At 69.4% G+C, this 47,051-nt stretch carries 28 protein-coding genes (1 of these 28 only partly in view); 15 read left to right on the top strand and 13 right to left on the bottom strand.

Going from position 1 to position 47,051, the window contains the following annotated elements; all coding sequences use genetic code 11:
• From ABZ810_RS37485 to ABZ810_RS37500, 4 genes are all read left to right on the top strand, one after another.
• A protein-coding gene (locus ABZ810_RS37485) for a hypothetical protein (protein ID WP_358411470.1) crosses the window boundary here: on the top strand, window positions 1-1,279 show its 3' portion. The gene continues 1,058 nt to the left of window position 1, outside the view; only the last 1,279 of its 2,337 coding nucleotides appear in the window; its start codon lies off the left edge, out of view; its stop codon occupies window positions 1,277-1,279.
• Between the two features lie 299 nt (window positions 1,280-1,578).
• Complete coding sequence (locus tag ABZ810_RS37490; protein ID WP_358411472.1) at window positions 1,579-10,572, top strand: LamG-like jellyroll fold domain-containing protein; 8,994 nt, start codon at window positions 1,579-1,581, stop codon at window positions 10,570-10,572.
• A gap of 22 nt (window positions 10,573-10,594) precedes the next feature.
• Window positions 10,595-10,933, top strand: a complete 339-nt coding sequence (locus ABZ810_RS37495; RefSeq protein WP_358411474.1) for a hypothetical protein — start codon at window positions 10,595-10,597, stop codon at window positions 10,931-10,933.
• A gap of 137 nt (window positions 10,934-11,070) precedes the next feature.
• Window positions 11,071-13,026, top strand: coding sequence for a glycosyltransferase family 2 protein (locus ABZ810_RS37500; protein ID WP_358411476.1), 1,956 nt, complete (start codon window positions 11,071-11,073; stop codon window positions 13,024-13,026).
• On the opposite strand, the gene ABZ810_RS37505 is transcribed toward ABZ810_RS37500, so the two are convergent.
• Window positions 13,011-14,486: a glycosyltransferase family 39 protein gene (locus ABZ810_RS37505; protein WP_358411478.1), complete on the bottom strand. Its 1,476-nt coding sequence runs from the start codon at window positions 14,484-14,486 to the stop codon at window positions 13,011-13,013. The two genes, ABZ810_RS37500 and ABZ810_RS37505, sit on opposite strands and share 16 nt — an antisense overlap.
• Before the next feature lie 271 nt (window positions 14,487-14,757).
• Here ABZ810_RS37505 and ABZ810_RS37510 point away from each other — a divergent pair, with 271 nt between their 5' ends.
• Window positions 14,758-16,467: a hypothetical protein gene (locus tag ABZ810_RS37510; protein WP_358411480.1), complete on the top strand. Its 1,710-nt coding sequence runs from the start codon at window positions 14,758-14,760 to the stop codon at window positions 16,465-16,467.
• 27 nt (window positions 16,468-16,494) lie between these two features.
• Here the strand turns inward: ABZ810_RS37510 and ABZ810_RS37515 are convergent, their stop codons facing one another.
• The 5 genes from ABZ810_RS37515 to ABZ810_RS37535 form a co-directional block, all read right to left on the bottom strand.
• A complete protein-coding gene (locus tag ABZ810_RS37515; protein WP_358411482.1) occupies window positions 16,495-17,496 on the bottom strand; it encodes a CDP-alcohol phosphatidyltransferase family protein in 1,002 nt (333 codons plus the stop codon).
• A gap of 205 nt (window positions 17,497-17,701) precedes the next feature.
• Entirely contained in the window at window positions 17,702-21,205 is a 3,504-nt protein-coding gene (locus tag ABZ810_RS37520; RefSeq protein WP_358411484.1) for a CDP-glycerol glycerophosphotransferase family protein, read from the bottom strand.
• 121 nt (window positions 21,206-21,326) lie between these two features.
• Window positions 21,327-22,511 (bottom strand): acyltransferase family protein, encoded by a 1,185-nt coding sequence (locus ABZ810_RS37525; RefSeq protein ID WP_358411486.1) that lies wholly within the window; start codon window positions 22,509-22,511, stop codon window positions 21,327-21,329.
• A gap of 121 nt (window positions 22,512-22,632) precedes the next feature.
• Window positions 22,633-24,057, bottom strand: coding sequence for an LCP family protein (locus tag ABZ810_RS37530; RefSeq protein ID WP_358411488.1), 1,425 nt, complete (start codon window positions 24,055-24,057; stop codon window positions 22,633-22,635).
• Between the two features lie 71 nt (window positions 24,058-24,128).
• Window positions 24,129-24,977: a TIGR03089 family protein gene (locus ABZ810_RS37535; RefSeq protein WP_358411489.1), complete on the bottom strand. Its 849-nt coding sequence runs from the start codon at window positions 24,975-24,977 to the stop codon at window positions 24,129-24,131.
• 135 nt (window positions 24,978-25,112) lie between these two features.
• On the opposite strand from ABZ810_RS37535, the gene ABZ810_RS37540 reads away from it, so the two are divergent.
• Genes ABZ810_RS37540 through ABZ810_RS37550 form a run of 3 tightly spaced genes read left to right on the top strand, consistent with a single transcriptional unit; the run spans window position 25,113 to window position 29,347 of the window.
• Window positions 25,113-27,221 carry a hypothetical protein gene (locus ABZ810_RS37540; RefSeq protein WP_358411491.1) on the top strand — a complete coding sequence of 703 codons (2,109 nt, stop codon included), beginning with the start codon at window positions 25,113-25,115 and terminating at the stop codon, window positions 27,219-27,221.
• A 40-nt stretch (window positions 27,222-27,261) separates the two neighbouring features.
• The gene (locus ABZ810_RS37545) at window positions 27,262-28,206 is read left to right on the top strand and encodes a glycosyltransferase family 2 protein (protein ID WP_358411493.1); all 945 of its coding nucleotides are present in this window, start codon (window positions 27,262-27,264) and stop codon (window positions 28,204-28,206) included.
• 28 nt (window positions 28,207-28,234) lie between these two features.
• A complete protein-coding gene (locus ABZ810_RS37550; RefSeq protein WP_358411494.1) occupies window positions 28,235-29,347 on the top strand; it encodes a glycosyltransferase family 4 protein in 1,113 nt (370 codons plus the stop codon).
• On the opposite strand, the gene trxA is transcribed toward ABZ810_RS37550, so the two are convergent.
• On the bottom strand, window positions 29,322-29,645 hold the full coding sequence (gene trxA / locus ABZ810_RS37555) for a thioredoxin (protein WP_358411495.1): 324 nt from the start codon (window positions 29,643-29,645) through the stop codon (window positions 29,322-29,324). The genes ABZ810_RS37550 and trxA overlap by 26 nt on opposite strands.
• Window positions 29,646-29,647: 2 nt before the next feature.
• The gene (locus tag ABZ810_RS37560; RefSeq protein WP_358411496.1) at window positions 29,648-30,658 is read right to left on the bottom strand and encodes a lysylphosphatidylglycerol synthase transmembrane domain-containing protein; all 1,011 of its coding nucleotides are present in this window, start codon (window positions 30,656-30,658) and stop codon (window positions 29,648-29,650) included.
• A 57-nt stretch (window positions 30,659-30,715) separates the two neighbouring features.
• Here ABZ810_RS37560 and ABZ810_RS37565 point away from each other — a divergent pair, with 57 nt between their 5' ends.
• The 3 genes from ABZ810_RS37565 to ABZ810_RS37575 all read left to right on the top strand — a co-directional run bounded on the left by ABZ810_RS37565 (window position 30,716) and on the right by ABZ810_RS37575 (window position 33,838).
• A complete protein-coding gene (locus ABZ810_RS37565; RefSeq protein ID WP_358411498.1) occupies window positions 30,716-31,423 on the top strand; it encodes a class I SAM-dependent methyltransferase in 708 nt (235 codons plus the stop codon).
• A 168-nt stretch (window positions 31,424-31,591) separates the two neighbouring features.
• The gene (locus ABZ810_RS37570) at window positions 31,592-32,734 is read left to right on the top strand and encodes a glycosyltransferase family 1 protein (protein ID WP_358411499.1); all 1,143 of its coding nucleotides are present in this window, start codon (window positions 31,592-31,594) and stop codon (window positions 32,732-32,734) included.
• Between the two features lie 36 nt (window positions 32,735-32,770).
• Window positions 32,771-33,838 (top strand): NDP-sugar synthase, encoded by a 1,068-nt coding sequence (locus tag ABZ810_RS37575; protein WP_358411501.1) that lies wholly within the window; start codon window positions 32,771-32,773, stop codon window positions 33,836-33,838.
• 76 nt (window positions 33,839-33,914) lie between these two features.
• On the opposite strand, the gene ABZ810_RS37580 is transcribed toward ABZ810_RS37575, so the two are convergent.
• The 4 genes from ABZ810_RS37580 to ABZ810_RS37595 form a co-directional block, all read right to left on the bottom strand.
• A complete protein-coding gene (locus ABZ810_RS37580; RefSeq protein ID WP_358411503.1) occupies window positions 33,915-36,476 on the bottom strand; it encodes a bifunctional FO biosynthesis protein CofGH in 2,562 nt (853 codons plus the stop codon).
• An 86-nt stretch (window positions 36,477-36,562) separates the two neighbouring features.
• Window positions 36,563-37,453, bottom strand: coding sequence for a LysR substrate-binding domain-containing protein (locus ABZ810_RS37585; protein WP_358411505.1), 891 nt, complete (start codon window positions 37,451-37,453; stop codon window positions 36,563-36,565).
• 313 nt (window positions 37,454-37,766) lie between these two features.
• The gene (locus tag ABZ810_RS37590; RefSeq protein WP_358411507.1) at window positions 37,767-38,606 is read right to left on the bottom strand and encodes a DNA-3-methyladenine glycosylase 2 family protein; all 840 of its coding nucleotides are present in this window, start codon (window positions 38,604-38,606) and stop codon (window positions 37,767-37,769) included.
• Window positions 38,607-39,685: 1,079 nt separating this feature from the next.
• Window positions 39,686-40,288: a TetR/AcrR family transcriptional regulator gene (locus ABZ810_RS37595; RefSeq protein WP_358411509.1), complete on the bottom strand. Its 603-nt coding sequence runs from the start codon at window positions 40,286-40,288 to the stop codon at window positions 39,686-39,688.
• A gap of 72 nt (window positions 40,289-40,360) precedes the next feature.
• Between ABZ810_RS37595 and ABZ810_RS37600 the strand changes: the two genes are divergently transcribed.
• Complete coding sequence (locus tag ABZ810_RS37600) at window positions 40,361-41,188, top strand: class I SAM-dependent methyltransferase (RefSeq protein WP_358411511.1); 828 nt, start codon at window positions 40,361-40,363, stop codon at window positions 41,186-41,188.
• Window positions 41,189-41,493: 305 nt separating this feature from the next.
• Here ABZ810_RS37600 and ABZ810_RS37605 read toward each other — a convergent pair whose 3' ends face one another.
• The gene (locus tag ABZ810_RS37605; RefSeq protein WP_358411513.1) at window positions 41,494-42,780 is read right to left on the bottom strand and encodes a DUF222 domain-containing protein; all 1,287 of its coding nucleotides are present in this window, start codon (window positions 42,778-42,780) and stop codon (window positions 41,494-41,496) included.
• 1,563 nt (window positions 42,781-44,343) lie between these two features.
• Here ABZ810_RS37605 and ABZ810_RS37610 point away from each other — a divergent pair.
• From ABZ810_RS37610 to ABZ810_RS37620, 3 genes are all read left to right on the top strand, one after another.
• Window positions 44,344-44,664, top strand: coding sequence for a hypothetical protein (locus tag ABZ810_RS37610; protein ID WP_358411515.1), 321 nt, complete (start codon window positions 44,344-44,346; stop codon window positions 44,662-44,664).
• A gap of 78 nt (window positions 44,665-44,742) precedes the next feature.
• Window positions 44,743-45,024 carry a hypothetical protein gene (locus ABZ810_RS37615; protein WP_358411517.1) on the top strand — a complete coding sequence of 94 codons (282 nt, stop codon included), beginning with the start codon at window positions 44,743-44,745 and terminating at the stop codon, window positions 45,022-45,024.
• A 128-nt stretch (window positions 45,025-45,152) separates the two neighbouring features.
• Window positions 45,153-46,115 carry a substrate-binding domain-containing protein gene (locus ABZ810_RS37620; protein ID WP_358411519.1) on the top strand — a complete coding sequence of 321 codons (963 nt, stop codon included), beginning with the start codon at window positions 45,153-45,155 and terminating at the stop codon, window positions 46,113-46,115.
• Window positions 46,116-47,051: the final 936 nt, after the last annotated feature.

Genomic DNA, 47,051 nt, shown 5'->3' on the forward strand with positions numbered 1-47,051 from the left:
CGCCCAGCCGGTCAAACTCGGCACCGACGGCAAGGTGATCATCAAGAACACGGCGGCGGCCGAGGTCCGGGTGTGGGTCGATGTGTTCGCCTACTTCCAGAACCCGGCGACGGGGTGCTCGGCTGGGGCTGCTTCGGCGACGACCCCCGCGCCGGTGTCCTCCCGGCCTCTTCAGTCGAACACCCGGACGACCGTCGTCCAGCAGTCGCCGCTGCAGGGCGCCTCGCTGGGGCCCATCCACTACGCCTATACCGATGGTGCCGGTTATCTGCGGCACGGCTTCCAGACGGACCCGGGCAATTTCGGCAACATCCAGTACACATCGGTCCCGGGTGCCGAGGCCTACACCGGCCAGCCGGCATTGGCCGAGCAGGGTGATGGCCGTCTCCAGGTGATGGCGCACAACACCACCAGCAGTGTCTGGTCGGCGGTCCAGGCGAGCAAGAACCTGCCCGGCTGGGGCGCGTGGGTCGGCAACAGTGGGTCGTTGGCCTCGCACGCCTCGCTGGCTCGCCACGATGACACGCTGGTCGCCTTCGCGGTGGACGGCGCCGGGACACTGTGGGCGATGCCGCAGTTCGGCGCGAACGAGGGTTACCGCGAGTGGATCAACCTGGGTATGACCGGGCTGTCCAGCGCGACGACTCCGGTGGCGGTTCCGGTGCGCGAGGGGCTGCGGGTGTTCGCGCTGGACGCTACGGGCGTGTGGCGGACGGCGCTGTATTCGCGTGGTGTCCTGTCCGGCTGCGAGAGCCTCAGCGGGCCGGGTTTCTCCGGTCAGCCCTCGGTGGTGGTGTGGCCGGGCAGCAGGACGCAGATCTTCGTCCGTGGCACCGACGGAAAGATCCTGACCAAGAAGCAGGACGAGACCGGCGCCTTTCCTGCGAACTGGACGACGACCGGTGACTTCACCGCCATCGGCGACCCTGCCGCGCTGATCAGCCCGATCACCAGCACCGTCGAAGTCGTTGCCCGCGGCGCCGACCAGCTGGTGTACAGCACCGGAGAGTCGCCCCAGGGTTCTGGCCAGTGGCGCACCTGGGTGCCCAAGAGCTCCGAGAACGACTACCTTGCGGCCACTGATCCGACCGTCTTCTCCTACGTCGGTACCAACGGTCCGCGCTGGGCGTTCCTCTACCGGTCAGACACCGACGTGACCCGGATCTACGTCACCGAGGGGTCGGGGACATTGGCGCAAAGGTCGGCCGATGCCGGAGGGCAGGGGCCTGAGTTCACCGGGCACACGCTGCCGACGGCCCCTCCGGTCAAGGGCCGCTGATCCTGGTGACGCCGAGCTGATCATGTCCCGGTCAGGGGCGCGCGGACGGGCATTTCCCTCGCGGCCCCTGACCGGAACGGCTGGACCAAGGTTCCCCGTCGTCCGTGCCCCGTGCTTCCTGCCTTCCTGCTCGTTCCTTCCGTTCGACCACCCTTCCGGCTGTCTGGAGTGTGTGCATGTTTCGGCTCAACCGACGTGACATCGCTCGTAGGTGCTTCAGCAGGGGCGTTCCAGACGACCGTCCAGCGGGCGGCCGGATGAGAAGCACATGGCTGGTAGGCCGGCGGACCTCTGCGCTGTTGCGAGGGCTGGCCCTGGCGTTGACGCTGGTGCTGCTCAGTTCGGCGGACAACGGCGCGGCCGGTCCGGTGGCGGGGTGGTGGGCCCGGCTTCATCAGGAGGTTCGCACTCCTGGGCAGGCGTGGGGGTCGGCCAAGGATCGTGGTCAGACCGAGAGCGGCCGCGGCCGCAATGACCACAAGCCGCAGACGTTGCGCGCCCGGTACCCGCAGACGCAGCTGAAGCAGACCGCGCAGAAGCCCGCACAGAACGCGGTGGAGGTGGGCACCGCCCCGGCTGCGGAACCGGAGGTACGGGGGTTCGACCTTGCCAAGAGCCGGGAGTTGCCGGAGCGCCGGGACGCGCATACCCGGACGTTCGCCAACGCCGATGGCACCGAGTCGACGGAGGTGTCGCCGCGTCCGGTGAACTTCCGCCGCCCGGACGGGACATGGGCACCGATCGACACGCGGCTGGTCGCCGACGGGCCGGCCTCGCAGCGGACGTCGGCGTCCGCGCAGGGGTGGCGGAACACCGCTGACGCGGTGGACGTCAGGTTCGCGCCGAAGACGGGCGCGGGGCCGTTGGTGCGGGTCGGTTTGGGCGGCGGCCTCGAGGTCGGGTACGGGGCGCAGGGTGCCGTGGCACCGGGGAGCCCCGCCGGGGAGCGCGGGGTCACGTACAAGGGCGTCTGGCCGCAGTCGGATCTGAAGGTCGAGGCAGTGCCGGGCGGGGTGAAGGAGACCATCGTCCTGAAGTCGGCCAAGGCGCCTCGTACGTTCGTGTTCCCGCTGGCGCTCAAGGGTCTGACCGCCAAGGTCGCGGGCGATCATGTGGTGTTCGTCGACCAGGCGGGCCGGACGCGGGCGAGCATTCCGGCGGGCTTCATGTTCGACTCGGCCGCGACGCCTGCCACGTCGACGGGTGTGTCGTACAGCCTGGTGTCGGCGGGCGGGGTCCCGGCGCTGCGGGTGAGCGTGGACGCGGCATGGCTGGAGGACCCGGCGCGGAAGTTCCCGGTGATGGTGGACCCGACGGTGGCGACCGACAAGGCCGGCAACAGCGTGTCGGTGGGCGACGGCGGCACCACCGACGGCGGGCAGGCGTTGACGATCGGGTCCAGGTCGGCGGCGTACATGACCTTCTCGCCGCTGGTGGAGAGGCTGAGGTACCACCGGATCTTCGGCGCGTATCTGTGGATGCTCAACTACGAGGCCGCCACCTGCCGGGCGCGGCCGGTGACCGTGCACCCGGTGACCGAGCCGTGGGCGGGCAACACGACCTATCCGGGGCCGAGCGTCGGCAAGGCGCTCACGCGCAAGTCGTTCAGCCAGGGCTACATCGCGTTCGGGTCGAGTACGTCCAAGTGCCCGCCGAAGAAGGGGCAGCTGCTCGACCTGGGCAAGGGCGGACGCGACCTGATCCAGAAATGGGTGAACGACCCCTCGCAGAACTATGGACTGTCGGTGCGGGACGCCTCCGGCGACAGCAGCGGGTACAAGAAGTTCACCGGTCACGACACCGTCAACCCGCCGCGGTTGTACGTGACGCACAGCCCGTACAACGCCTCGTACGCGATCACCAACCCGATCCCGAATCCGCCGGTGACGCAGGCGCAGGCCGGCAAGATCAAGATGACGGTGACCAACACCGGCTCGGAGGCGTGGGCGCCTGGCGCCTACTACCTGGCCTACCGGGCGTACGACAACAAGGGAAAGCTGATCACCCAGCAGCGGTCGGCCAACCTCACCACGACGGTGGCCCGCGGCGCGAAGGTCAGGCTGGACGCCGAGATCAAACCGCTGCCGCCCGGCACCTACAAGCTCGACTTCACGATGGTGAAGACGGGCGGCAAGGTGTTCACCGACGAGTACGTGCCGCCGATCCGGCTGATCATCAAGATCATCGACATCGCGCCGGTGTTGCAGGAGCTGTATCCGTTCAACGGGTACCAGACGCCGACGCTGACGCCGCAGCTGTGGGCCAGGGCGGTGGACCTGGACGCGCCGCCGTCCTCGGCGTTGACCTACAAGTTCGAGGTGTGCGAGAAGGCCGCGGACGGATCGGCGGTCAACTGCTTCGACTCCGGGTTCGTGCCCACGCACGCCTGGACGGTCCCGGCCGGGCGACTGTCGTGGAGCAAGACGTATCTCTGGCGGGTGATCGTCAAGGACACCGGCAACGAGGTGCCGTCGCCGCGGGTGACGATGCAGACCTCGGTACCGCAGCCGGAGATCACCTCCCGCCTCGCCGAGGCCCAGGACCGCGGCTTCGACCCGATGGCGGGCAACTACACGACCTCGGCCGTCGACGCCGCGGTCGCCACGGTGGGACCCAGCCTGAGCTTGGAACGCACTTACAACAGCCTGGACCCGCGCAAGGATTCGCCGTTCGGCGCCGGCTGGTCCACCCAGTTCGACATGAAGATCACCGAGGACGACGACGGGTCGGGCAACGTGGTGGTCGGCTATCCGGACGGGCAGCAGATCCGCTTCGGCCGCAATCCCGACGGGACCTACGCGTCGCCACCAGGCCGCTATGCCACGTTCACGCTGGCGAACGGGGTCGGCAAGCTGGTCGACAAGACGGGCACGACGTTCGAGTTCACCAACCGGCGGCTGACCAAGATCTCCGATGCGGCCGGGCTCGCGCTCACCCTGACCTACGACACCTCCACCGGGAAGTTGTCCAAGGCCACCGGCGTCGGCGGCCGGCTGCTGAACTTCACCTGGTCGGGCGCCCACGTGGCGACCGTCTCGACGGCACCGGTCGACGGCAAGGTGCTGACCTGGAACTACACCTACGACGGCGACAAGCTCACCAGGGTCTGCGCTCCTGGCAACCGCTGCACCGGCTACGACTACTCGCCCGGCTCGCACTACCGCAGCGTGGTGACCGACAGCCGGCCCGAGTCGTACTGGCGGCTGGACGAGGAGGAGGGCGACTCGGCGTCCAGCCAGATCGCGGTCAACCTCGGCAAGGACGCCGGCACCTACAAGAACGTCACGTTGCAGGCGCCCGGTGTGGTCGCCGGGACCGGTAACACCGCCGCCACGTTCAACGGCACCTCGTCCCAGGTCGTCCTCCCGAACGGCACGGTGAAGAAGAGCCGGGACATGGCGGTCGAGATCTGGTTCAAGAACAACCCGACCGGGTCGGGCGGCCCCCTGCTCGGCTATCAGGACAAGGCCCTGGACGGGACGCCGACGGTGGGCGTACCGGTGCTGTTCACCGATACCGACGGCAGGCTGCGCGGCCAGTTCTACACAGGCGCCGCACGCGAGCCCATCGTCTCCACCGCGCCCGTGAACGACGGGCTGTGGCATCACGCGGTGTTGTCGGCGACAGGCTCCACGCAGACGTTGTATCTCGACGGCTCCCCGGTCGGCTCGCTGACGGCGGCGACGCCCGACCACCGGAACCTGACGTTCAACCAGATCGGCGCCGCCTACGCCACCGGCACCTGGCAGAAGTGGGGATCGACGCCGCGCCGGTTCTACAACGGCACCATCGACGAGGTCTCGCTCTACCAGCACCCGCTCGGCCCCCAGCAGGTCGCCGCGCACTTCCAGGCCGCCAAGACGGCCGCCGACCAGCTCACCACGGTCACCCTGCCGTCGGGCAAGGTCGCCTCCGAGGTCGTCTACGACACCGCCGCCGACCGGGCCACGGAGGTCACCGACGCCAACGGGGGAACGTGGAAGCTGGGCGCGCCGGTGGTCTACGGCGGCGATACGGATCTGCGGCGTGCCGTCGAGGTCCGCGACCCGGCCGATCGGTACTACCTGTACGAGCAGGACGCCATCACCGGCAACACCATCCGGGTCGGCATCCCGATGGGCAGGGAGACCCGCGACGAGGACCGGCCGGGCTGGTCGCCGTCCCCGCACCCGACACCGACCCCCACGACGACCTGTAGCAGCCCCGATCCCGGGGATCCGCAGTTCTGCACGACCCTGCCCGGCGCACCCGGCGAAGAGCCCGACTTCATCGGCCACACCGCCGACGGCATGGGCATCCGCACGTTCGACTACGACGACCGCGGATTCCCCACCCAGATCGTCAACGAGCACGGTGACGCGGTCCAGTTCACCTACGACGGCCGGGGCAACCTGACCAAGCGCACCACCTGCCGTACGAAGACCGGCCCCTGCCACAGCGTCTACTACACCTATCCCACGGTCACCAACCCGGCCGACCCGCGCAACGACCTGCCCACGGCCTACCGCGACGGCCGTTCCTCCGGGCCGACCGACGACCGGTACAAGACCAGCTACACCTACACCACGGCCGGGCACCTGCAGACCCAGACCAACCCCAGCGGCGGAGGGTCGGTCAGCTACACCTTCACCGACGGAACCGAGTCGGCGGTCGGCGGTGGGCTCACGCCCGCCTACCTGGTGGAGACGATGACCGACCAGCGAGGTTCGGTCACCCGTTACGCCTACACCAGCGCGGGCGACCTGGCCCAGGTCACCGATCCGCCTGGCAAGGTCGGCGAGACCGGTCTGGTCACCAAGTACACCTACGACGCCATCGGCCGCCGCAAGACGATCACCGAGATCTCCGACACCTTCCCGGCCGGAGTCACCACCGGTTACGGCTACGACGACTGGTCGAACCTGACCAGCGTCACCGGCCCGGCCACCACCAACGCCGTCACCGGCGCCCAGCAGCAACAGCGCGTCGACTCCAGCTTCGACGTCGACGGCAACCTCACCCGGACCCAGGTCAAGGACCAGATCGCCGGCGGTGACCCGCGCGTCGTCAGCTTCGACTACGACGACCGCAACCGGCTGGAGAAGACCACCGACGCGTACGGTCACGAGACCGGCTTCGGATACGACGTCTTCGGCAACCTGACCACGATGACCGACGCGGCCGACAACCGGTACGAGTACGCCTACACCGCGCGCAACATGCTCGCCGAGGTCCGGCTCCTTGACTTCGACGGCGACCCTGACGGCGCCCCGAGCACCGGCGACGACCTGATCCTTCAGACCTACGCCTACGACGAGGCGGGCCGGCTGCTACGCGAGACCGACGCCATGGGACGGCAGGTCTGGTACGACTACTACACCGACGACCTGCTCAAATCCACCACGCTCAAGGGCTTCCACAACCCGGACGGCACCACCCGGGATCTGGTCCTCTCCGCGATGGAGTACGACGGCGCGGGCAACCCGACCAAGGAGACCACCGGCAACGGTCTCAACGTCGTCCAGAACACCTACGACAACGTCGGCCGCCTCGCCACCACCGCCGGCGACCCCACGGGCATCAACCGCCGAGCCACCTTCACCTACAACAACGCGGGCGACGTCACCCAGGTGGCCCGCAGCGGCAATGTCTCCAACATCCCCTGGGCCACCTCGACGGCCGCCGAGACCGTCACCTACGGCTACGACCTTGCCGGGCGGACGACCCGCCAGACCGTCACCGACGCCGTCACCTCCCTGGTCACCACCTACGGCTACGACCAGCGTGACCTGCTCACCTCGGTCACCGATCCGCGCGGCAACGTCACCGGCGCCGACAAGGCCGCGTACACCACCAACTACGGCTACGACCAGCTCGGCCGCCAGACCACGGCGACCAGCCCGCCCGTCCAGGCCGAACAGAACGGCACCGCCCCGGCCACCGTCCGGCCCGGGACCGTCACCGGTTACAACGCCTTCGACGAGGCGACCGAGACCAAGGACGAACGCGGCAACACCACTCGCGCCGAGTACGACCTGCTCGGCCAGCTGGTGAAGCAGATCGCCCCCGGCTACACCCCGCCCGGCTCCACCACCCCCCTCACCCCCACCACGGTCACGCACTACGACCCGCTCGGCCGCGTCTCCAAGGTCGTCGACCCGCGCCAGAACGAGACCCGCTACAGCTACGACCGGCTCGGCCGCGTCCAGACTCGCGACGAGCCGTACACCAGCAACGACGAACGGGTCCAGTGGCGGTACACCTACACCCGCACAGGCCAGATCCTCTCGACCACCGACCCCAACGGCGCCCGCACCGAAGCCACGTACGACGACCTCGACCGCCCCGTCACCGCCACCCAGATCGAACGACGGCCCACCCCCGCCAGCTACACCTCCCGCTACGCCTACGACGACGCCGGGAACCTGCGGACCGCGACCAGCCCCCTGGGCGCGACCACCACCAACACCTACAACAAGCTCAACCAGCCCATCACCTCCCAAGACCCGGCCAACGTCACCGTCCAGTACGGCTACGACCGAGTGGGCCGCCAGATCCGGGCCAGTGACGGCGCGGGCCGCACCCAGAAGCAGTCCTACGACCTCCTCGGCCGACTCCGCGGGCTGTCCGACCTCAAGAACGACGGCACCGAACTGCGCCAGCGCACGTACAACTACGACCCCGCCGGAAACCTGACCGAGATCACCAACCCGCTCCAGCGCAAGACCACCCTCACCTACGACGCGCTCAACCGGCTGACCCGCCAGATCGAACCCGTCAGCGACACCGCGTCCATCACCACCACCTTCGGCTACGACGCCGCAGGAAACCGCACCCGCTTCACCGACGGCCGCAACAACGCCACCACCTACACCGTCAACAGCCTCGGCCTGCCCGAATCCACCATCGAGCCCAGCACCACCGCCCACCCCGACCCTGCCGACCGCACCTGGACCACCGGCTACGACGAAGCAGGCAACGCCACCAAGCTCACCGCACCCGGCGGCGTAGCCCGCACCCGCACCTTCGACCCGGCGGGCCGCCTCACCCACGAGACCGGCACCGGCCCCTCGGTCCAGAGCGCCAACCGGACGCTCGCCTACGATCCGGTCGGGCAGCTCACCAAGGCCAATGCCCCGTCCGGCACCAACGTCTACAGCTACGACGACCGCGGCGGTCTGCTCAAGGCGGAAGGCCCCTCCGGCAACGCCACCTGGGCGTACAACAACGACGGCCAGCCCACCGCCCGCACCGACGCAGCCGGCACCGCAACCTTCGGCTACAACAACGGCCGCCTCCAGACCGTGCAGGACGGCCTGACCGGCACGACCCAGACACTCGGCTACAACGCCGCCGGCCAGCCCCAGACCGTCGACTACGGCTCAGGCCGAGTCCGCACCTTCGGCTACGACGATCTCGGCCGCGTCAAGACCGACGACCTCAAGAGCGCCGGCAACGTCATCACCTCGACCACCTACGGCTACAACGACAACGACCAGACCACCAGCAAGTCCACCACCGGGACCGCCAGTCCCGGCAACGACACCTACGACTACGACCACGCCGGCCGCCTCACCGCCTGGACCCACAACGGCACCACCACCGGCTACGCCTGGGACGACGCCGGAAACCGCACCTCCGCGAACGGCGTCACCGCCACCTTCGACCAACGCAACCGCCGCCTCACCGACGGCGACACCACCTACACCTACACACCCCGCGGCAACCTCGCCACCGAAACAAAACCAGGCAACACCCAGACCTACAGCTTCGACGCCTTCGACCGCCTCACCACCTCCGGTCTCATCAGCTACACCTACGACGACCTGGACCGGCTCGCCACCCGAGGCGCCACCACCTTCACCTACAACGGCACGAGCAACGAACCCGTCAACGACGGCACCACCAACTACGCACGCGGCGCCGCCAACGAACTCCTCGCCACAGCCCAGGGCACCAACAAACGCATCCCCCTCACCGACAAACACGGCGACCTCACAGGGACTTTCAACCCCGACACGCCCCTCACCAGCCTCACCGACTCCACCACCTACGACCCCTTCGGCAAGCCCACCGCCACCACCGGCACCAAATCCGCCATCGGCTACCAAAGCGACTGGACCGACCCCGACACCGGCCACGTCAACATGGGCGCCCGCTGGTACAACCCCAGCACCGGCACCTTCAACACCCGCGACGACTGGACCCTCAGCCCCAGTCCCGCCTCCGCCAACGCCAACCGCTACGCATACGCCAATGCCAACCCCGTCGACAATTCGGATCCCACTGGCCATGCCTCCTGTCCGAACGGTGGAAGCAGCCCGGTAAGCCTGGGCGGCTGTCCAGGCTGGAACAACTTCTGTTACAACCCCCAATGGGGTTTCCATCCGTGCGGATATGAACCGTGCTACGCGCCCGCCTTCTATGCACCTAACGGGCTGGCAACCGTCGGAGGATGTCCGAGTGGCGACGATCTCCGCCCTGGCAGCGGCTCCGGCGGCCGAGGTGATTCAGGAGGCCGCGGCGGAGGGAGCAGTGGTGGCATCTCGCCAGAGGAGCAGGCACGGCGTGACCGAGAGAAGAAGCGAAGGAAAACCGAGGCTGCCAAGAACCGGCAGGAACGCCGAGCCCAGAAGAACCCGGTCGCACCACCCCCCAGCGCCAGCAAGCCGCACTACCCCAACCCCCGCGATCGCTTCCCCGGCGGCCCGAACAAGCCGGCTCCTGTCACCAACGGCACCAAGAACGTCGTCAAGGACACGAATCAACAGCTGAAAGACATGCGGCAGAAGGCCGTCAACGAGGCTGGCCCCATCACCCAGCCGATCTCCGTGGGCTCCATAGCCCAGCCTCAACCAATCCCAGGAGGAATGGCCGGATGCAACGCGGGAACCTGTGTCTCCGCCGGCGACGAGGTACCCGCGATCAGATGGCCTGGGCTACCAGGACTCCCCAACCCATCCGCAGACGCCTGGCAAAACCTCGCCGACCACTTCCAACGTGCGCTAAATAATCTCTGGAATCGATTCAAGTCTCTCGTCATCTTCACGTCGATTCCCTCGATAATTCTGTTCATCTGGCTTAAGAATCAAGGTGCACAGGAAGAATCGCCCACTCAGAAGATGGACAGCAAACAGCGAAGTCGTGAATCACACCAGCAGCTTTCCCCGGCGGAGGAGAAGGCGCTCGTAGACAAGAAAGAGGGAAGGCCTTATAATCAGAAGGACTATAATAGTGCGATGAGAAAGAAGCGGCACAATGAGAAGCAGGATGGAGATCGCAACATAGAAAAGCGAAATAGAAAGAAGAAATAGAGCGCTATGGGGGGTGATCTGCTTGACCGAGTCTGGAATTGTGGCTGAATCAGATTCTTGGTTCGCTGTTCGCTGTATCATTAAAGATGACAATGCGGGAACCTATGAAGAGCGCATCACTATCTGGCGGGCCGCGAGTTTCGATGAGGCCGTCATTTTGGCTGAGCGAGAAATTGACGAGTATACATCATCTTTGGATGGTGTCTTCTATGTGGGCCTGGCTCAGGCATTCCGGATGGAGGGTGTGCCTGATCAGGGAAGTGAAGTGTTTTCCCTGATCAGGGAAAGCGACCTGGAGCCGAATGAGTACCTATCCTCCTACTTTTCCACTGGCTCGGAGAAGCAGGGTACTATATCCTAGTTTATTTTAGTGGCTTGGTTTACTGGTAGAATCTGTTGCACATCTGATAGGTGTGGGGTGGGTGGGAGCACTTCCGGGATCACACTCTTGGAGGTGTGGCTTCGGGTGGGGAGTCTGGGGGAGTTGGTGTGTGAAGTGTGGGGCCGTTGCTATTGTTGGGGTTTGTGGAGCATCGGCTTAAGGTGACCGTGATCGTTCCGGTCTATAACTGTGTGGCGTCGTTGGGGCGGGCGTTGGAGTCGGTGTTCGAGCAGTCGCTGGGCATGGACGCGATCGAGATCGTGGCCGTCGACGACGGGTCGACCGATGGGAGCGGGGAGCTGCTCGATCGGATGGCGGCGGAGCGGCCAGGGATGACGGTCGTTCATCAGGAGAACTCCGGTGGGCCGGGGGCGCCGCGCAATGTGGGGCTTGAGCGGGCCTCGGGGGAGTACGTGTTCTTCCTTGACGCTGACGACTGGCTTGGGCCTGAGGCGCTGGAGCGGATGTGCGGGGTCGCGGACGCCAACGGGACCGACGTGGTGTTCGGCAAGTACGTCGGGGTCAACCGGGGGGTGCCGACGGCGATCTTCGCCAAGAACATCGCCTCCACGACGTTGGAGCGGACGCCGGGGTTGTACGGGACGCTCGCGGTGATGAAGCTGTTCCGGGCCGAGCCGTTGCGGCGGCATGGAGTGCGATTCGGGGAGGGGGTGCTGTCGGGGGAGGACGTGATCTTTTCCGCGCATGCCTTCCTGCACGCGGGGTCGTTCTCCGTGGTCGGCGACTACGACTGCTACTACTGGGTCGACCGCGAGGACGGCAGCAGTGTGATGCAGAACGGCGGGGCGCCCGCGGTCGAGTATTTCCCGCGGATGGCCGAACTGTTCGATGTGGTCGATCGGCACGTCGAGCCGGGGGCGTTGTACGACCGGTTGATCGCTCGGCACATCGAGTGGGACGTCTTGTTTCACCGGTTCCACCGGTTCTACCTGACGCAGGATGAGGGCGATCAGCGTGCCAACGAGGAGGCCGCGCGTGATCTGCTCAAGCGGTGGCTGACGCCTTCGGTGGCGGAGCTGCTGCCCGTTCACGCTCGGTTGATCGCGCACTGCGTGGGGACGGGTCTGCGCACCGAGCTTCGGGAGATCATCGAGTTCCAGTACGGCGGGGGACGGGCCGCCCCGACCGTGGTGGACGGCCGGATGTTCGCTCGCTATCCCCGCTTCCGGGATCCGGTCTCGGCCATCCCGGACTCCTGCTACGAGATCTCCGACCAGCGGCTGAACGTCCAGCGGAGGTTCTCCGAGATCGCCTGGCGGGACGGAGCGCTGGAGATCAGCGGACGGGCCGAGCTGGTGGGCATCGACGAACCGCAGGAAGTCACGCTGCTGTTGCGCGCCAAGGGGGCGGGGGACGAGGTGCGCGTCCCGGCCGTGGTGAGCGACCAGGGTTTCCGTGCCGAGATTCGCTTCGAGGAGGAGGCGCTTGGCGAGGGGGTCTGGGAGGTCCACGTTGAGGTTCGGGTGCGGGATTTTGCCGTGCTCCGGCGGCTGCTCGCCGCCGAGGCCGACACCGCGGTGCCTGAGCGGCGACTCGTCGTGTCGGGTTCTGTGGTCCAGGCCGCGGTCGAGCCCTCGTGGCTGACGCTGACCCTCCGGGTCACCGGCAAGGCGGCGGCGCTGCTGGAGGTCGACGAGGTCGGCTGGGGCGGGCGGGGTCGACTGCGGCTGCGCGGAGGCCTGGCCGCCGCGCTTCCCGCGGGCTGCCCGATCGAGGCATCGGCCGAGGTGGTCCACCGGGGCGATGGGCCCGTCAGGCACGGCTCCGCCGAGGGCACGTTCACCGGTGACCGGCTGGAGGTGTCGGCGGAGTTCGACCTGCGCGACTGTGCGGCCGGCACCTGGGACACGTGGCTGGAGATCACGGTGGACGGTGCGCGCTTTCGTGTCCGGCCACCTGTGTCAGAGCTGCCGGATGGGGCGCCGAGCGGGCTCCTCCGCAGGGCCGCGCCGTACGCCACCGACCGGGGCGCCCTGTCGGTCAAGATCACTGATTCGCCGGCCCGGCGGCGGGGGCGACGCCTGGCCGACCGTCTTCAGCGGCGTTCGTAAAGAGTCACCGTTCCGCCCTTGTACCGGTAGCGGGCGACGTTGCGCCAGTGGCGGACGTCGCGCGAGATCAGGGTGAACTTGGCCTTGTCGACAGGAATGTCGGAGACGAAGGACCGTCGCACGAACCAGACCCGCCTGACGGTGGACAGCCGGGTGGCCAGCTCAGCGGGCGAGACCTCCGTGCCGTCGATCGAGGCGGACGCGGCGCTCGTCTTGGCGAGGGCGATGTCGTTCAGGCCGCGGAAGGAGTCCGGGTAGCCGGTCATCAGCCTGCGGGAGCGCTGGTCGGTGAAGACGATCGCGTCACCGGGGCGCCGGTGCTCACCGAGGACGGCCGACAGGGCCCTGATGTCGTCGGCGCGGGAGTCGGGCTCCCGGATCTTCAGATGCTCGGGAACGGTGCCCAGGGTGAGCCCGAGCACGACCAGGACGGCGACCCAGACGGGAAGGCGGCGGAGCGCCAGGGCGGCCATCAGCGCGACCGCCGGGACGCAGAAGAGCACGTACCGGAACACGTAGTTCGGCACGATCAACGAGGAAGCCAGCAGGATCGCGGGCGGCAGGAGCACCCAGGCGGCGGCGGTCCAGCGCGGGTCGACAGGGCCGGTACGGGGGACCGGGCGGAGGAGCGCCAGCACCACCAGGGCCACCACAGGAACGATCAGCCATCCGCCGCCGGCCATCATCTCCAGCGTGAACCGGAGGGTGCCCCCGTCCGGCTTGGCGATCCACCCGACCTGGAGCTTCCGCTGCGAGAGGGCCTTCGGAAGCAGGGGCACGATGGCGAGGACGGCGAGCACGACGGCGATCAGCCAGCGACGGAACGTCCTCAGTGTGCGCTCGTGGGTGGTGGCGACCAGCACCGCGTGCGCGGGAATGATGAGCACGTAGAAGATCTGGAGCCAGCCGAGCAGGGCCACGGAGCCCGCGTAAGCCGCGAACCAGCGCCGATCGCCGCGTTCGGCGGCTCGGACCAGCAGGTATGTGGCGACCACCGCCACGGCCGTGGCGAGCGTGTACTGGCGAGCCTCCTGCGCGTACCGCGAGATGGCCGGCGCCACCGCCACCAGCAGCCCCGCGACCAGGCCCACCCGCCGGTCCGCGAGACGGGCGCCGATCATGGCGGTCACCGCGGCGGCCACCGCGGCCGCCAGGACGGACGGCGCCCGCATCGCGATCTCGTCCGAGCCGAACAGCCGTACCACCGGGTGCATGAGGAGGTAGTAGAGCCCGTGCACCGCGTCGATGTTGCCGAGGAGTTCGAGGATCTCGGAAGGCGATCGTCGCGCGACCGAGATCGTGGCGGTCTCGTCGCGCCAGAATGTCGGCTCGCTCAGTCGCCAGCCGGTGACCAGGAGAGCGACGACCGCAGGAATCAGTGGAACGAGCCAAGGCCACCGAGAGGACCCCGCCCGCGCCCGCGCCGCCTTGCGGTCGGCCAGAAAAGAGCCCGCGACCATATTCCCCCGCAGCCGATCGAACCAGGAGATCAGAGTTTATCCGCGGAATGCGGTAAAGCGACGAGGAAAGATCCTCTGGCGGGTTTCCCGGTAAACCTCGTATGAGTACGAGGCGTCTTGATTGAGCGGCCGGGTGTTGCGTCCGCCGTAGATATGCTGCACGTTATGGTCGCGCCGTCCGGCGCATGACGCCTGCATGGACTTTCTCGGAGCGGGTTTGAGCGACACTGCCACCGTGGTGGGGGCTGACAGAGAGCGCCTGTCCAGGATCGTGCGACGTGCGGGACGCTTCCTGTCAGCCCACGGGCCGTTCCTGGTCGTGCTCGCCGGAGCGATTCTGATCCGCCGGATGGTGATGGCCGGGTTCCCGTCTCCGTTCTGGTTCGGCGACTCACCGACCTACCTGCAGGGAGCCCTGCGGTTCGAGCCGTCTCAGCTTCGGCCCAGCGGGTATTCGGTCTTCCTGTGGCTGCTGAAGCCGTTCCACAGCTTCACGGTCGTGCTGACCGTCCAGCACGCGCTGGGCGTGCTCACCGGCGTCATGGTCTACGCCCTGGTCTGGCGTGGCCTGCGCGCCGGCTGGCCCCGCTGGTGGGTGTGGGCGCCGGGCGCCGTCGCGACCCTGGTGACCGTGCCGGTCTTGTACGACGCCTACCAGATCGAGCTCGAACACCTGCTGATGTCGGACGGGCTCTTCACGTTCCTGCTGGTGGCGGCGGTCACGGTGGTGTTGTGGCGGCGTCGCATGAGCTGGTGGGCAGGGGCCCTGGCGGGGCTCCTGGTGGCCTCCTCGGCGCTGGTCCGGTCGATCGGGCTGCCGCTGCTGATCGTGGTGCTGGTGTGCATGGTGATCCGGCGCGCGGGCTGGCGGGCCATCGTCGCGGCCGTGGTCGCGGCGGTGGTGCCCGTCGTGATCTACATGTCGTGGTTCGCTCGTGTGCACGGCGAGTTCGCGCTCACCACGACCAGCAGCATCTGGCTGTACGGGCGGACGGCCGACTTCGCGGACTGCTCGAAGATCAAGCCCCGGCCCGAGGTGGCGATCTTCTGCCGGGACGGACTGCCCCGCACCCCGGGCATGGCGCCCGCCTTCCAGGCGTTGTGGGGCGCGGATTCCGGCTTCCGGCGGCTTCCGGGCGGGATGTACGACCCGGCCGCGAACGAGCTGGCGGGTGAGTTCGCCAAGGCGGCGATCGCCAAGCAGCCCGGCGACTACGTCGCGGTCATCTGGCGCGACACCTGGCGCGCCTTTGAGTGGGATCGCGCCTACTACCCGACGCGCGGGACGGTCGACCAGTACGAATTCCCCACCGGGGCCTCCATGACGAACTGGCAGTCCCTCTACGCCTACCCGTACGGCGGCGCGACCGCGGACGCCCGCGTCGTCGAGCCGCAGGCCGCCGTGCTCCGCGACTACCAGGATCGTTTCTTCCTTCGCGGTCCCTTCCTCGGCGCCATGATGGCCGTCGGCCTGCTGGGCGTCCTGGTTCGCGTGCGGCGGCTGGGCGGTGACGTGCTTCTCCCGTTCGGAGTCTCCCTGGCCCTCTTGGTGGTCCCGGCCGCCACGGCGGACTTCGACTACCGCTACGTCCTTCCCGCGGTCCCGTTCGCGGCCCTGGCGCTCGTCTTCGCCGTCGCTCGGGATCCGCGTCCCGCCGGTGGCGCCGGACCGGCACCGGCCGTCTCGCTCATCAAGGCCGACGCCCCGGGGCCTTCGGAGCGGGTGTCCCTGGTCAAGGTGGACGTCCCCAAGCCCAGACCGCCCGCCGACGTCGTCGAACCCGAGCGTGAGCACGAGCCCGAAGCGGAGACCGAGCCCGAAGCGGAGACCGAGCCCGAAGCGGAGACCGAGCCCGGAGCAGAGCCCGAAGCGGAGACCGAGCCCGAGGACGCCGACGAGGCCGGGCCGGAACGCGACGACGCCATGAAGGCGGGCACCTGGGAGCCGGCTCGTGAGTCCAGGGCCGACAGCGACACCTGACGGGATACGCCCCAGCCGACCCGGATCTCAGGTGCTGTCGGCGGGCGAGAGCTCCTGGCGCTGCCGGGCGATCCCGGCGCGGAGGTCGTCGACCTTGCCTTCGAGCGTGGCCAGGGTGCGGCCGTAGTCGCGGCTGGACAGCCAGAACTTGTAGATGATGAAGAGCTCGAACGCCAGCATGCCCGCGCCGGTCACCGCCGCCACAGGGATGATGGCGCCGGGCACCGCGGCGGCGGCCAGAGGGGCGACGATGAAGACGCCCATCTGGAACTCGATACCGCTGATCAGGTGCGCCCGGACACGTCCGCGGGTGAGCATGAGGCGGACCCGGGCGTACCACGGGAACCGCTGATGGAAGCCCTGCTGGAGCAGCATGGACGTGGCCTGCCGGTCACCGACGACCTGGTCCTCCATGTCGGCTTCGGGGTCGGGCCCCAGCAGGCGGTCGATCGGGTCGGCGAGCCCGGCATCCGCGCCGTCGGCGCGCCTGCGAGCACGTTCGAGGCGCTGCGTCTCCTCCTGGAGGCCGCGGAGCTTGCCGCGCATCTGCGTGCGCACCTTGTAGATCTCGAGGGCGTCCATGTAGCGGAGCATGTCGAGGAAGACCACACCCACGGCGGCCCAGATGTAGGCCACGTTGCCCGTGGCCGCGTACTGGCCGCCCATCAGCGCGATCGCGCACGCCAGCACACGCACGCGGTCGAAGATGTAGTCGAGCCACGCGCCGAAGATCGAGCCGGTGCCCTTGAGGCGAGCGATCTTGCCGTCCATGCAGTCGAGCGTGAACGACAGGTGGTACAGCAGTGCGCCCAGCAGCAGAAACTGCCAGGACGCCGCGGCGAAGGCGACCGCCGCGCCGAGCCCCAGGAACAACGACCCTACGGTCAGCTGGTTGGGCGTTATCCCGGTCCGGTTGGCGGTGAATCGGACCAGCCGTGCGGCGAGCGGATCGACCAGCAGCACCGTCCACCATGCGTCACGCGCTTTGTACGTTCGCTCACGAACGTCGTCGAGCGTGAAATTCGGCATGGCGAGCTGTCCTTTCATCGCGGATAGGTGAGGCTTCCCCAGCCTCAGAGTGCCGGAATCCCAAGACGATCTCTGCTCATGGTCATCGTCGTTCGTGGGCTCGCCGGCGTGCGAGGAGAGAGATGCTACCCGCGTAGCAGGACTTACTCCGCCATGTTGCTAGTACATCACGCTATGTCAGTGATGCTCATCCGGTGACACGCTGTCAGCGCAGTCCGAGCAGCTGGTCGACCACCCGCGCGGCGGCCCCGCCGTCGTCCATCGCGCAGTACTTCTGCCGGAAGTCGCGGTAGGCGGGCGCGTGCTCGGTCTTGACGGCCTCGATCGACCGCAGCGCGTCCACGACCTCGTCGGTCTGGCGCAGCAGCGGACCGGGCGCCTCCTGGGTGAGGTCGAAGTAGGTGCCGCGGAGCTCGTCCTGGTAGAAGTCCAGGTCCGGCGTGAAGAACAGGATCGGCCGGCCGGTGGCGGCGTAGTCGAACATCACCGAGGAGTAGTCGGTGATGACCACGTCGGCGACGAGGTAGAGCTCGTTGATGTCCGGATACCGCGTGACGTCGATGACCTCGGTGCCGATGCCCACCGTGCGGTCGGCCACCATGTGGTGCTGCCGGACCAGCACCGTGGAGTCGCCGCCGAGCGCGCCCGCGACCGCGGACGTGTCGAGGGCGAGCTCGGCTTGGCGGCCGCCCTGGAGCCAGATGTCCTCGCGCCAGGTGGGCACGTACAGGACGACCTGACGGCCGGCCGGGATGCCGAGCCGTTCGCGCACCTGCCGGGCCCGCTCGAACCGGTCGGCGCCGAAGAGCATGTCGTTGCGCGGGTAGCCGGTCTCGAGCACCTCTCCCTCGTAACGGAACGCGCGCCGCAACATCTCGGTGACGTGCGGCGCGGGCGAGATCAGGTAGTCCCAGAGCGGCACGTCTTCCTGGAATCGGCTGAGCTTGGTCGTGCTGCTCGCGATGCGGCCGTTCTGCACCAGGTCGTAGCCGATGTGCTTGTAGGGCGTGCCGTGCCAGGTCTGCAGGTAGGTCTGCCCCGGCCGCTTGGTGTAGCCGTCCATCTGCAGGACGTTGTTGACCACGAAGCGGGCCGACCCGACCAGCTCGTAGTACTCGCGGCTGCCGCGCAGGACGGTCCGGGCGCTGCCCGGGACGCGGAACTGGCCGTCCGCGGTGGCCCAGACGTACTCGTAGCCGAGGTCGCGCCGTTCCATCTCCTCGTAGACGGCCTGCGGGTTGCAGGAGTACTGCCGGGCGAAGTAGCTCTCGAAGACGACCAGGTCGCGGAAGGGCGCGGTGCTGGACGACGAGAGGTACTTCTGCTGCATGACGCGCTGGTTGTACTGCCCGCGCTCGTCGTCTGACAGCGCGGCGCGGATCCAGAGATGCAGCAGGTCGCCCCGTTGCGTGGTCAGCTGGAGCTCGTGCAGGCCGACGAAGCGCGGCTCGGGCAGGCGGTCACGGCCGGCCCGGTCCAGGGCGACGTTCACCTCGCCGCCGGCGGCTCCGGGCGCGTAGAGGTCCCAGCGGCCGCTGGGCAGCGGGAGGAGCCCGTGGGCGGTCTCGCGCTGGGCGTTGACCATCGTGGTGAACTGGGCACCGTCCCACATCACGGGCACTTCGTGGGAGTCGTTGCTGCGCCGTCGCCGCATGATGAGCCGGTCGGGGCGCTCGCCCTCTTCGGCGTACGAGCCGGTGAGGCGGATGGTCGAGCCGTCGAGCCAGTCGACGTCGGTCACGACCAGACGCGGTGTGCGCTCGACGAGGGTGAGGTTGCCGTACTTGGTGGCGATGATGTCGTACTCGTGGCCGGCCACATGTCCGCGCACGTCCATCAGGTCGGCCGAGACCGCCAGCCGCAGCTTGGAGCGGCCCTTCGAGCGCAGGGACAGGTCCCACTCGATCGAGTCGAGGGAGGCGGTGGCATCGCCCGCGCCCGTCTCGGCGGTCAGCTCGGACAGATCGATGGTGGAGGCGAACTCGACGCGCCCGCCGGGCCCGGTGCCGGTCTGCGTGACGGGGCGCCGCACCTTGGTCATGCCCTGGCGGAAAGCGATCTCCAGGTCGCCATCGGTGATGAACGGCGCGTCCTCGCGTCGCACCCATCCCTTGAGATGTACGTGCGGACCGTCCACCGTGACGTCGGTTACCTGGTTGCGCACCTCGTGCACGCCGATGACCAGGTCGCGGTTGGAGTACTTGGGTTTGATGAGACGGCCGGACTTGACCAGCCGCGCCTTGGGCCACCAGCCCAGGCCCTTGGGGTTGGACAGCCGGCCACGCCGCCGCACGCCGTGCGTGGTGACGGTGACGAAGAGGTGCCGGTGGCCGATGCCGGTGCCCAGCCGGGCCGGGTCGATCTCGACCACGAATCCGGACCCGTCGAGGCAGGCGGTGGCCTGGCCGCTGCCCGCCGTCACGTCCGGACGCCGGACGCGGGTCACCTTCGGCCGGAAGACTCTGGGGATCAGCCGGAAGACCCTGCTGCGGATCTCCAGCTCGATCTGCGAGTCGGCCTCGGACTCCACGTCCAGCCGGGCGATGTAGGCGTGGCCTTCGATGCGCAACCGGCCCTGATGCCAGGTGACCTCGTCGATGCCCGTCTTGAGCTCGAGCTCGTCGCGCAACTCGAAGAGGTGGTCGGGGAAACGCGGGTCGCCGAGGTACGGGTAGTCGCCGTACCACGTGCCGGGTCGGCCGTCGCGCTGGATGGCACTGTTGCGCATCGGGTCGCTCTTGGAGAAGGACACGATCTCCAGCAGCTCCGGCGACAGCCGCTCGCGTACCGCGTGGAACTTCAGCCGGTCGATGGCCGGCAGGTCGTCGTAGAGCTTGGGGTCGACGGTGTCGAGGAAGGCGTTGACGAGGTCGAAGAACCGCTCGCGGTAGGTGTCGTCGCCCTGGTCGAAGACGTTGACGTAGATCCGGATGTCGTCGGACAGCGCGAAGCCGTCGTAGGCGTCCTTGAGGTCGGGGGCGTGCTCGCGCAGGAAGTCGGCGGCGGCGCGCACCGACCGCATGCGGTCGTCGAAGTTGCCGGGCTCGGTGCGGCGCTGGGTGATCGACCGGGCTCCGGTCTCGCGGATGCGCCAGTGATAGACGACCTCGCGCAGCACGTCGACCTTGGACGCGAGCACGTGCGCGGGGATGGTCGCGGGAGCGTCCTCGTACAACCCGGCCGGGAACTCGAAGCCGTGCCGGTCCCAGAACGCCTTGCGGAAGACCTTGTTCCACGCGGTACGGTCGCGCAGCAGCTCCGGGAACTCGCGGACGTTCGTCGCGAGCCGGTCGATCGGGAAGATCTTCTCGTGCATGGCCGACTGCTGGAGGCCGTTGGCCCCGAACCGGCGCACCGCCCCGCAGGCGATGTCGGAGCCGGTCTTCTCGAGCGAGGAGACCATCAGCTCGTACGCGTAGCGCGGGATGATGTCGTCACTGTCGGCGAACGCGAGATATGTGCCGGAAGACTGCGGGACGCCCGTGTTGCGGGCCGGGCCGAGGCCCCGGTTCTCCTGCTGGACGAGCCTGAATCGGCCGTCCTTGGCCGCGAAGTCCTTGGCGATCGCAGCGCTGCCGTCGGTGGAACCGTCGTCGACCATGACGACCTCGAGGTCACGGAGTGTCTGCCTCGCCAGAGACTCGAGGCAGGGCTCGAGATACGACTCGACGTTGTAGAAGGGCACAACGACGCTCAGAAGCGGTGACACGGTCCTCCATCTGACAGCGACGCCGATCTGGCGCTGAGGGGCCCATCCACCACCGGAGGGGGCGGCCCGGGGAAAAATGACTTACCGGCAGACTATCCGACACGCCGGCCGGTGCGGTCTGTTATCGCCTGCTCTCGGCACCAACTGTGATCTTGTCGACACTCGGAGTGGTGGCCGTGCCGTCGGTGGCCGTCGCGCCGTTCGGGTCGGCGGCGTGGCGCGGGGTGGGGCGCTTGGGGGTGGGGCGGCGCAGCTTGGTGAAGACCCGGTCGAGCTTCGGCTCGAGCAGCCAGCTGGTGCACCGCACCACCGGCGGGGTGCACAGGAGCGTGCCGACCAGCAGCGAGAGGGCGATCAGGGCCAGCACCCCGGCCGGCGAGGCCACCGCGTCGACCTTTCGCAGGCCGGCGAAGCTGATCGCCTTGGTGAGGAAGCCGTGCAGGAGGTAGGCGTACAGCGTGTAGGCGCCGAGGGCGGTGAACCAGGTCCGGCGCCGGGGCACGATCGCCAGGAACGAGAACAGCAGGACGATCGCGCACGTGAACATGGCCAGCCGCATCGCGAGGCCGGTCAGGTTGCTGACGCCGAGGTGGTCGGACGAGGTGTTCCAGTAGACCCAGCCCTTGGCCATGCGGTCCATCGTCAGGAAGCTGAGGCCGAAGGCGGCCACCAGCAGGAGGATGCCGAGGACGCGCACCATGGGCTTCTTGATGATCTCGAAGTGCTCGGGCTTGAGCATGAGGCCGAGCACGTAGAACGGCACCAGCCCGACCACCCGGTGGATGTCGAGGAGCCCGCCCATCGTGGTCATGTACGACAGCAGCGAGATGACCAGCGCCACCGCCAGCGGCCACCGGATCTGCTGCCACACCGGGGTGGACAGCCGCCACAGGAACAGCGCGCACAGGAACCACGTCAGGTAGTACGGGTCCAGCAGGCTGATCTTGAGCTCGCCGCCGTTGACCAGCCAGGCGTAGAGCGAGTACGCGGTCTCGAAGATCACGTAGGGCACGCCCACGGTGGTGATCAGCTTGCGCGCCTTGCCGGAGGAGAACGTCCAGTTCCGCGAGAAGTAGCCGGTGATCACGATGAACAGCGGCATGTGGAACATGTAGATGAACATGTACACGCCCTTGGCCAGCGGGACGTTCAGCAGGCTGCCGAGGGCGTGGCCGACGACCACGAGCAGGATCGCCAGGAACTTGGCGTTGTCGAAGAACGGGTCCCGTTCCTTGCGCGCGGGCTTGACCGGGGCCGCCGCTCCCGCGGCGCCCGCCTCCGCCGCTCCGGCGCCGTCCGACCGCACCGGGCCGGCCCCGGCAGGAGGTGACTGTCCCGGAGACCGAAGGGGATCGGCCTCGGGGATGGTCGCGGGTACGGCCGGTGGCCTGGCGGTATACGTCATCGAATGTCCCGGGGGTGTGGGGTCAGCTCCCCTTGCAGATGTTGTCGGTCGCGCGGATCTCGCCCTGTTGCTTGGGGATTCCGGCCTTGGCGCTCTTGAGCGTCGTCCAGTCGCGGCCGATCGCGAGGTCGACGACGCCCGCGGCCGCGCCGTTGGTGCGGGCCGCCGGAGCGGGAGCGGTGGGGATCAGCTTGGAGAGGAACGCGGCCTGCTGGTCGGCGCCGGGGCCGTAGAGCACCTTGGTGGCCGCGGTGGGGGTCACGTTGCCGCCGAGGCTGGCGTTGAAGCCCTGCCCCTCGAGCGCGGCGATGACCCGGCTGGCCTGGCCCTCGATGCCGCTGGCGTTGTAGACGCGCACCTTCACCTGGCTGGGGGTGACCTTGGTGGCGCCCGCCTTGGGCTCGCTCGGCACGGTCTTGTCGTTGCGCACCGCGCTGAAGAAGTTGGACGCGTCGGGCTGGCGCAGCATGACCCGGTTGGGGTCGAGCGAGTCGGGCCCGGACGGCACGGTGACGAACCGCAGCTTGCCGGAGGTCATGCCCTGCATGCCCTGGGCGATCCGCATCATCACCTGGGGCGTGAGGTCCTCGTCGGTGGTGAGCGACTTGGTGGTGGCGTTCAGCAGCGAGAGCAGCTTGTTGGGGTTGCTCAGCACGCCGGCGCTCATCGCCTTGTTGGCCAGCGAGCCCATGAACTTCTGCTGGCGCTTGATGCGGTCGGTGTCGGAGCCGTCGCCGAGGCCGTGCCGCACGCGGACGTAGGCCAGCGCGGTCTCGCCCTTGATCGTGTGGCGGCCCCTGCTCAGCCTGAGCTTGGACTGCCGGTCGTTGACGTCCTTGGTGAGGCAGACGTCGACGCCGCCGACCGCGTTGGTGATCGCCTTGAAGCCGTTGAAGTCGACCTGCATGAAGTGGTCGATCTTGACGTTGGAGATGCCCTCGATCGTCTTGATGACGCAGGAGGCGCCACCGTTGGTGAAGGAGGAGTTGATCTGGCCCCGGCTCGTCGCGGCCGTCGACCCGTTCTTGGTCTTGCAGGCCGGGATGGGGACCATCAGGTCACGCGGGAAGCTGATGCCCATCGCCTGCCCGCCGCCGGGGGACAGGTGCAGCAGGATCATGGTGTCCGAGCGCGGCGGCTCGTTCTTCATGCTCCGGCCGTACTTGGCGTTGCCCCCGGCCCGGGTGTCGGACCCGAGGAGCAGGATGTTCATCGCGCTGTTGAGCTTCTTGGGCCGGTTGGGCCCGACGTTGGCGTTGACGTCCTCGTGCGCGATGTTCCCGACCGTCTTGTAGTAGACGCCGTAGGCCGCGAGGCTTCCCGCGACCATGACGGCGGACAGGCCGACCGACACCCACCCGAGGATGCGCCAGCCACGTCGCTCCGGCGCCGGCCTGTCGGGATCGGCGTCGTCGACGTACTCCATGTACATGGGGTTGCTGTTCATCGGCTCCGTGGTGGGGGCAGGCCCGCGCTCTCTCAGGGGTTCGGGGGAAACAAACAGAGACAGAGACTAGGTCAGGGGAGCCGGCGAATGAGCCCGGATGCGTCATTCCATCCGGACAGACCGGCCACCACGGTCACATGCTCCAGGGTCACTCGTCGATCTAGTGCTGCTTTGTCGAAGTTTCGTTGGATTATGACGGAAGCTCCCGAGGCTAGTGGTGCAAGCAGACCAGTCAGAACCCCGTCGAGTGTGGCGTAGGACATGTCAACCAGGACCCTGTCGTGCGCGTCCAGGGCCCATTTCCCTGCCGTCGCACGGGCCTCACGGGCCAGCTCTGGCGCACTGAATGTGGTCTTTGTCACATTGCTCGGGTTTGTCACCGTGAACACGGGCAACTCGGGCGTGACATCCGGTCCGGGAACGAACCGGTCACCGTAGGCGCGCACCTCCACGGCGTAGTCGACCACCCCGGCCGGGACCTCGCGCAGGGGGCCGCCCAGGGCGTGCAGCGAGAGCCCGACGATCTCGTCCGCCTCCCCGTCGCCGGCCACCGCCTCCAGCACCTCCTCCGCCGCCGCCAGGAGGTACGGCCCGGAACCTCCGACCGGTTCGCCGGAAACGACCGATTCTGGCTCGACCACCTCGACGTGCAGACCGGCGGACCAGCAGGCCATCAGCCACACCGCGCTCTGCCAGTGCGGCGGCAGCGCCAGCACCGCCCGGCTCCCCGCCTCCGCGGCCAGCCCGTCGACCAGCAGGTTGGCCGTCTTGGCCACCCAGTTGTCGAACGTCCTGGCCGAGAGCTCGACACGTTCGCCGGTGGCGTCGTCGTAGAAGGTCACCAGCGGGCGGGACGGGTCGTCGGCCACCCGCCGCCGCAACATTCCGGCCGGTCCGAGATCAGGCGCGTGGTCAGGCATGAGGCAGACAGTACGCGTTTGATCTCGGACCGGCCGGATCGGGCGACTCGCCACCTCGTCACCACGGAGCCGTGCCCCGGGACCGCTACGCTCCGCATCGATGATTGAGGACCGAGCGGAACCAGGAGCGGGACGGTGAGCGCGGGCCGCCTGCTGGCCCGGATGAGCGTGGCCCCGGCGCTGCTCGTCGTGGCCTGGCTGATGGTGTCGCTGCCGTTGCTGCTGGCCGGGATGTTCCGGCCGGGCCCGGCGATCGTGCTGTTCGTGCCGGTGGCGGTCGTGGTGGTCTGGCTGGGCTTGCGGGACGGGCCCCGCGGCGCCGGCCCGGGCGCGGCGCGGACCGCGGCCGGGTCGCCGGAGACGGGCGCGGCGCGGGACGCCGGCCCCCCGGCGGAACGGCTCGGGCCGGTGCCCTGGTGGGTGACCGGCTCGGTCCTGGCGATCACGCTGGCGTTCCTGGTGCTCCAGACGGCCATGTGCTCGGAGCAGATCATCGTCCGCCGCGACCCCGCCTCGTACGTGCAGTTCGCGACCTGGCTGAACGACCACGGCTCGCTGCCGATCCCGCAGATGCGCTGGGCGTTCGGCGGCGGCGACCCGGTGCTCTCGTACGAGAGCCCGGCGTTCTACCAGCGCGACGACGTGATCTGGCCGCAGTTCATGGCCGGGCTGCCGATGATCCTGGCGCTGGGCGGCTGGATCGGCGGCACCTACGCGCTGCTGGCCATGGCCCCGCTGCTCGGCGCCTGCGCCGTCCTGGCGTTCGCCGGGCTGACCGCGCGCCTGGTGGGCCCGCGCTGGGCGCCGGCCGGCGCGCTGCTGCTGGCGCTGACGCTGCCGATGCTCTGGATCTCCCGGTCCACCTTCAGCGAGCTGCCCGCGCTGATCCTGCTGCTGGGCGGCCTGTGCCTGATGTACGACGTGCGCGCGGAGGCCATCCAGGGGCTGCCGCGGTCGGCCCGGGTCAAGGCGTTCCTCGCCGGGTTGTCGCTGGGTCTGGTCGTGCTCGTCCGGATCGACGGGCTGCGCGACGTCCTGCCCGTCGTGGTGGTCGCCGGGCTGCTCATCGCGCGCCGCCGCCGCACCGGCGTGCCGCTCATGACCGGCCTGGCCATCGGGGTCGCCGCGGGCCTGATCGAGGGCTTCACGCTGTCCCGCCCCTACCTGGAGTACCTGCACGCCTCGCTCGACCCGCTGCTGCTGGGCGTCGTCGTGCTGGTCGCGCTCACCGCGGTCATGGTGGCGGCGCTGCGGTCGCCGCGGACCGGGCCGCGGCTGCGCGCGCTCGGCGTCTCGGTGTCGCGCGGCCGGCTGCCGAACGCGGCGGCCGTGCTCACCGTGCTGGTGATGATCGCGTTCGCCGTGCGCCCGTGGGTGCAGACGGTCCGGCGCGTCCCGACCAACAAGGACGACGAGCTCAACGCGCAGTTCATCGAGGCGACGCAGAAGGTCGCCGGGCTGCCGCTGGACGGCACCCGGCAGTACACCGAGCTCTCGCTCTACTGGGTGATCTGGTACATCGGCGTGCCCGCCCTGCTGCTCGCCACGTTCGGCGCGGCCCTGCTCGTCCGGCGGCTGCTGCGCAGGCACTCGCCCGAATGGCTGCTGCCGTACGCGGTGATCGTCTTCACCACGGTGCAGGTGTTGTGGCGGCCGGGCATCACCCCCGACCACCCGTGGGCGACCCGGCGGCTGATCGGCCTGGTGATACCCGGGCTGCTGCTGTTCGCGGTGTGGGGGCTGGCCTGGACGTTCCGGCGGGTCCGGCGGCTCGGGTACGGGCGCCGCTTCACCAACGCGGCGGCGGTCACCGGCGTCCTCCTGCTCGCCACGCCGATCGCGATCTCGTCGGCCGGCTTCATGGTCACCAGGACCGAGCAGGGCGAGGTCGCCGCCGTCCGGGAGATGTGCGGCAGGTTCGGGCCCGGCCGGTCGATCGTGGTCGTCGAACGCGTCACCGCCGACCGGTTCCTCCAGGTGATCCGGAGCATGTGCGGGCTGCCGGCGGCGCGGACGGCCGAGACGGCTCGGCCGGCCGACGTGTGGCGGGTGGTCCGCAAGATCGAGTCCGCCGGCCGGCGTCCCGTGATCATCGCCGCGGAGGCCGGCCAGGTGGCGCCGTACGGCCCTCCGACGCAGGTCCTGGAGCTGCGCACCCGCCAGGACGAGCGCACTCTGGTGGAGACGCCGAACGGTTCGTGGACCTTCAACGTGAACGTCTGGATGTCCGAACCGTCCGGTTGACCGCGGCCCGGCGCGGCGGTCACGCGGGGTGGGCGGCCTCATGAGGCCTCCAGGGCGAGTATTCTCGCCCTGCGTGAGTACCCAGCCCACCGACAGTGCCGTGCATGTGACGATCGTTCTGCCGTGTTACAACGAGCAGGATCACGTCATCGACGAGGTCGAGCGCATCTGCAAGGCGATGGACAACAGCGGCAAGAGCTACGAGCTGCTGGCCGTCGACGACTGCTCGACCGACGCGACGCTGGCCCGGCTGGAAGAGGCCGCGCCGCGTTTCCCCCACATGCGGATCATGCCGTTCCACCACAACAGCGGCTCGGGCACGGTCCGGCGCATCGGCACGCAGCAGGCGCGCGGCGAGATCGTCGTGTGGACCGACGCCGACATGACCTACCCCAACGAGCGCATCCCCGAGCTGGTCGAGATCCTCGACACCGACCCGTCGGTCGACCAGGTGGTCGGTGCCCGCAAGAGCGAGGAGGGCTCGCACAAGGCGTTGCGGGTCCCCGCCAAGTGGTTCATCCGCAAGATCGCCGAGCGGCTCACCAACTCCAAGATCCCCGACCTCAACTCCGGGTTGCGCGCGTTCCGCCGCGAGGTCTCGCTGCCCTACCTGCGGCTGCTCCCGCCCGGGTTCTCCTGCGTCACCACGATCACCATCGCGTTCATGTCCAACCAGCACGACGTGCGGTACGTGCCGATCGACTACTTCAAGCGGGCGGGCAAGTCCAAGTTCCACTTCACCAAGGACGCCTACCGCTACATCCTGCAGGTGCTGCGGATGGTCATGTACTTCAACCCGCTCAAGGTGCTGATGCCGCCGGCGTTGTGGCTCATCGTCATCGGCCTGGTCAAGGGCGTGTTCGACATGATCGTGCACTTCGGCTACTTCGCGAACAACACCATCATGATCTTCGTGACAGGGTTGATCATCGCGAGCATGGCGCTGCTGGCCGACCTCATCGTCCGCTCGCGCGGAGACACATGACACGCGGGAAACCGAGGCGCGGAGACACATGAGGATCGCGATCGTCGGGCCCGCCTTCCCCTACAAGGGCGGCGGGGCCCACCACACGACCGAGCTGGCCCACCGCCTCGCGGCGGCCGGGCACGAGGTCGTCATCGAGTCGTGGCGCGCGCAGTACCCCGGATTCCTCTACCCGGGGCAGCAGACGATCGACGAGCCCGAGGGCGAGCCGTTCCCCGGCACGCGGCGCGCGCTCGACTGGCGCCGCCCCGACGGCTGGTGGCGCACCGGCCGCTCGCTGCGTTCGTACGACCTGGTCGTGCTCGCCGTGCTCAGCCCCGTGCAGGTGCCGTCCTACCTGGGCATCCTGTCCGGGCTGCGGCGAGGGGCCCCGGTCGTGGCGCTGTGCCACAACGTGCTCCCGCACGAGCGCAAGCCGTACGACAAGCCGCTGATGAAGGCGCTGCTCAAGCGGGTCGACGGCGTGCTCGTGCACTCCGAGCAGCAGGCCGGGATCGCGCGCGGCCTGACCGCGCGGCCGGTCCGCGTCGCCGAGATGCCCGCGCACCTGCCCACCCCGGCCGGCGGTTCCGCCGAACGCGGCGAGGGCGTGCGCGACCGGCTGCTGTTCTTCGGGATCGTCCGCCCCTACAAGGGGCTGGACGTGCTGCTGCGGGCGCTCGCGAACGGCCCCGGCAACGTCTCGCTCACCGTCGCGGGCGAGTTCTGGGGCGGGCTCGACGAGACGCGTGCGCTGATCTCGGCGCTCGGCCTGGCCGGACGGGTGGAGCTGCGCCCGGGGTACGTCCCCGCGGCCGACGTCCCGGGGCTCTTCGAGGCGTCCGACGCGCTCGTCCTGCCCTACCGGACGGCCACGGCGTCGCAGAACGTCTGGATGGCGTACGAGCACGGGATCCCGGTGATCGCCACCCGGGTCGGCGGGTTCGCGGACCAGATCAGGGACGGCGAGGACGGGCTGGTGTGCGAGCCGGACGACGCCGGCTCGCTGGCGGACGCGCTCGAGCGCTTCTACGCGCCGGGCGAGCCGGAGAGGCTGCGGTCGGGCGTGCGCCCGGTCGACCACGAGCCCCTCTGGTCCGCCTACGTCGACGCGCTGACCGGCGCCGCCACCGGCCCTACAGGTGCTCGTCGATCAGCTTGAGCAGCGCCCGCTTGGGCTTGGCACCGACGATCTGCTGCACGACCTCGCCGTTCTTGTAGAGGTTGAGCGTCGGCAGTCCCATGACGCCCTGCGAGGCCATCGTGGCCGGGTTGGCGTCGGTGTCGAGCTTGGCGATCGTGAGCCTGCCCGCGTACTCCTCGGCGATCTCGTTCAGGACCGGGGCGATCATCTTGCACGGGCCGCACCACTCCGCCCAGAAGTCCACCAGGACCGGCGTCTCGCTCTTCAGGACCTGCTCGTCGAACGTCGCGTCGGTGATGTTGATCGGGGCGGTCACGATCACTCCTTCGTCTCGGACAACTGCGTACCGGTGACAAGCGTGCCGGGCTCGGGTTCATTCCCCTCCGCGGGCGCCTCCGCGGATCTCTCCCCGGAATCCGGCTTGGGCGGCCGGCCGCCGATGAGGACGGCGAGCCCGGCGTTCGCCAGGTCGGCGATCGTCAGCAGCACGCGCGAGGCGAGCGCGACCACGATCGGCGCGCCCGCCGGCAGCACCGGGGTCAGCACCAGGACCATGGCGGTCTCGCGCGCGCCGATGCCGCCCGGCGCGATGAAGACCAGGAACCCGGCCACGAACGCCAGGGCGTAGGCGCCGGTCGCGAGGAAGATCAGCCCCGGCCCGTCGCCGCCCACCGCCGCGCACAGCAGCCACAGGTGCACGCCGAAGAACGCCCAGCCCACCACCGCCAGGAACGAGCCGAGGAGCATCTCGCCGAGGCGCACCGGACGTTCCAGCGGGTCCCGCCGCGCCAGCTTCAGCAGGAGGTTCACCGCCCAGGTGACGACCTTGGGGTGCAGGCACGCCAGCATCAGCGGGGCCAGCAGGAAGAGCCACCAGTACCTCTGCCGGGCCGTCTCGGACGTCAGCGGCAGCGTCACCGCCGCCACCGCCAGCCCGGTGCCCTGCGACGCCGCCATCGCCAGCAGCGTGGAGCCGAAGCTGCGCGGCCGCGGCACGTCGTACTCCTTGGCCAGCTCCATCTGGGTGACCAGCGCCCACACCTTGCCCGGCACGTACTTGCCGAGCTGGGAGATGGAGTTGATCCGGTACATCGCCTTGAGCGGCAGCGGCGACCCGAGCCCGGCCAGGAAGACCCGCCAGCTCAGCATCCAGCCGACCAGGCCGGCGAGCCCGGCGGCGAACGAGCCGAGCAGCGTCGGCACCGACATCTGCTCGAACGCCCTGACGGTGGCGTCCCACTGGTCGACGAGGCTGTACGCGCAGAACGCGAGCGCCAGCACCACCAGCAGCACGCGCAGGATCCGCATCGCGACGGCCTTGGAAATCACCCGCCCAGGTTAGCCATCGCCCTGCCCGGGTTCTGCCGGGCTCTAGAGTGGGGGGCGATGAAAATCTCGGATGTTGTGGCGTTCATGGGCCACCAGGTGCACGTCTGCCGCTACCGCGAGGCGGGGACGCTGCTCGGCTGGATGGGCCGGGACCTGTCCGGCAAGCGAGTCCTCGACGTCGCCGGCGGCGACGGCTACTGGGCCGGGCAGACCCGCAAACGCGGCGCGCACGCGGTCTCCATCGACCTCGCCCGCGGCAAGATGGTCTACGGGCGGACGCTGGCGCACCCGCCGGCGCTGATCGAGTGCGACGCGCTGCGGCTGCCGTTCGGCGAGGGCTCGTTCGACGCGGTCCTGTCGGTCTGCGCGATCGAGCACTTCGACGACGGCGGCAGGTCGCTCGACGAGATGGCCAGGGTCCTCAAGCCGGGCGGCGAGATCTTCATGTCCGCCGACGTGCTGAGCCGCGCCGACTCCTGGCCCAAGCTGCGCGACGCGCACAAGGCCAAGTACCACGTCCAGCACACCTACACGCACGAGTCGCTGGGCAAGCTGATGAACGAGCGCGGGCTCGACCTGGTGCGCCACTCGTACCAGTTCCGCACGCCCGCCGCCGAGCGCCTCTACCTGTCGCTCTCCACCTACGGCGGCAAGGTCGGCTTCAACGCGGCCGCCCCGCTGACCCCGCTCGTCGCGCTCACCGACCGCCGGGCGCCCAACGAGCGCGGCAGCATCGTGCTGATCCACGCGCGCAAGCGGGCCTGACCCCGCCCGTACCCCGCTTGTCCCGCGCGTGTCCGCCCTCACACGTGATGTTGATCCGTGTTGGGGGCGCGGTCTCACTACCGCACGGGCGCGATCGGCGTAGGCTCTGAGACGTGGGGGTGATCCCCGCCACAACGCCGCGTGATCGGGACACCAAAAGGGGGCACCGTGGCGCCTCGGATCCTCGTCGATGCCACCGCCGTACCCGCCGACCGTGGCGGGCTCGGCCGATACTGCGACGGCCTGCTCGTCGCCTTGGACCGGCTCGGCGCCGACCTGGCGATCGCCTGCCAGCGCTCGGACGAACAGCGCTACGGGACGCTGGCGCCGAACGCCCGGATCGTGGCGGGCCCGGCCGCGCTGGCGCACCGCGCGTCCCGGCTCGCCTGGGAGCAGACCGGGCTGCCGTACGTGGCGCAGCAGGTGGCGGCCGACGTCATCCACCTGCCCGCCTACATCCTGCCGACCCGGGCCGGGCGGCCCACCGTCGTCACCATCCACGACGTCACCGTGTTCGCCGAGCCCGAGGTGCACGACCCGGTCCGCACGACCTACATCAAGTCGGCCACCCGCACCGCGGCGCGCCGCGCGACCCGGCTGATCGCCCCGTCCATGGCCACCCGCGACGAGCTGGTCCGGCTCCTGGACGCCGACCCGTCCAACATCGACGTGGCCTATCACGGGGTCGACCACACGGTGTTCCACCGGCCGGACGAGGTCGAGATCAAGAAGGTGTCCGACCGGCTCGGCCTGCACGGCCGGCCCTACGTCGCCTACCTCGGCGCGCTCGAACCCCGCAAGAACGTTCCCAACCTCATCCGCGGCTGGGTGCGCGCCGTGTCCGACCACCCGGACGCGCCCGCGCTCGTCCTGGCGGGCAGCGGCGGCTGGGACGACGAGGTCGACGCGGCGCTGGCCACCGTGCCCCTCCACCTCAAGGTCGTGCGCCCCGGCTACCTGCCCTGGTCGATGCTCCCGGGCTTCTTCGGCGGCGCCGTCGTGGTCGCGCTCCCGTCCCGCGGCGAGGGCTTCGGCCTGCCCGTCCTGGAGGCGATGGCCTGCGGCGCCCCCGTCCTCACCACCAGCCGGGGTCCGCTGCCCGAGGTCGGCGGCGACGCGGTCGCCTACACCGAGACGGACGCCTGGAGCATCTGCCGCGCGCTCACCGAGCTGATCGAAGACACCGCCCGGCGCGGTTCCCTCGCCGAGGCGGCCTACGCGCGCTCCCAGCAGTTCAGCTGGGAGGCGTCGGCCGCGGCGCACCTGTCGTCCTTCGAACGCGCTGTCGCCGCGCACGCCTCCCCCCGCTAGTAGGCTCGCACGACCGCCCATCACGGAAGGGAACCCTTGGAAGCGATTCTGCTGGTCGGGGGCCAGGGAACACGGCTGCGCCCCTTGACCATCTCCACCCCCAAACCGCTTCTCCCCACGGCCGGCGTCGCCTTCCTCGCCCACCAGCTGGCCCGCGCCCGCGCGGCCGGGGTCGACCGCATCGTGTTCGCCACCTCCTACCGCGCGGAGATGTTCGAGGCCGCCTTCGGCACCGGCGCGCACGGCGTCGAGCTCGCCTACGTCAGCGAGGCCGAGCCGCTTGGCACCGGCGGCGCGATCCGCAACGCGGCGACCGCGCTGACCTCGGGACCCGACGAGCCCGTGCTCATCCTCAACGGCGACATCCTGTCGGGCCACGACGTCAACGCCCAGATCGAGATGCACGAGAAGGCGGGCGCCGCCGTCACCCTGCACCTCACCCGCGTCGACGACCCGTCCCGCTTCGGCTGCGTGCCCACCGACGCCGACGGCCGCGTCACCGCGTTCCTGGAGAAGACCTCCCACCCGGTGACCGACCAGATCAACGCGGGCTGCTACGTCTTCCGCCGCTCGGCGATCGACACGATCCCCGCCGACGAGGTGATCTCGGTCGAACGCGAGACGTTCCCGTCCCTCATCTCCTCGGGCGCCGTCGTCATGGGCTACGTCGAGACCGCGTACTGGCTCGACGTCGGCACGCCCCAGGCCTTCGTGCGCGGCTCCTGCGACCTGGTCCTGGGCAAGATCGCCTCGACCGCGATGCCCGGCGACCCCGGCGAGCGCCTCACCCTCGACGGCGCGATCGTCTCGCCCGGCGCGGTCGTCCGCGGCGGCACCACGATCGGCCGCGGCGCCGAGATCGAGGCCGGCGCCACCGTGATCGGCAGCGTCCTCCAGGACGGCGCGTTCGTCGCCGAGGGCGCCACCGTCCGCGACTCGGTGGTCGGCCGCGGCGCCCGCGTCGGCGCCGGTGCGGTCCTCGACGGCGTCATCCTCGGCGACGGCGCCATGGTCGGCCCCGGCAACGAGCTCCGCGACGGCCTCCGCCTCTGGCCCGGCATCGCCCTGCCGCCCACCGCCGTCCGCTTCTCCACCGACGCCTGACCCCCGCGACAGACGAAAAGAGGGGCTCCCGTCTGGGGAGCCCCTCTTCGCGTTGGTCAGGTGGTGACCAGGCCGGTCAGGCGGTGACCAGGGGGAGCGACGGCCCCTTGCCGAAGTGGCCGACGCCGTCGGTCCTGCGGGCGGCGGCGACACGTTCGGGGGTGGGGCGGCCGTACTCGGTGGTGCGCTGGACGGCCGGGCGGCCCGCCGCGGCGGCGATGGCCTCCAGCGAGCTGATGGTCTTGAACGAGCCGTTCTCCGAGCCGGCCATGCGGCTGATGGTCTCCTCCATCAGGGTGCCGCCGAGGTCGTTCACGCCCCCGTCGAGGACGCGCGTGGCGACCTCGTCGCCGAGCTTCACCCAGGACGTCTGGATGTTGGAGATGGCGCCGTGCAGCAGGATGCGCGCCAGGGCGTGGACGGCGAGGTTCTCGCGGACGGTGGGCCCGGGACGGGCCAGGCCCGCGAGGTAGATCGGGCTGTTGTGGTGCACGAAGGGGAGCAGTACGAACTCGGTGAAACCGCCCGTCCTCTCCTGGAGCGAGCGCAGCAGCTTGATGTGGCCGACCCAGTGGGCGGGGGTGTCCACGTGGCCGTACATCATCGTCGACGTGGTCGGGATGCCGACCTCGTGCGCGGTGGTGACGACCTCGATCCACTGCTCGGTGGGCAGCTTGCCCTTGGTGAGCACCCAGCGGATCTCGTCGTCGAGGATCTCGGCGGCGGTGCCGGGCAGCGAGTCGACGCCGGCGGCCTTGGCCTCCTGGAGCCACTCCCGGATCGACATGTCGGTACGGGTGGTGCCGTTGATGACCTCCATCGGGCTGTACGAGTGGAGGTGGATCTCCGGGGCGCGCTTCTTGACCTCGCGGGCGAGGTCGAAGTACGCGGTGCCGGGCAGGTCCGGGTGGATGCCGCCCTGCATGCAGATCTCGGTGGCGCCCGCCTGCCAGGCCTGGTCGACGCGGTCGCCGACCTGTTCGAGGGAGAGGGTGTAGGCGTCGGCGTCGGTGCGGCGCTGGGCGAACGCGCAGAACCGGCAGCCGGTGTAACAGACGTTGGTGAAGTTGATGTTGCGCGTCACGACGTAGGTGACGTCGTCGCCGACCGCCTCGCGGCGGAGGTCGTCGGCCAGCTTCATGAGGGCGTCGAGCTCGGGGCCGTCCGCGTGCAGCAGGGCCAGCGCCTCGTCGTCGGAGAGGCCCGCGGGGTCCTGCTCCGCGTGGGCGAGAGCGGTCTTGACGTCCGCGTCGAACCGCTGCGGCGCCGAGATGCGTTCCTTGAGGCTGTCCCAGTCGCCGTAGACCGAGTCGAAGTCCTCGCGCCGGTCGGACGTGCGGCCGGTGGTGTCGATCTCGACGTGCAGGTCGGTGCGGCCGAACGCCTCGAAGCCGCCGTCGGGCTCCTGCCACGGGCGGCCGTCGGGCGTCTTGGCGTCGTCGGCCAGGCCGGTGGAACGTTCGGCCAGCGCGTTGATGTGGCCCATGATGCGGGGATCGATCCAGGGCTCGCCGCGCTTCACGTACTCGGGGTAGATCGGCAGCCGCTCGCGCAGGGTGAAGCCCAGCTCGGCCGTCCGGGCCGTGAGGTCGTCGATCTGCGGCCACGGCCGTTCGGGATTGACGTGGTCGATGGTCACCGGCGAGACGCCGCCCCAGTCGTCGATGCCCGCCCGCACCATCAGCTCGAACTCGCCGCCCACCAGATTGGGCGGCGCCTGGATGCGCGCCTTCGGCCCCAGCACCAGCCGGGTCACCGCGATCGTGGCGGCCAGCTCCTCGGGAAGCGCGTCCGGCGTGGCGCGCATCTTGGTGTCCGGCTTGGCCCGGAAGTTCTGGACGATGGTCTCCTGGATCGCCCCGTACTCCCGCATCGTCCTGCGGATCGCGAAGATCGACTCGGCGCGCTCCTGGAGCGTCTCGCCGATGCCGATGAGGATGCCCGTGGTGAACGGGGTGTTGGTGCGCCCGGCGTCCTCCAGCACCCGCAACCGCACGGCCGGATCCTTGTCGGGCGAACCGAAGTGCGGCCCGCCCTTCTCGCTGAAGAGCCGCGTCGCGGTCGTCTCCAGCATCATGCCCATGGACGCCGACACCGGCTTGAGCCGCTGGAAGTCGCGCCAGCTCATGACGCCGGGGTTGAGGTGGGGGAGCAGCCCGGTCTCCTCCAGCACCCGGATGGCCATGGCGCGCACATAGGAGATGGTGTCGTCATAGCCGTGCGCGTCCAGCCAGTCCCGGGCGGCCGTCCACCGGTCCTCGGGCTTGTCCCCGAGCGTGAACAGAGCCTCCTTGCAACCCATCTCGGCACCCTTGCGGGCGATCTCCAAGACCTCGTCCGGGCTCAGGTAGGGGGACTCGAGCTTGTGCGGCACCGTGGCGAACGTGCAGTATCCGCACCGGTCACGGCACAGGCGGGTCAAGGGGATGAAGACGCCGCGGCTGTAGGTGATGATGCCGGGCCGTCCCACGGCCTCCAGCCCGGAGTCGCGCACGCGGGACGCGTACGTCAGAAGGTCGTCGAGCTGCCCGCCGCGGGCGTGCAGCAGCGTGGTGGCCTCGGAAACATCGAGCGTCTTGCCGTCCCGCGCGCGGGCCAAGGCCCGGCGGAGCGCGGAATCCGTCACACCAGCGTCCATGCCCGCACTCTATGCCAAACGTCATATTCGTTGTACGCCGGACCCCGCCCGTCCTGTACAGCTCACCGGCGCGGCCCGGTATTCCCTCAGCCGAGGGAGGCGCCGCGAATGAGACTGGGGCGGGCGGCCGCCACGGCATCGGCGGAGGAACGCACGGCCTCCATCACGGCGCGGACGGAGGGGCGGCCCTCGGCGGCGCGGGTCCACATCACCATGCTGCGATGGACCGTGCCCTCGGTGATGTCGCGGACGCACACGCCGGCCTCACGTTCGGCCAGGGCCAGGTCGGGCACGAAGGCGAGCGAGCCCTGGGCGATCATCGCGAAGATGACCAGCAGGTCGTTGGACCGGTGCCGGATGTCGGGACGGAACCCCGCCAGATCCACGCACGTGCGTTCGAGCAGGTCGGAGTGGTTGGTGCCGACATGGCCCGTCGCCCACGGCTCGTGCGCCAGATCGGCCAGCCGGACGGGCCCGCCGCCCGTGGCGAGCGGATGGCCTTCGGGGAAGGCGACCCGCATACGTTCGGTGATGAGCACCTCGGAGGCCAGCTCGGGCCGTTCGGGCCGGGGCAGCAGCGTGTACTCGTCAGTGATGATCACATCGATGTCCCGCAGGACCAGCGCCTGCAGAACGCGCGTGAACTCCTCCTCCAGAACGTCCACGCGAAGGTCCGGAAAGTCGCGGCCGAGCCGGGGGAGCGCGGGCGCCAGGACATGCAGCAGCGCCGTCTGGAACCCCGCGACCTTGACCGTTCCCGCCACCCGCCCCGCCGCCGCGACGGTGTCCTCCTCGGCGCGCTGCGCGGCGGTCAGCAGCGACTCGGCGTGCCCGGCCAGAACCTCGCCGGCCTCGGTGAGGCGCAACCGCCGGCCCACCTTCTCGACGAGGGCGACGTTGACGTCCTTCTGCAACTGGGAGAGCTGCTGGGAGACCGCCGAAGGGCTGTAACCGAGGGCGTCGGCGACGGCCCCCACCGTGCCACGTTGCTTGAGCTCCCGAAGCACCCGCAACCTGCCCAAATCCAACATAGTGAAGCGCAGCTTACACATTCCATGCAGAAAAGGTCGCTGGACCTGAATGTTGGACGGCGTCAAACTAGAGGCACACCGCGCGGGAAGTCCCCGAGCCCCGGCCAGGGCTCACCAGGTACGAACCCCAAGGACACTCCCATGGTCACGTTCATCGTCCTCTTCGTCGCCCTCGCCGTCCTCGGCCCCCTGTTCGGCGCCGACTCCCGTGACGGCCTCGACTGGGCCCGCAACTCCTTCTGGATGCGGCGCCGCCAGGTCAGAAACTCCGATAGTCCCGAACAGCAAGGCGAGGTCCGCGTCGCGGAGGCCGCGCGCCGGACGATTCCAGCAGCCGGGTGACCCGGTACCGGTGCCCCGCGTACGGCTCCAGCAACGCGAGCATCCCGGCGTCGTCGACCTTGCGTCCGGTGAGCGCCCAGCCCACGAGTCCGGGCAGGTTGTAGTCACCGACCGAGACGGCGTCGGGATCCCCGACCGCACGCTGCCGCACCTCCGCGGCCGTCCACACCCCGATGCCGGGCAGCGACCGCAACTTCGCCTCGGCCGGATCGGCCTCCAGCCGCCCGGCCACCCTCGCCGCCCCGATGATCGTCCTTGCTCGCACCGCCTCCGCGCCTGAACGGTGCCACTCCCACGAGGGAATGCGCGCCCACACCTCAGGCGGCGGAGGCACTCGCATGTCCGGAGCCCCCGGCGCCGGCGCCCCGAACCGCCGCAGCAGGTAACGCCACGCCCGGAACGCCTCAAGCCCCAGCACCTTCTGCTCCAGAACCGCGGGCACGAGCGCCTCGAACACCCGGTTGGTCCGGCTGAGCCGCAACCCCGGACTCCGCACCACCAGATCCCTCAACAGCGGAAGCTCAGGCTCGAACTCCTCCGGCCTGTCCCGCGCCCCGAGCAGATCGGGCACCCCCTCCAGGAGCCAGCCCGCCCCCGGCCCCCACGCCGCGGCCCGGACAACGCCCCCCACCTCACCCAACCGCAACGTCCCCGGCCCGTCCGGCGTGAACGAGGCCCGCCACACCGTCCCGTCCCGTTCGACCCGGAACGCGGGATCGCCCGCCCCCCGGCGGTGCGGCGCCAACGTCCACCGCACATCCACCGGCCAAGGCGCCCGCCACTCCCGCTCCAACATAGCCCCGCAAGTCTGCCACCCCCCACAACCCACCCAATCCCCCCAACGCCCGAACCCCCACGGCTCCTCATACGCGGCTCTCCACAAACGGGTCCGGCCCCACCCGCCCAGACCTGCACGGCCAGGGCACACGGCCAGGGCACACGGGCAGGGTGCATGGCTGGGGTGCATGGCTGGGGTGCATGGCCAAGGGCTGCACGGCTAGGGCGGCTGGGCAAGGCGGCTGGGCAAGGCGGATGGGAGGTGCGCATGGCCGGGGTGCATGGCCGGGGTGCATGGCCGGGGTGCACGGGCAGGGTGCACGGCCGGGGCGCATGGCCGGGGTGCATGGCCGGGGTGCATGGCTGGGGTGCATGGCCAAGGGCTGCACGGCTAGGGCGGCTGGGCAAGGCGGCTGGGCAAGGCGGATGGGCGGTGCGCATGGCCGGGGTGCATGGGCAGAGCGGTGCGGCCGGGGTGCATGGGCAGAGTGCATGGACGGGGCGGTGCGGCTGGAGCAGTGCGGCCAGGGTGCATAAGCAGGTGCTGTGGCTTGGTGGTGCGGTCGGGGGCGGCTTGTTCGGGGCGGGTTCTGGCTGGCGGCGCCGTCGATGGCAGCGCCGTCTCATACGGCTGGGGGCGACACGGGTTAGTCGTACTGCCCAGGGACGTTGGTCAGTCTGGTGATGGGCCACCACCTGGGCCGCCTTCTCCAAACCTTTGCCCCCGCCCTGATCCTCCTCACCGCCTGCGGAATCCTCCACCGAGGTCTCCCCCAACCCTCCGACATCGGCTGGGTCCAACCCCCGCCCCTGCCGCCCCCGGACTCGGCAAGCACGCACCCGTCCATGAAAACCACGCCACCTGAACGTGGCCGGAACACCAGAACCACCGGGCGACGGGCCATCAGCCACCCAGGCACCAAAGCCCAGCCGCCGGGGGATTTGGCCCTCGGGGTGCCCAGGCGGGGCAGGTCGTTTGCCGCTGGTGGCGGTGTGGGGCATTCGTGGCCGGCGCGGTGAGCGTCCGTCAGCAGGCGTTTGCTTGTGCCCTCCGGACCTCTAGGCCGGTCGTCGTTGGACGGCGTCGGCGATGGCACCCGTCACGAATTTGTTGACGACTGCTGGGTCCGGCGGGCCGGGGTCGCGGTCCGCGTACAGGAGGTGCCCGCCTCCGACCAGGGAAAGCGTGAGTGACTCGATGTCGGCGTCGGCCGCGATGCGGCCCCGGTCGCGCTCGTCGGCCAGATAGGCGGAGATCGCGGTCGAGACCTCGGCGAGGATCGCGATGCCGCCGCCGGGCCTGGCTTGCCGCAGCCGGGCGCGCAGTTCGTCCCGAAATGTGATGAGCGGAATGATCGCCACCGGAATCGGACCGAACAGGGTGGTCAGCGCGCTGGTGAGGTTCCCGGCCACCGTGCCGGTGCCGGCGGACTCGCGCAGCGCACTCGCCTGCGTCTCGAGTTGCGCCGCGCGGTCGAGTACGAGCTCGGTGAGGAAGGCGTCGAAGTCGGCGAAGTGCCGGTGCAGGACGCCTTTGGCGCAGCCGGCCTCGTCGGTGACGGCCCGGCTGGTCAGCCCGTTCGGCCCGTCCCGCAGAAGCACGCGTTCGGCGGCGTCGAACAGCTGCTGCCGGGCGTCGCGAAGGTGCACCCCCGTCGGCATGTCCAGATCCTCTCATGCGTCCAAACGAGGGCGCCCATTGGCGAGTGGGCGCATGCCCACTAAGGTGGGCACATGCCCACTCAACCGCGAGAGCAGCCAGTTCCTTCCCCCGCGAAGCCGCATCAGGCGCGGCAGATCGCCGAGTCGTTCGGTGCGGACGCCCAGCGCTACGACCAGGCCCGCCCCGGCTATCCCGATGCGCTAGTGACGCGGATCGTCGCCGGGAGCCCTGGATCTGACGTCCTTGACGTCGGCTGCGGTACCGGTATCGCGGCCCGCCAGTTCCAGGCCGCCGGCTGCAGCGTGCTCGGCGTCGAGCCGGATGCGCGGATGGCCGACTTCGCGCGCGCCCGTGGCCTGGACGTCGAGACGGCGACTTTCGAGGCCTGGCAACCGTCCGGCCGGACGTTCGACGCGGTCATCGCCGCCCAGTCGTGGCACTGGGTGGATCCGGCCACCGGTCCCGTGAAGGCGGCCCGTGTGCTGCGTCCGGGGGGACGGCTGGCGATCTTCGGACACGTGTACGAGCCGCCCGCCGAGGTGGCCGAACCCTTCGCCGCCGCTTACCAGCAGGCGGTACCCGACTCCCCGTTCAGCAGCCAACCGGCCCGGCGTCCGCTCGACCTCTACCGCGAGATGTACGCGGCGTTCGCCGACAAGATCAACGAGACGGGTCAGTTCGGGGAGCCCGAACAGTGGCGGTTCGACTGGGAGCACGCCTACACGCGCGACCAGTGGCTGGACCTGTTGCCCACCACCGGCGGCCTGACCCGAGTCCACCCTGATCAGCTGGCCCAGATACTGGACGCCGTCGGGACCGCCATCGACGCCCTGGGCGGAAGCTTCACGATGACCTACACGACCCTGGCCGCGACCGCCGTACGCGCCATCAGTACCTAAGCCCCAACCGCCATGTCAGCCGCCCACCGATTCCACATGCTGCATGTCGGCCGTCGCCCTTGCTGGACCGCTCCTGCCCTGGCCAGCCGTTGGCGTCCCAGGTGAGAGCGCTGGCTTGTTACGCGGGGACTGCGTTCGTGTTGGTACGGCGTTCGTGTTGGTACGGGAGGTGGGGCGCCTGCGCAGGCAAGGATTCGCCCCCTGCGGCGGTGGGATGTCGCCCTGGTTGGTGTGGTGGCTCTGGGCGTGCCTGCGGGCCCGGTGGTGTGGTGGCCGCCGGGCCGTGAGGCTGGTTGCGGGGTGGGTCAGGCCGCGAGGTGGTGGTCGTCCCAGGGGTTGTCGCCGCCTGGGTCGGGTGTTCGTCCGGTGGGCCATCTGCCGCGTTTGGAGCGCTCGACTCCATCCGGTGGCAGCGTCCCGTAGACGTAGCGTCCGTGCCGGTCTTTGGTGATCTGCATTTGTGCCGGGTGGGTGTGTTTCCAGCGGTTGTGCCAGCCGCAGCAGAGGGTCAGTTTGTTGATATCGGTGGGGCTGTTGCCCAGTACCCATCCGTCAACATGGTCGACTTCGCACAGGAAACCGGGGACTTCGCAGCCGCGTACGGCGCAGGTGGCGTACTGGGTTTCCAGTGCGTGACGTTGTCCTGGGGTGGCGATCCGGACTGCGCGGCCGAGGTAGAGCGGCACATTGTCAGGGCCGAGTAGCAGGGGTGAGACGCCTGCGGTGAGCGCTAGGCGTCGGATCTGCTCCGCGGGGATCTGGGTGCCGTCGCGTAGCCAGCCGGGCACGTCGCTGCCCATGAGGGTTTCGAGGTTGGCGATGACGGTGACCCGGGTGAGCTTGTGGCCCTGCGACAGCACTGCGGTGAGGGCGGCGGCGGTGCGTTCGCCCAGGTCGCGGCGGTCGTCGCTGCCTGCGGGTTTGGCCAGCGGAGCCAGCTTGCCGTCCAGGATCGCGGTGTCTTCGGGGTTGAGCCACCCGTTCACATACGACCCGCCGTCCAGGGACCGGCTCAACGTCAGCCAGGACCGTTCGTAGCCGCGCTGAACGTCTTCGGGGGCTTTCTCGGTGCCGTTCTGCTCGGCCACCAGATCGTGGATCTTGCGGCCCAACCGGGCGACCTTGCCCGCCGAGAGCCCGTCGTTGGCGGCGTTCAGCAGGATGTCCTCGGCCGCCGCGCAGTCCTCATCGTTCAACCGCTGCACGGCGTCGGCGACCGTAGCCGCGTAGCCGAGCGACAGGTCACCGGTGGCCAGGTCCTTGCTCACCCGCTCCAGACGCGGCAACTGCCGGGCCAGGGTGATGCGTTCCTTGGCGCGGCCTTCCCGCATCCCCAGACGGCAGCGCAGCCACGCCTGGGTGGACGGCAGTCCCCAGTGCTTCATTTCACCCGTGCGGTCCACCACTGCGATCATCGCGGCCAACGCGAATTCGCCTTGATCGAACGCACGCGCCAACTCCTCGGCCAGCTCCATGCAGGCGGCGCCGGAGTCGGGTGCGGGGCGGTGGGCGAGGTGGGTGGCGATCGCGGCTACCGCTTCCACCAATTCTGCGGTGGAAGCGGTCTCTAGATCCGCAACGATCGAATGCATGTCTTGATTATATCGACGGTGACGGATAGCAATTATCTGATTACGGACATTTCGATTGGCCGCAGGTGGCCATCAATTCACCGGGCGCAAATAGGTCGCGGCGGGCGGCACCGTTGGGTGGTTGATCGTCCAACGGTCGGTGCGTGGCCCGGCACGGGTGAGTCGGAGTCCAAGCCGGGTTGCTGCTGGTGGATGGCTGAGCGGAGCCGGACTGACCCGCCGCACACAAGCCTCCGCCTCTCCGAGCGTTGCTGTCACGTTGGCGCAGGTCCCAGAGGCCCAAGGATGCGACTAGGTGGAGGCGGCGCTACCGCCTGAGATCGCACCGTAAACCCGCGCTTCGCGCGGCCCTTAAGTTCGAACATCAACCACCAGCCCCGCCCGCACAATGGCAGAGACCCTGACCGGCCGCCTACCCTCTTGTCGATGCCAAGTTTGAGCAGCAGACCGCACCCGCCCGCACTCGGGAGATAGGCGCTAGCCAAAGGGGTGACCGATGCCGCCAACCCCGAAGGGGCTAATGATCTAACCGAAGATGCGTTGATCCGCAGTGAAGCTCCAAGACCCAACACCCCACCCACTTTCTTGTCGCCGCCAAGTCTGAGCAGAAGACCGTGCCCACCCGCACCGGGCATCCGCGCATCCGCCGAAGGGGTGACCGTGGCCGCCCACTCCGAAGGAGCAAATGATCTAGCCGGGGACGCGCTGACCCGCAGTGCGGCACCAAGCCTCAACCCCCTGCCTACTTCTTGTCGCTGCTCAGCTTGAACAGCAGACCGCACCCACTCGCACCCGGGCGACGCAGCACCAGCCAGAGGGGTGACAGATGCCGTGACCCCGGGGGGAAGTGGTGTAACCGGAGGCGTGGTGGCCCGCAGTGAACCTCCAAGTCTTGGCTGGCGGACGTGATGGAGTTTGAACGTCTCAGCGGCTGTGATGAGCTCTGAACGTCGCCAGCGGGTGCGTTCGACGGCACGAGGTGACTGCTGTTGGAGCATCTATATCCGCTATATCCGCGCGTGGGGCTTCGTCAGGCTGATCCGGTGTGAGGAGAGCGAGAGCCGGATCAGGTTGGACCAAGGCGGCCTGAGGCGCTGGACCAAGGCGGCCTGAGGACCGAGGCGGCTTGGGACGCTGGGCCGAGGTGGCTTGAGGTGATCGTTCGGGACTGTCGTCGGTGACCGGTGTTCCGGAATCTCAGGATGCCCCCGTGAGCGCTGCTCGGCAGTCGGACCGCCCGGCCGTGGGAGCGTGTTCGGGCGTAGGTGTCACTCGTGGCGAGGGTCGTACCTGACGGGCGCTCGGGCCGCGAAGGCGTGGATCGAAGGCGGCGAGATCCTTCTGTTCGGTTGTGATGAACGCGCGGATCTGGCGAACCGTCCCAGGGGCCTGGTGATGATGGATCGCCGTGTCGTCGCTCTTCATGACAAGCCGGGCGGTCCTCGCTGCCGGTATTGCTCGTAATCTCTTGGTGGTTCGGTGGATCATTCGGTGGTTCGACGAACCAAAACGATCTTGTATGAATCTTGCGACGGATGAGTGCTCTGGTGAAGAACGTGGCTGATGAGCAGTCTGAGGGCGACTCGGGCTTCCCTGCGCCTGATGGCGGGCTCAGCTTTCTTCCGCCTGGTAGCGGTTTCGGTGCCGCTGGTGCCGCTGGTGCCGCTGGTGCCGCTGGTGCCGCTGGCGGGGCTCGTGAGAACGGGCAGGTTTCTGGTGCTGGCCCGGGGCGCGGCTTTGGCCCCGGTGGCGGATTCGATGGCGGACCCGCGGCGGGGACTGGCCTTGGTGGTGGGTTCGGAAGCGGACCTGGCAGCGGTAGTGGTTCTGGGGCGGGCCCGGGCGGCGGACCTGGACCGGGGCCTCGCGGTGATGGTGGGTTGACGGCTGGGCCTGGTGGCGGTGGTGGTCCTAAGGCGGGCCCTGGCGGTGGGCTTGGACCTGGGCTTGGTAGTGACGGTGATGGTGGGTTTGGGGCCGGTGGCGGTGGCGGGTTCTCGGCTGGGCCTGGTGGTGACGGTCGGCCTGGGGTGGGGGCAGGAGGTGTGCTGGGGACCGGGCCTGGTGGCGGGTTCGGTGCTGGGTCTCACGGTGACGGGCTTGGGGCCGGGCCTGGCGGCGAGCCCGGGGCCGGGCCTGGCGGTGGGCCTGGGGCTGGGCCAGGCGGTGATGGCGGGCCTGGGGCAGGGGCTGGTAACGGCGGCGGATTCGGGGTTGGGCCTGGTGGCGGTGACGGTCGCCTAGGGGCTGGTGCCGGAGGTGGGTCCGGAGCGGGGGTTGGTGGTGGTGGCGGGTTCGGGGGAGGGCCTGGCGGTAGTGGAGCTGGCGGGCGAGGGCCTGGGCGGCGTCGGCTGCCGGTGATTTTGGTGGTCGTGGCGCTGGTACTGGCAGGCGTGGGCGGTGGCGGCGCATGGGCGCTGGGGGTCTTCTCCGAGCCGTGCACCGGGGCCCCGCTCCAGGTGAAGATCGCCGCACAGCCTGAGATCGCGCCGGTATTGCGCGAGGTGGCGGGCCGGTTCAACGTCGAGTCACGCAGGGTCGGTGGCCGCTGCGTCCGGGCGGAGATCACTCCGGTCGCCCCGGCCGAGTATGTGCGCGTCGGCTCGTATGTGCAGAACACCGACGCCTGGGTTCCGGAATCGTCGTTGTGGCTCGCCGTCGCCCGCCGCTCGGGGGACCAGGTCGTCCCTGCGGGTGCGCCGTCCATCGTCACGACGCCGGTCGTACTGGCCACCACGCGGCCGGTAGGTGCCGAGTTCCAGGGGGCGGGAGTCGTCCCCGCCTGGCGGCTCCTGCTCGCCCGCAAGGCGTCCGGGATCGCGCTCGCGCGCCGGACCACCGACCCCGCCAAGAGCATGACCGGGACCGTCACGATGATCGCGCTTGCCCAGCTGAAGCAGAAGGCGGCGAACCGCGGACTGGTGCGCGACCTGCGCGGTGGCGCGGCCGTAGCGCCGCTGGCCGACCTGGCGGGCATGGAACGGTTCGCGCGTCCGCTGGCGGTGACGTCGGAGCAGGCCGTGATCGCCTACAACGAGGCGCACCGGCCCAACCCCCTGGTCGTGCTGCCGCCCCAGGAGGGCACGCTGATGCTCGACCACCCGTTCGCGATCACGAGCCGCGATCAGCTGCGTCACGACGGCGCCGCGGCGTTCCTGTCGGCGCTCGGCTCCCGTTCGGCCCGTGCGGCGTTGCAGGGGGCCGGCTTCCGTACCCCGGAGGGTGAGATGGGTGCCCAGTGGGCACGCGAACACGGCGTCCAGTCGCCCGCGCCACGCGCCCTGCGGCTCCCCACTCAGCAGGAGATCGACCAGGCACTCCGCTCCTGGAAGTGACCCCCGCGACCGCTCGCCCAGATCCCTGCGCACGCTCAGGTGGATGCCCGCTGGGCGCACGCACCGATGCCCGCTGGGCGCACGCACCGATGCCCGCTGGGCGCGTGCAGGTGCCCGCAGGACGCACGTGCGGGTGCCCGCAAAGTGCACGTGCGGGTGCGACTGGCGCAGGTGTGGGTGCTCGCTGGGCGCGCGTGCGGGTTGTTAGCGCGGGGTGTCCGGTGAGTGCTCGTCGGATGCCTGCGGGCGATGATTGGACCCCTGCGGGACGCGCGGACACCCCCGCAATATCGGTTTGGGCGCTCGCGATATGCACGCACTTCTTGGCACGCAGTCAGAATGCCTGCCGGGCGCGCGGGCGTTTCCGTGTCGGTTTGGATGCCTGCGGGATACGACGGGATAGCCGCGGTCGCGTGCGCTTTCCGTGGATGCCTACGAGGCGCGCGGACGTCCTGCGCGTTATCTGAGGGTGCTGGGGCGCGTTCGTTTGCGGGCGGCCGTGCCGACACTGGCGGCGGCCGGGCGCAGGGATGTTTGCGGCCAGGCGTGCGGAGGCCCGGTGGGCAGGCGTGCGGAGGTCCGGTGGGCAGGCGTGCGGAGGTCCGGTGGGCAGGCGTGCGGAGGTCCGGTGGCAGGCGTGCGGAGGCCTGGTTGGCGGGCGCCGATGCAGGTTGGCGGGGTGCGGATGCTTGCTCGGGGGTTCCGACTTCTGTGCGTCAGTCTTGGACGCTCGTGGGGCGCACGGATGTCTTGCGCGTTATCTGAGGTGTTGTGGATGCGCGGACGTTTGCGGGTGGGCGTAGAGATGTTTACGGCTCGGCGCGCGGAGGCCGGATAGGCCGGTTGAGGGGCCCCGCGTTTTCCGGACAGCATCCTGATGGGTGATCTGCGGGCAGATCTACGCTGCTTGCTGCCGGTCCAGGTACTCGGTATGGA

Source organism: Spirillospora sp. NPDC047279 (assembly GCF_040643285.1).
In the GTDB taxonomy this organism is placed as follows: Bacteria; Actinomycetota; Actinomycetes; order Streptosporangiales; family Streptosporangiaceae; genus Spirillospora.

What these genes read in the sequence shown, in the direction of transcription:
- ABZ810_RS37505 (WP_358411478.1), bottom strand. Translation starts at nt 14,486, where the DNA reads ATGGTCGCGGGCTCTTTTCTGGCCGACCGCAAGGCGGCGCGGGCGCGG.
- ABZ810_RS37515 (WP_358411482.1), bottom strand. Translation starts at nt 17,496, where the DNA reads ATGCCGAATTTCACGCTCGACGACGTTCGTGAGCGAACGTACAAAGCG.
- ABZ810_RS37530 (WP_358411488.1), bottom strand. Translation starts at nt 24,057, where the DNA reads ATGAACAGCAACCCCATGTACATGGAGTACGTCGACGACGCCGATCCC.
- ABZ810_RS37535 (WP_358411489.1), bottom strand. Translation starts at nt 24,977, where the DNA reads ATGCCTGACCACGCGCCTGATCTCGGACCGGCCGGAATGTTGCGGCGG.
- ABZ810_RS37545 (WP_358411493.1), top strand. Translation starts at nt 27,262, where the DNA reads ATGAGGCCTCCAGGGCGAGTATTCTCGCCCTGCGTGAGTACCCAGCCC.
- ABZ810_RS37550 (WP_358411494.1), top strand. Translation starts at nt 28,235, where the DNA reads ATGAGGATCGCGATCGTCGGGCCCGCCTTCCCCTACAAGGGCGGCGGG.
- ABZ810_RS37565 (WP_358411498.1), top strand. Translation starts at nt 30,716, where the DNA reads ATGAAAATCTCGGATGTTGTGGCGTTCATGGGCCACCAGGTGCACGTC.
- ABZ810_RS37580 (WP_358411503.1), bottom strand. Translation starts at nt 36,476, where the DNA reads ATGGACGCTGGTGTGACGGATTCCGCGCTCCGCCGGGCCTTGGCCCGC.
- ABZ810_RS37595 (WP_358411509.1), bottom strand. Translation starts at nt 40,288, where the DNA reads ATGCCGACGGGGGTGCACCTTCGCGACGCCCGGCAGCAGCTGTTCGAC.
- ABZ810_RS37600 (WP_358411511.1), top strand. Translation starts at nt 40,361, where the DNA reads ATGCCCACTCAACCGCGAGAGCAGCCAGTTCCTTCCCCCGCGAAGCCG.
- ABZ810_RS37605 (WP_358411513.1), bottom strand. Translation starts at nt 42,780, where the DNA reads ATGCATTCGATCGTTGCGGATCTAGAGACCGCTTCCACCGCAGAATTG.
- ABZ810_RS37610 (WP_358411515.1), top strand. Translation starts at nt 44,344, where the DNA reads ATGAGCAGTCTGAGGGCGACTCGGGCTTCCCTGCGCCTGATGGCGGGC.
- ABZ810_RS37615 (WP_358411517.1), top strand. Translation starts at nt 44,743, where the DNA reads ATGGTGGGTTTGGGGCCGGTGGCGGTGGCGGGTTCTCGGCTGGGCCTG.